At 42.1% G+C, this 57,671-nt stretch carries 51 protein-coding genes, 2 tRNA genes, 1 other RNA gene and 1 pseudogene (2 of these 55 cut by a window edge); 28 read left to right on the top strand and 27 right to left on the bottom strand.

The genetic code is table 11. The features are described 5' to 3' along the window. Together HUN01_RS04475 and HUN01_RS04470 are read left to right on the top strand one after the other, a co-directional pair. Positions 1-191 carry the 3' end of a response regulator transcription factor gene (locus HUN01_RS04475; RefSeq protein WP_181930263.1) on the top strand. Its footprint begins 544 nt before the window's first position, so the window shows 191 of its 735 coding nt (coding positions 545-735); its start codon lies beyond the left edge, outside the window; its stop codon occupies positions 189-191. A gap of 87 nt (positions 192-278) precedes the next feature. After that, on the top strand, positions 279-1,370 hold the full coding sequence (locus tag HUN01_RS04470) for a hybrid sensor histidine kinase/response regulator (RefSeq protein ID WP_181930262.1): 1,092 nt from the start codon (positions 279-281) through the stop codon (positions 1,368-1,370). Between the two features lie 134 nt (positions 1,371-1,504). Here the strand turns inward: HUN01_RS04470 and HUN01_RS04465 are convergent, their stop codons facing one another. The 5 genes from HUN01_RS04465 to HUN01_RS04445 form a co-directional block, all read right to left on the bottom strand. After that, positions 1,505-2,785, bottom strand: a complete 1,281-nt coding sequence (locus tag HUN01_RS04465; protein ID WP_181930261.1) for a dihydroorotase — start codon at positions 2,783-2,785, stop codon at positions 1,505-1,507. Between the two features lie 279 nt (positions 2,786-3,064). After that, positions 3,065-4,417, bottom strand: coding sequence for a histidine phosphatase family protein (locus HUN01_RS04460; protein ID WP_181930260.1), 1,353 nt, complete (start codon positions 4,415-4,417; stop codon positions 3,065-3,067). A gap of 364 nt (positions 4,418-4,781) precedes the next feature. Beyond that, entirely contained in the window at positions 4,782-5,135 is a 354-nt protein-coding gene (locus tag HUN01_RS04455) for a hypothetical protein (RefSeq protein ID WP_181930259.1), read from the bottom strand. 288 nt (positions 5,136-5,423) lie between these two features. Next, the gene (locus HUN01_RS04450) at positions 5,424-5,741 is read right to left on the bottom strand and encodes a type II toxin-antitoxin system RelE/ParE family toxin (protein WP_181930258.1); all 318 of its coding nucleotides are present in this window, start codon (positions 5,739-5,741) and stop codon (positions 5,424-5,426) included. Next, positions 5,741-5,995: a type II toxin-antitoxin system ParD family antitoxin gene (locus HUN01_RS04445; protein ID WP_181930257.1), complete on the bottom strand. Its 255-nt coding sequence runs from the start codon at positions 5,993-5,995 to the stop codon at positions 5,741-5,743. Before HUN01_RS04445 ends, HUN01_RS04450 begins: the two co-directional genes overlap by 1 nt. 44 nt (positions 5,996-6,039) lie before the next feature. On the opposite strand from HUN01_RS04445, the gene HUN01_RS35960 reads away from it, so the two are divergent. Beyond that, complete coding sequence (locus HUN01_RS35960) at positions 6,040-6,165, top strand: hypothetical protein (protein ID WP_257798105.1); 126 nt, start codon at positions 6,040-6,042, stop codon at positions 6,163-6,165. Between the two features lie 31 nt (positions 6,166-6,196). Here HUN01_RS35960 and HUN01_RS04440 read toward each other — a convergent pair whose 3' ends face one another. The 3 genes from HUN01_RS04440 to HUN01_RS36495 form a co-directional block, all read right to left on the bottom strand. Then, positions 6,197-9,121 carry a tetratricopeptide repeat protein gene (locus HUN01_RS04440; RefSeq protein ID WP_181930256.1) on the bottom strand — a complete coding sequence of 975 codons (2,925 nt, stop codon included), beginning with the start codon at positions 9,119-9,121 and terminating at the stop codon, positions 6,197-6,199. 459 nt (positions 9,122-9,580) lie between these two features. Beyond that, positions 9,581-9,772: a hypothetical protein gene (locus HUN01_RS36500; protein WP_420832771.1), complete on the bottom strand. Its 192-nt coding sequence runs from the start codon at positions 9,770-9,772 to the stop codon at positions 9,581-9,583. 2 nt (positions 9,773-9,774) lie between these two features. After that, positions 9,775-9,975 carry a hypothetical protein gene (locus HUN01_RS36495; protein WP_420832770.1) on the bottom strand — a complete coding sequence of 67 codons (201 nt, stop codon included), beginning with the start codon at positions 9,973-9,975 and terminating at the stop codon, positions 9,775-9,777. Between the two features lie 437 nt (positions 9,976-10,412). On the opposite strand from HUN01_RS36495, the gene HUN01_RS04430 reads away from it, so the two are divergent. Further along, on the top strand, positions 10,413-10,784 hold the full coding sequence (locus HUN01_RS04430; RefSeq protein WP_181930255.1) for a hypothetical protein: 372 nt from the start codon (positions 10,413-10,415) through the stop codon (positions 10,782-10,784). 13 nt (positions 10,785-10,797) lie between these two features. Next, complete coding sequence (locus HUN01_RS04425; protein ID WP_420832806.1) at positions 10,798-11,295, top strand: cobalamin biosynthesis protein; 498 nt, start codon at positions 10,798-10,800, stop codon at positions 11,293-11,295. Positions 11,296-11,299: 4 nt separating this feature from the next. Here HUN01_RS04425 and HUN01_RS04420 read toward each other — a convergent pair whose 3' ends face one another. From HUN01_RS04420 to HUN01_RS04385, 8 genes are all read right to left on the bottom strand, one after another. Further along, positions 11,300-11,653 carry a phage holin family protein gene (locus HUN01_RS04420; RefSeq protein ID WP_181930254.1) on the bottom strand — a complete coding sequence of 118 codons (354 nt, stop codon included), beginning with the start codon at positions 11,651-11,653 and terminating at the stop codon, positions 11,300-11,302. Between the two features lie 619 nt (positions 11,654-12,272). Next, positions 12,273-13,322 carry a peptidoglycan-binding domain-containing protein gene (locus HUN01_RS04415; protein WP_181930253.1) on the bottom strand — a complete coding sequence of 350 codons (1,050 nt, stop codon included), beginning with the start codon at positions 13,320-13,322 and terminating at the stop codon, positions 12,273-12,275. A gap of 153 nt (positions 13,323-13,475) precedes the next feature. Next, positions 13,476-14,750 (bottom strand): M16 family metallopeptidase, encoded by a 1,275-nt coding sequence (locus tag HUN01_RS04410; RefSeq protein ID WP_181930252.1) that lies wholly within the window; start codon positions 14,748-14,750, stop codon positions 13,476-13,478. A 129-nt stretch (positions 14,751-14,879) separates the two neighbouring features. Next, positions 14,880-16,145, bottom strand: coding sequence for a M16 family metallopeptidase (locus HUN01_RS04405; protein WP_181930251.1), 1,266 nt, complete (start codon positions 16,143-16,145; stop codon positions 14,880-14,882). A gap of 165 nt (positions 16,146-16,310) precedes the next feature. Next, positions 16,311-21,779, bottom strand: coding sequence for a trifunctional serine/threonine-protein kinase/ATP-binding protein/sensor histidine kinase (locus HUN01_RS04400; protein WP_181930250.1), 5,469 nt, complete (start codon positions 21,777-21,779; stop codon positions 16,311-16,313). Between the two features lie 372 nt (positions 21,780-22,151). Next, positions 22,152-22,335: non-coding RNA, 6S RNA (ssrS, locus tag HUN01_RS04395), on the bottom strand. Between the two features lie 60 nt (positions 22,336-22,395). After that, positions 22,396-23,562, bottom strand: a complete 1,167-nt coding sequence (locus HUN01_RS04390) for a 5-(carboxyamino)imidazole ribonucleotide synthase (protein WP_181932554.1) — start codon at positions 23,560-23,562, stop codon at positions 22,396-22,398. Then, complete coding sequence (locus HUN01_RS04385; RefSeq protein ID WP_181930249.1) at positions 23,559-24,083, bottom strand: pentapeptide repeat-containing protein; 525 nt, start codon at positions 24,081-24,083, stop codon at positions 23,559-23,561. The genes HUN01_RS04390 and HUN01_RS04385 overlap by 4 nt, the downstream gene beginning before the upstream one ends. A 719-nt stretch (positions 24,084-24,802) precedes the next feature. Between HUN01_RS04385 and HUN01_RS04380 the strand changes: the two genes are divergently transcribed. Further along, complete coding sequence (locus HUN01_RS04380) at positions 24,803-25,126, top strand: slr1957 family protein (RefSeq protein WP_181930248.1); 324 nt, start codon at positions 24,803-24,805, stop codon at positions 25,124-25,126. A gap of 134 nt (positions 25,127-25,260) precedes the next feature. On the opposite strand, the gene HUN01_RS04375 is transcribed toward HUN01_RS04380, so the two are convergent. Then, positions 25,261-25,740 carry a protein tyrosine phosphatase family protein gene (locus HUN01_RS04375; RefSeq protein WP_181930247.1) on the bottom strand — a complete coding sequence of 160 codons (480 nt, stop codon included), beginning with the start codon at positions 25,738-25,740 and terminating at the stop codon, positions 25,261-25,263. Between the two features lie 630 nt (positions 25,741-26,370). On the opposite strand from HUN01_RS04375, the gene HUN01_RS04370 reads away from it, so the two are divergent. Next, complete coding sequence (locus HUN01_RS04370; RefSeq protein ID WP_181930246.1) at positions 26,371-27,927, top strand: serine/threonine-protein kinase; 1,557 nt, start codon at positions 26,371-26,373, stop codon at positions 27,925-27,927. Between the two features lie 322 nt (positions 27,928-28,249). Here the strand turns inward: HUN01_RS04370 and HUN01_RS04365 are convergent, their stop codons facing one another. The 4 genes from HUN01_RS04365 to HUN01_RS04355 form a co-directional block, all read right to left on the bottom strand. Then, complete coding sequence (locus tag HUN01_RS04365; protein WP_181930245.1) at positions 28,250-29,431, bottom strand: CapA family protein; 1,182 nt, start codon at positions 29,429-29,431, stop codon at positions 28,250-28,252. 433 nt (positions 29,432-29,864) lie between these two features. Next, a tRNA-Ser gene (locus tag HUN01_RS04360) sits at positions 29,865-29,949 on the bottom strand. Between the two features lie 83 nt (positions 29,950-30,032). Continuing rightward, positions 30,033-30,158 (bottom strand): hypothetical protein, encoded by a 126-nt coding sequence (locus HUN01_RS35955; protein ID WP_257798104.1) that lies wholly within the window; start codon positions 30,156-30,158, stop codon positions 30,033-30,035. 346 nt (positions 30,159-30,504) lie between these two features. Next, complete coding sequence (locus HUN01_RS04355) at positions 30,505-31,437, bottom strand: serine hydrolase (protein WP_181930244.1); 933 nt, start codon at positions 31,435-31,437, stop codon at positions 30,505-30,507. A gap of 9 nt (positions 31,438-31,446) precedes the next feature. On the opposite strand from HUN01_RS04355, the gene HUN01_RS04350 reads away from it, so the two are divergent. The 3 genes from HUN01_RS04350 to HUN01_RS04340 all read left to right on the top strand — a co-directional run bounded on the left by HUN01_RS04350 (position 31,447) and on the right by HUN01_RS04340 (position 34,811). Then, positions 31,447-32,175 carry a C40 family peptidase gene (locus HUN01_RS04350; RefSeq protein ID WP_181930243.1) on the top strand — a complete coding sequence of 243 codons (729 nt, stop codon included), beginning with the start codon at positions 31,447-31,449 and terminating at the stop codon, positions 32,173-32,175. A 14-nt stretch (positions 32,176-32,189) separates the two neighbouring features. Next, positions 32,190-33,203 carry a glycosyltransferase family 2 protein gene (locus tag HUN01_RS04345; RefSeq protein ID WP_181930242.1) on the top strand — a complete coding sequence of 338 codons (1,014 nt, stop codon included), beginning with the start codon at positions 32,190-32,192 and terminating at the stop codon, positions 33,201-33,203. Positions 33,204-33,557: 354 nt separating this feature from the next. After that, positions 33,558-34,811 carry an MFS transporter gene (locus HUN01_RS04340; protein ID WP_181930241.1) on the top strand — a complete coding sequence of 418 codons (1,254 nt, stop codon included), beginning with the start codon at positions 33,558-33,560 and terminating at the stop codon, positions 34,809-34,811. 38 nt (positions 34,812-34,849) lie between these two features. Here HUN01_RS04340 and HUN01_RS04335 read toward each other — a convergent pair. Beyond that, positions 34,850-34,923: transfer RNA gene (locus HUN01_RS04335), tRNA-Arg, on the bottom strand. Between the two features lie 34 nt (positions 34,924-34,957). Between HUN01_RS04335 and moaC the strand changes: the two genes are divergently transcribed. After that, positions 34,958-35,488 carry a cyclic pyranopterin monophosphate synthase MoaC gene (gene moaC / locus HUN01_RS04330; protein WP_181930240.1) on the top strand — a complete coding sequence of 177 codons (531 nt, stop codon included), beginning with the start codon at positions 34,958-34,960 and terminating at the stop codon, positions 35,486-35,488. On the opposite strand, the gene HUN01_RS04325 is transcribed toward moaC, so the two are convergent. Further along, positions 35,469-35,666: a DUF2795 domain-containing protein gene (locus HUN01_RS04325; RefSeq protein ID WP_181930239.1), complete on the bottom strand. Its 198-nt coding sequence runs from the start codon at positions 35,664-35,666 to the stop codon at positions 35,469-35,471. The genes moaC and HUN01_RS04325 overlap by 20 nt on opposite strands. Before the next feature lie 323 nt (positions 35,667-35,989). Here HUN01_RS04325 and HUN01_RS04320 point away from each other — a divergent pair, with 323 nt between their 5' ends. Continuing rightward, positions 35,990-36,391: a nuclease A inhibitor family protein gene (locus tag HUN01_RS04320; protein ID WP_181930238.1), complete on the top strand. Its 402-nt coding sequence runs from the start codon at positions 35,990-35,992 to the stop codon at positions 36,389-36,391. 178 nt (positions 36,392-36,569) lie between these two features. Here the strand turns inward: HUN01_RS04320 and HUN01_RS04315 are convergent, their stop codons facing one another. The 4 genes from HUN01_RS04315 to HUN01_RS04300 all read right to left on the bottom strand — a co-directional run bounded on the left by HUN01_RS04315 (position 36,570) and on the right by HUN01_RS04300 (position 39,326). Further along, positions 36,570-37,415 (bottom strand): DNA/RNA non-specific endonuclease, encoded by an 846-nt coding sequence (locus HUN01_RS04315; RefSeq protein ID WP_181930237.1) that lies wholly within the window; start codon positions 37,413-37,415, stop codon positions 36,570-36,572. Positions 37,416-37,879: 464 nt separating this feature from the next. Then, positions 37,880-38,062: a hypothetical protein gene (locus HUN01_RS04310; RefSeq protein WP_181930236.1), complete on the bottom strand. Its 183-nt coding sequence runs from the start codon at positions 38,060-38,062 to the stop codon at positions 37,880-37,882. 182 nt (positions 38,063-38,244) lie between these two features. Next, the gene (locus HUN01_RS04305; RefSeq protein ID WP_181930235.1) at positions 38,245-39,078 is read right to left on the bottom strand and encodes a hypothetical protein; all 834 of its coding nucleotides are present in this window, start codon (positions 39,076-39,078) and stop codon (positions 38,245-38,247) included. After that, positions 39,075-39,326: a hypothetical protein gene (locus HUN01_RS04300; RefSeq protein WP_181930234.1), complete on the bottom strand. Its 252-nt coding sequence runs from the start codon at positions 39,324-39,326 to the stop codon at positions 39,075-39,077. The genes HUN01_RS04305 and HUN01_RS04300 overlap by 4 nt, the downstream gene beginning before the upstream one ends. 376 nt (positions 39,327-39,702) lie before the next feature. Between HUN01_RS04300 and HUN01_RS04295 the strand changes: the two are divergent. The 16 genes and pseudogenes from HUN01_RS04295 to hemL form a co-directional block, all read left to right on the top strand. Next, positions 39,703-40,195, top strand: a pseudogene (locus HUN01_RS04295) (ISAzo13-like element transposase-related protein); the annotation flags it as partial. Positions 40,196-41,039: 844 nt separating this feature from the next. Beyond that, a complete protein-coding gene (gene hemF / locus HUN01_RS04290; protein WP_181930233.1) occupies positions 41,040-42,044 on the top strand; it encodes an oxygen-dependent coproporphyrinogen oxidase in 1,005 nt (334 codons plus the stop codon). 918 nt (positions 42,045-42,962) lie between these two features. Further along, on the top strand, positions 42,963-43,616 hold the full coding sequence (locus tag HUN01_RS04285) for an L-2-amino-thiazoline-4-carboxylic acid hydrolase (RefSeq protein ID WP_238845964.1): 654 nt from the start codon (positions 42,963-42,965) through the stop codon (positions 43,614-43,616). A 5-nt stretch (positions 43,617-43,621) separates the two neighbouring features. After that, a complete protein-coding gene (locus tag HUN01_RS04280; RefSeq protein ID WP_181930232.1) occupies positions 43,622-45,073 on the top strand; it encodes an FAD-binding protein in 1,452 nt (483 codons plus the stop codon). Positions 45,074-45,227: 154 nt separating this feature from the next. Then, positions 45,228-46,682 carry a glutamyl-tRNA reductase gene (locus tag HUN01_RS04275; protein WP_181930231.1) on the top strand — a complete coding sequence of 485 codons (1,455 nt, stop codon included), beginning with the start codon at positions 45,228-45,230 and terminating at the stop codon, positions 46,680-46,682. 40 nt (positions 46,683-46,722) lie between these two features. Next, complete coding sequence (locus HUN01_RS04270; protein ID WP_181930230.1) at positions 46,723-47,817, top strand: aromatic ring-hydroxylating dioxygenase subunit alpha; 1,095 nt, start codon at positions 46,723-46,725, stop codon at positions 47,815-47,817. 377 nt (positions 47,818-48,194) lie between these two features. Further along, a complete protein-coding gene (hemE, locus tag HUN01_RS04265; RefSeq protein ID WP_181930229.1) occupies positions 48,195-49,247 on the top strand; it encodes a uroporphyrinogen decarboxylase in 1,053 nt (350 codons plus the stop codon). A 5-nt stretch (positions 49,248-49,252) separates the two neighbouring features. Further along, the gene (hemC, locus tag HUN01_RS04260; protein ID WP_181930228.1) at positions 49,253-50,239 is read left to right on the top strand and encodes a hydroxymethylbilane synthase; all 987 of its coding nucleotides are present in this window, start codon (positions 49,253-49,255) and stop codon (positions 50,237-50,239) included. Positions 50,240-50,417: 178 nt separating this feature from the next. Further along, positions 50,418-51,410 carry a porphobilinogen synthase gene (hemB, locus tag HUN01_RS04255; RefSeq protein WP_181930227.1) on the top strand — a complete coding sequence of 331 codons (993 nt, stop codon included), beginning with the start codon at positions 50,418-50,420 and terminating at the stop codon, positions 51,408-51,410. A 69-nt stretch (positions 51,411-51,479) separates the two neighbouring features. Further along, on the top strand, positions 51,480-51,656 hold the full coding sequence (locus HUN01_RS04250; protein ID WP_181930226.1) for a hypothetical protein: 177 nt from the start codon (positions 51,480-51,482) through the stop codon (positions 51,654-51,656). Between the two features lie 203 nt (positions 51,657-51,859). Continuing rightward, positions 51,860-52,897 (top strand): oxygen-dependent coproporphyrinogen oxidase, encoded by a 1,038-nt coding sequence (gene hemF / locus HUN01_RS04245; RefSeq protein WP_181930225.1) that lies wholly within the window; start codon positions 51,860-51,862, stop codon positions 52,895-52,897. Between the two features lie 128 nt (positions 52,898-53,025). After that, positions 53,026-54,222: an ABC exporter membrane fusion protein gene (locus HUN01_RS04240; RefSeq protein WP_181930224.1), complete on the top strand. Its 1,197-nt coding sequence runs from the start codon at positions 53,026-53,028 to the stop codon at positions 54,220-54,222. 145 nt (positions 54,223-54,367) lie between these two features. Then, the gene (devC, locus tag HUN01_RS04235) at positions 54,368-55,555 is read left to right on the top strand and encodes an ABC transporter permease DevC (RefSeq protein WP_338044523.1); all 1,188 of its coding nucleotides are present in this window, start codon (positions 54,368-54,370) and stop codon (positions 55,553-55,555) included. 486 nt (positions 55,556-56,041) lie between these two features. Then, positions 56,042-56,797: a DevA family ABC transporter ATP-binding protein gene (locus HUN01_RS04230; protein ID WP_181930223.1), complete on the top strand. Its 756-nt coding sequence runs from the start codon at positions 56,042-56,044 to the stop codon at positions 56,795-56,797. A 60-nt stretch (positions 56,798-56,857) separates the two neighbouring features. Continuing rightward, a complete protein-coding gene (locus HUN01_RS04225; protein ID WP_181930222.1) occupies positions 56,858-57,430 on the top strand; it encodes an SOUL family heme-binding protein in 573 nt (190 codons plus the stop codon). Between the two features lie 207 nt (positions 57,431-57,637). Continuing rightward, positions 57,638-57,671: the beginning of a glutamate-1-semialdehyde 2,1-aminomutase gene (gene hemL, locus HUN01_RS04220; protein ID WP_420832768.1), read on the top strand. It continues 1,265 nt past the right edge of the window; 34 of the gene's 1,299 nt are visible here — the first part of the coding sequence; it begins with the start codon at positions 57,638-57,640; the stop codon falls past the right edge of the window.

Below are 57,671 nucleotides of genomic sequence, written 5' to 3'. Positions count from 1 at the left end.
TTAATATAGCGATCTATATGCTGAAAAAAGCTCAATCAGATGTTGAGCGCGATCGCTACTTGAGTATCTTACAACAAGAGTATGCTAGAGAAATGATGTTTTTGAATGAAATGAAGAATTTACAAACATTACTAACTCCAGAAAATGCCAAAATTTTGCAAAGCTTCAATGTGTTTAACAATAACAAATAATATAGTTTAGCAAAATCGAAAATTGCTCTACTATTTCATGCTATACCAATAGCATAAAATTGATATTTTTATCTTTAATAATCATAGATGAACACAATTTTAATTATAGAAGACGAACCCCAAGTCAGGGGAAATATTCAGGAGATTCTACAACTTTCTGATTTTGAAACTTTGATAGCTGCAAACGGTAAGATTGGATTAGAAATTGCTCAATCAAAATTACCAGATTTAATTATCTGTGACATTATGATGCCTGAATTAGACGGCTATAGCGTGCTGTCTGCTTTACGTAAAAATGAAGCAACTATCAATATTCCTTTAATATTTGTTACTGCTAAAGCAGAGCGTTCAGATTTTCGTCAGGGAATGGATTTTGGGGCTGATGATTATTTGACTAAACCGTTTACTCCTGAAGAACTACTCAATGCGATCGCTTCTCGTCTTGATAAACACGCTTCAGTTGAGCGCCAAACTCAAGCCAAACTAGACGAACTCAGAATGAATATTGCTCACTCATTACCTCACGAATTGAATACGCCTTTAAATGGCATTCTCGGTATGTCACAGTTGTTAATCGAAAGTTGTAGTGTCATGCCTGACTCTGAAGAAGTCGAAATTGCAGAATTAATTTACAGATCTGCCAATCGATTGAATGCATTAGTTCAAAGATTTTTGTTATATAGTGACCTGGAATTAATATCTAAAAATCCCGAAAAAGTCCGTCAAATCCAAGATAAAAAAGATAAATGTCTTGCTGAGAAAATTATTAGTGAAATCGCTCTCAAAAAAGCTATAGAAAACTGTAGACAAAAAGATTTAAAGCTGGATATCCAAGAATCTACCGTACAATTACCACAAGAAAATTTTAGTATTCTGATTGAAGAATTACTGGAGAATTCTTTTAAATTCTCTTTGCCAAGCAGCGAAATTAAAGTTCTTAGTAAGATAGAAGGTAATAAATTTAATTTGTCTGTAATTGATAATGGCAAAGGTATGGCAATTGAAGAGATTAATAAAATTGGAGCTTTCGTACAATTTAATCGAAAGTTATGGGAACAACAAGGTTCTGGCTTAGGGTTGGCTATTGTTCAGCATATAGTTAAATTATATGGTGGTGAATTTACAATTGCTAGCATTCCTGAAAAAGGAACTATTGTAAGTGTTAGTTTGCCTTGCTAGGAGATGCTTATAAATATAACTACAGCAAAATATAAGTTTACAAAATATTATAAAATAGCAATTCAGGGAGTAAAGGAAATCTATCTTAATCTTTTAGGGGATTAGTTATATTCCATAGTTTTAAGTGCGCTTTTTTAACACCAGGTTTGCACAACATGACCCTTCAACTGTTGTCCTAACCAAGGTGTATTTTGTGAAAGTGTATAAAGACTTTTCCGTTCGACTTTCCAGGTTTGCTGGGGATCAAATAAAGTAAGTTCCGCTGGTTGATGAGGTAGAATTGCACTTACTTTTTGCCCTAAACACTCTGCGGATCTAGTACTCAATGCCCGCCACAATTCTAAAGCTGTAAATTCTTCAGTTTCAACGAGATATTGCCACAGCAGAGGTAATGCTAACTCTAAACCAATTGCCCCGGCTGGTGCTTCGGCGAAAGCTTGGACTTTTTCTTCATAGCTATAGGGTGTGTGATCAATAGCGATCGCATCTATCACACCCGCACGCACCCCTGCACGCAACGCCGCGACATCACTGGGATTACCTAAAGGCGGGTCTAAATGCAAGCTGGTGTGATAACTCTTAATTGCTTTGGTATCAAGTAAAAGGTGCATCCAGGTGGTGCTGGCGGTGATGGGTAAACCAGCAGCCTTTGCTGAAGCGATTAATTCCACACTGCGAGCTGTAGAGACACGCATGATATGGACTGGTGTGCCTATAGTTGCAACCAATTCAAGCATAGCTGCGATCGCAGTAGTTTCAGCACTGGCAGGAATTGGGGGTAAACCAAAACGGAGAGCATTCGCCCCTTCTCTCATTACACCATTTGCTGCTAACTGGCGATCGCTAGGCCAAAATGCTACTGGTTTACCCAACGGCTGAAGATACTCCAATACTCGCCGCACCAGCGCCAAATTTTCTAACGGCTTACCATCGGTAAAACCAACAACTCCAGCCACCGCTAAATCTGCCAACTCCGTCAATTGCTTCCCAGCAACATCTAGGGTGATAGCACCCCAAATATGGAGCAGAGGGAGAGGGAGAGACAAGGGAGAAAAATTGCTCCTTTTTCCTTCTCTCTTTTGCTGCAACTGTGCCACAAGAGCAGGGTTATCAATAACTGGGGATGTATCGGGTAAAATGCTAACTCTGGTAAAGCCGCCAGCAGCAGCAGATTGTAAGAAAGACAAGAGGGTTTCTCGTTCTTCAAAGCCAGGTTCACCAGAGTGGCTGTACAAATCCACTAACCCAGGGCCGAGAACTAATCCCTGACAATCTCTAATTTGAGTATCAGAAGTGATGTCAGAAATGTGTGAAGCCACTTCTTGGATATAACCATCAGCAATCAGCACATCAAAGAGTTCATCGATTTTAGAAACTGGGTCAATCACCCGTACTTTTTGCAGCAGTTCAGTCATAAAAGTTTTTAGTTATGAGTTATGAGTTATGAGTTAGGAGTTAAGTAGGTAGGCATAATTCAACATAAAGTAAAATCCTAGTTCGTAATGAGCAATTCATTGAGCGAAGCAAGGATTATTAGGACTAAAGTCCTTACTACAAACTTTAATTTATTTACGTCTAGCTACTTATGAGTTATTTTTTCTTCAGTCATTGCTTCTAACTTTATTCCTTACTCTTCACTCCTAACTCCTTACTTCTCATTCCTAACTCAGCACTCAGCACTCAGCACTCAGTACTCACAAAGCCCCCGTTGCTGTTTTATCTAGTACGCCTCCACCGAAGTGAGTGGTGATGTTCATTGCTTGCAATACTGGTAAACCATCGATTCCAGACGGGTAGTCGATAACGCTAACTGCGCCATTACCCTGACGGAAATTCCAGAAATTTTCTAGCGATAAACCTAGAACATGACAAAGTAAGGTTTTATTAGTAGCGTCATGAGCTACTACTAATACAGTTTTGAATTGATTAGTTGATGCAGCTTGCACAATAGATTGCCAAGCTGCGACGCTGCGTTCCCACACTTCTTGCAAATTTTCCCCTTCAGGCATTTGCACTTGGGCTGGTACTAGCCGCCAGCGCTGCAACTCTCCTGGAAACTCTTGCTCTATCTCTGTTTCTAATTTTCCTTCCCAGAGTCCGTGACTGATTTCTCTTAAACCATCTTGCAAGTCTAACTTTACATTCGGATGTTGTTTTAAAATAATTTCTGCTGTTTCTTTAGGGCGCAGCATTGTGCTACTGACAGCAAAATCAATCGCTACCTCTTGGAGAAATTCGCCTGCTTTTTGCGACTGTTGTCTACCGTTGTCGTTAAGGGGGACATCAATTTGTCCTTGAAACCTGGTTTGGCGATTCCATTCGGTTTCACCGTGACGCACCAATAACAATCGTATTCCTTTATGATCCGGTCGCAATGAGGGTAAAGTCTCTCCCGTGTGTTGCGTCTGATTTAAAGATTCTAGCTGGACTGGTTCGCCCAATCCACCGGCAAAATTTAGTACGGTGATGCCACAGTTAGATTGTTGTATTGAATGGTAGCGACTTGGGGAAATTCCCAAGGCTGTGCTAATGAGGGCGCGATTAATACCGTTATGCCCCACTATAAGAATAGTTTCGCCTTGATGCTGGGACAAAGTTTCTTGCCAAAATTGCCGCGCTTGTTCATATATGGCAAGAACAGGAAAATGTTCTCTTGTCCCTTGTACATCATTTATCAGCATCCGCAGTTCGTCGGGGCGCTGATGCCAAGTGCGGTAGTCTTCGGCAAACTTCTGCTTGACTTCGGCAGTTATCAGCCCTGCCCATACGGGGAGGTCGATTTCTAGCAGTAAATCAGAAACTTGAATTACAGCAGATTGTTCAGGATGAGCAGCTAACTCACTATGAATAATATCTGCTGTGTGTTTCGCTCGTTGCAGGGGACTGCTATAAATAGCATTAAATAAAATATTGCTGAGGGCTTTGCCAACTTTACTGGCATCGTTACGACCTTTTTCGGTTAATGTTGACGCATCAGTGCGTCCCTGAATACGCCGTTCGGTGTTATAACCACTTTGACCGTGGCGCACAATGATGACACGAGTCATCTCAAAGCCCTCCTGTATCTAGACGATTAATTTTACTGCAAAATGATTGCAGAATTACCGACTCAGGAAGGCGGATTTAGTCAAGTGGGCAATTTTACTCTTGTAGGGGACGTAGAATAAGCAGCAAAAATAGCTGTAGGGTTTGCTCCCCGCAAGCCTATCGTGTACACACAAGTCTAATTACCCCCCTTAATCCTCCCGATGCATTGGGGAGGGTTAGGGTGGGGTAAAATGCCTGTGGAATTAGCGTTTGAGCTTAAGTTGACACCAATGTTATGTCGTAGGCTGACGCACCTTCGATTGTTGACGGTGCGGCGCTTGGCGATAATACACTCTATATTAGAGCGTCAACTTTTATATTTGGTTATTCTCTCCCCAGATCCAACTGTACTTGCAATCCATCATTGTCACTTTCAGACTGAGCGGGTGTTAAGAAAATAGAAGTGTCTGGCTGTGATAATGATTCGTTAAAGCGGATTTTGACTGGAGCTTTATTGCCTCTTCTATTATTGTTAGAGATGCTTGCTGGATTAGTTTGCTCAAAAAATCTTCCAAAGTCATCTTGGGCTGTTCTTTGATCAATTCCAACTAGAGAATCACCAGTTAGTCTGTATTCTCCTGGATTTGAATTTGATGCTGGTGACTGTGCGTATACTGGGCTGCCTAAGTTTGCAAAGGCTGCCGTAATCCCCAAGAAAGCAATAATTTTGGCGTTCATTAGTTTTGTCCAAATTATCTTTAATATTGCTTGTCTATTATTCTCTGGGAAAAATATTTTGATTAACTCTATCGTGAGGTTCTACTACAATAATTGTATTGTGTATATACTTGACTCGTCAATAATTCTCGTTGTTTCAGACTTTGCCAAGCTATAACTTTTGTATCTCTTTTGAGTGTACGGTTACCTGGTTTAGTTTCTCAGCGATCGCAGTTAAGTTAGTTGAGATATGCCAGCCTTAAATCATCGCTCCACCAAAATAATCATACAAGCGATCGCTAATCAATATCATTCCTGTTCTAAAATCCTTTCTATATCTTGCCCTGCATAGAGAATCCGCACAACTTCAATGCTTTCATGTTGCTCAAAGTAAAAAATTAGATACTTTTTAAATCCCTTAACAGCCCATTTACGTAAACCTTGTAAACGAAGATTATCCACGGGATAACGGCTACCCATTCCAGGCATTCTTCCTAACTGTGCAAAAGTTTCTCTTACAGAGTCAAAAAATAAAAGAGCCGTGTCGGGGTTTTCTTGGGCAATGTAAGCAAAATAATCATCAATATCTAAACTGGCTTTGGGTGTAATGATTATCCGCTTTGTCATTATTTCTCTTGATGCAGGTGGTTTATCAAGTTTGTGCGTTTTTGCTGCCACCATTCATCATTAACTTCTATTGCTTCTCCACTTTCAAGTCCTGCAATTAAAAGTTCTTCTATATGTTCTTGCATCTTGCGTTTTTGGTCTTGGGTGATTAACTCTTGTAGATATTCGCTAACTGAACCGTAGCCACCTTGAGCCACTTGTTCTTCAATAAAGGCTTTCATCGACTCAGGCAAGGAAATATTAATATTACTCATAACCTTGGTAGTTAGGTTAAACTATTTTTTCCATCTTATCAAGGTTGTTAGGCGTTGTCTTTGAGGAAACGTTTAGCAATCGCACCTTGGTTGATGAGAAAATAGCGATGCCTTCTCTTCGAGAGACTTCGCCAACGGCAACATCTTCGACGATCGCTCAAAACTACTAGATTGCAAACTCTATCGCCTGGACTCGCTCTTTTAATTACGAATTATTTTTTTAGCCAATCGCCACAGCAGAGAAAACGGGAAAATTAATATCGCCTTTAACGTTTGCACAAACTGACCTAACCGACGTTTCCAGATAGCACGGGGAGTAGACTGGCGTTGTAGGATTGCTAGATTTTCTCGAATTGTCGCTGTAGTGGGATGATTAACGCCTAACACCCGTTGGCACATTGCCAAAGCATCAATGTAAAGAGGTTCGGCATCGCTGTACCGCCCTTGGCTATCGTAGAGTACTGCTAAATTGTTCAAGCTAGTAGCGACATTGGGATGGTCGCCAGCAAACAGGCGCTTTGTCATTGCCAAAGCATCAATCAAGAGAGGTTCGGCATCGTTGTACCGCCCTTGGCTTTTGTAGAGTGCTGCTAAATTGTTCAAGCTAGTAGCGACATTGGGATGGTCGCCAGCAAACAGGCGCTTTGTCATTGCCAAAGCATCAATCAAGAGAGGTTCGGCATCGTTGTACCGCCCTTGGCTTTTGTAGAGTGCTGCTAAATTGTTCAAGCTAGTAGCGACATTGGGATGGTCGCCAGCAAACAGGCGCTTTGTCATTGCCAAAGCATCAATCAAGAGAGGTTCGGCTTCGTTGTACCGCCCTTGGCTTTTGTAGAGTACTGCTAAATTGTTCAAACTAAAAGCGACATAGGGATGGTCGCCAGCAAACAGGCGCTTTGTCATTGCCAAAGCATCAATGTAAAGAGGTTCGGCTTCGCTGTACCGCCCTTGGCTTTTGTAGAGTGCTGCTAAATTGTACAAGCTAGTAGCGACATTGGGATGGTCGCTAGCAAACAGGCGCTTTGTCATTGCCAAAGCATCAATGTAAAGAGGTTCGGCTTCGCTGTACCGCCCTTGGCTATTGTAGAGGAAAGCTAAATTGTTCAAGCTAGAAGCGACATCCGGATGGTCGCCAGCAAACAGGCGCTTTATCATTGCCAAAGCATCAATCAAGAAAGGTTCGGCTTCGCTGTACCGCCCTTGGCTATAGTAGAGTGCTGCTAAATTGTTCAAGCTAGAAGCGACATCCGGATGGTCGCCAGCAAACAGGCGCTGTCTCATTGCCAAAGCATCAATGTAGAGAGGTTCGGCTTTGCTGTACTGCCCTTGGCTATTGTAGAGTGCTGCTAAATTGTTCAAGCTAGAAGCGACATCAGGATGGTCGCCAGCAAACAGGCGCTTTGTCATTGCCAAAGCATCAATGTAGAGAGGTTCGCCTTCGCTGTACCGCCCTTGGCTATCGTAGAGTACTGCTAAATTGTTCAAGCTAGTAGCGACATTGGAATGGTCGCCAGCAAACAGGCGCTTTGTCATTGCCAAAGCATCAATGTAGAGAGGTTCGGCATCGCTGTACTTACCTTGGCTATTGTAGAGTGCTGCTAAATTGTTCAAGCTAGTAGCGACATCCGGATGGTCGCCAGCAAACAAAGATTGGCAAACATTTACGCAATCCTCATAACAAAGTTCTACTAATTGATATAATCCTTGTCCTTCGTAAAATCTTCCTACCTTTACAAATACCCAAATTACTTCATCGCTGGGGACTGATGCTAAAGAAATTATCTGTGTCTCTTTTGCTTCTTTTATCTCTGCAATTATGCGTTTACCCAGGTCTTCGAGATGGGGAACGATATCTCTGATGCTTTCAATTTGCTCAGAAGTAGGTGAACCAGGAAGGATTTGGGCAACGGTTATCATGGCGGTGGCGAAGGTTGTTTCCAAAACTGATTTCATCTCGCCGGCATCGGCTAACTCCTCTTGCAAAAACCACCGCACTAAGGCATGAATTTTATAACATCTTTCTCTCTCTTCTACCAGTTGTAGCAAGTTGCGCCCGTAGAGTTGCTTTTTAGCTGCGTTTAATTCATCTTTTGACCAAGTTAGCTGTCTTTCTTCCTGATTTTTTGCTTCCTTTCCACCTGTCGCTACCCAAATAACCAATTCCCAAAGAATCAGTGCAGGAGAAAATAAACTCAAAAATTTTCCTAGTTGTTGCGCCAGTGGGTCGAGTTCTTCCCAAGTTAAAGCAAAGGCGGCTTTGACCCCCAATTGAGTTGAGTTGAGAGTTTCCCGGTCTTGTAAAGCTGCTTCTGCTAATTTACGTTCTTGCAATCGCCCAAACATGATATCTAAAGATATGTCCGGGTCGCGTACTAAATAACCTCCCACTAACTCTATCCCCAAGGGCAAATATTCCAGACATTCACATATTGCTGTTGCAGCTTGTGGTTGGTTTTCGACTCGCTTATCTTTTTCGCCCAACAGTCGTTTTAACAGTTCTAAGGCTTTACCTGGTTCTTTTTGGGGCGAGAGAACATCTAAGGGAATCTCTTGAATAAAATTCGGGTCTAAATGCCGCAGTCGAGTAGTAATTAAGACTCGGAAGCAATTATTGTTGGGAACGACTTGGCGGAGGTTGTCTAAATCAGTTACATCATCAAAGATGATTAAAATCGGCAAGGGAGAGTCGGGATATTTAGACCAACACCAGGCGACTTGTTCTTTAAGGCTTAAAAGTCTTCCTCCTAATTCTTGGGGAATCTCCAAACCAAACTGCAACTGAAAAAACTCTAAAACTTCGGCGGCGAGATTGGTTTCTCTGTCGTTAAACCAGGTAATCCCGCCATAATCTTGTTGATATCGTCTAGCGTATTGGGTGGCTAATTCAGTTTTGCCCACGCCACCCATTCCCGCTATTGCTACATAATTTCCGCGCTGCAAGTCTTCATGTACCGTTGTCAGTTCCGTTTCTCGGCCGACGAAATGGACGGAACCGCGATAAGGAATAGATTTTGTGGGAGTTAACTGTTTTTGCCCCTCAATAATTTGAGTGCCAATGGAAGCTTGACCACCAGGAGCGACGTAAACACCAATTTTTTCGGCAAACTTCCCAGAGTCTTCAGCCATACATAGTTAAATCTTGCTGTTCACAAAAACTGAAAGACCTCTCTCCGAAATTGCTATGCGTATACACTAGTCCTTTTGACCCCCTCTAACTCCCCCTTGGCAAGGGGGAGAACAGGATATTTCCCCCCTTTGCAAGCTACGGTGTACACACAAGTTATCGAATCACTACCAGTCCTCGAATTACCCCACCCTAACCCTCCCCGATGCATTGGGGAGGGGAACTAGATTTTCTATTTCCCCCCTTGGCAAGGGGGGATTAAGGGGGGTAATTAGACTTGTGTATACACCGTAGCCTTTGCAAGGGGGGATTAAGGGGGGTAAATCTAGGATTTAGGCTTCATTACCAAGATGTGTGTACACCGTAGCCGAAAGGTCGAGAGGCTTTGAATCTTACTCCCCTTCCCTTGTAGGGAAGGGGTTGGGGGTTAGGTCACACGATAACTAATAACTGCTGATAATTTAAAAGGACATATTTTCAATATTTCCTGTTCCACCTGGCATAACAACCTGACCAATTTTGTCTGCCAATTTCTCTAGGTTAGGCATAGCCAGAATTTCTGCAAGTTTAGGATTTGGTTCTGCTTTTGCTGCTTCTGCCAATTCTTTGACTACTTGAGCCACTTCAGGATTAGCTTTAGCCGCAGATTCCACTTCTAGTAAAGCTTTCCATAGTCAAGTGGTTGCTCTGGCGCTTTCTCAATCGCAACTACAGTCTGGGGAGACTGTTTTTTGAGGGTGACGAGAAACTTACCAGTCTTATCCCATAAAACTTCACCTACTTTTTCGCCCGTTTTTTCTAAGGCTTTGGTGGCTATTATAGTGCCAACAGCGATCGCCGCAGTTTCAAGTATCATATCCTGCCTTGACTATGTGTATCTTATTTATTTATTACCACACCGCTTTTGTTATAAATTTCGCAATTTAAGTTAAAAAAACCTAGATTATCACCACTAACATTGCACTTTAAGTTACTAAAATAATGAGTTTAGTTACCACCGCTACGATTTTTGTTATAAACATCATTATTTTTGTTACATTGTTACGAGTTTGTTACTAAAGTAACGAGTTTAGTTACCACCACTACGATTTTTGTTACAAACATCATTATTTTTGTTACATTGTTACGAGTTTAGTTACCAGCACTACAATTTTCATTACAAACATCATAATTTTCGTTGATATTGCTGAGTCTATAGTTACATTAGATACTAATATTTGTGGATTTTACCCAACCAAAATTAGGCTTTAGTAGGGCAAGCTAGCTCTAGAACACCATAAAAAGAAGATAATTATGCCTCGGCAAAAGCGTACATATCGCGTTCTAGAGAAAGCTGAATTGAGAATCGCCGGACTCAAAGCAATTGATCCCAGCATGGATTTTGGGGATGCTCGAAACTTGCAAAATCTTACACAAATAATTCAGCAGTACCGTAGCAAAATAGATGCTTATAATACTACTCTGGCTGTGATTGACTCTTACACAAATGAGATGAAAGAGTTGGAAACAACTTTGAGCGACTTGACTGGAAAAATGCTCCTTGGAGTTGCCTTTAAGTACGGCAAGGATAGCCGTGAATATGAAATGGCGGGTGGTGTTCGCAAAAGCGATCGCATTCGCAAAAGCACAGCAACACGCTTAAGGGCAACTCCAGTGGTATCATAATGTTTCTTAGAGGATACACGAACTGAATAAGGAAATAAACCAAGTAGAACAGGTTTTATGGGTAGGAATTGGCTGTAAACGGGGAACTTCATGGCAGTTGATTGATTGGGCGGTTGAGGAAATCTTTCGAGAAAATCAACTTTTTCCAAGTGCGATCGCAGGGATTGCTACCATTGACAATAAAGCCTCGGAAGTTGGCTTAGTAGAATTTTGCCATCTACGCAATTTGCCCCTAAAAACCTTTTCTGCGGAAATCCTTGGCTCTGTCTGTGTCCCCAACCCTGCCACAATTACCAACCTCAAAGTAGGTACACCTAGCGTAGCAGAGGCAGCTGCTATTCTTGCAGCCGCTCAACTCACATCGTTGACTGTTTTTCCCTTCACAAGTATGGAGCAATTACCCGTAAGGTTTTTAGTTCCTAAACAAATTTTTCAGCTACAAGGGCAAGCAGGAGCAGTAACATTAGCTGTTGCCCAAGCTTCAAATATTAGTATTACAGAATCTCACTAATTTTCTAGGTAGCAACTCTCAACAAATAGTTAATTATGCTAGAAACAATTGCTAGCACAATTGAACCTAACAAAGCAGGTAAAAAGCCCTGAATTTCAAAACCAGTACCAGGAGTTAGGGCACTTGCCAGCCAAAGAGTTAAGGCGTTGATCACTAATGTAAATAAACCAAAAGTGAGTAAGGTAATCGGAAACGTCAAAATCCGCAAAATTGGTCTAATAAATGCATTAACCAGACCAATAACAAGGGCAGCGACCAAGGCAGTCACAAAATTCTTGATCAGGAATCCCGGAACGATATTAGCAGTAAGAAATAACGCCACCGCAGTACCGAGCCAAGTTAATAAAAAGTGTTGCATAAGTCTTTTTAGAGGAATTAGCAGTAAGTTTAATTAATTTCACTATTGCCAGTTGTGATCCATAACACTATCAGGTGTCGCTGTACTTGACTCCTAAAGTTGCCATCATCTTTTGTCAGCCTAAAAGCAATGTAATTTTTCAGTGTTGGCAAGAGAGATACTTCTAATCAGTGTATCTTTATCGTATTGCAGGATGTACCGCAGTGAATTCATAAAAAATGGTGTGAATCGCAAAACCCCTACAGAGGTTTCTCGGTTTAGAGAAACCTCTGTAATTAGGGATTTCCAAAAAATAAATTATCCAGTTTTGTCCGATGGGCATATTGCCCGTATCTTTAGTTACTGATGACTCAATACTGCTCGGTTAAGGATTTTTAACTCGGAATTGGGTTTGGGGAAAAGGTTAAAGGGTAAAGGTTAAAGGTTTTTTCTTTCCCCTTTCCCCCGCCCCTTATCCCCAGAGGGGGTCCCACCTTCCCCTTTTCCCCAAAACCCGACAAGTATTGACTGATGACTAAGATGCCAATACGGTTCGGTTAAGGCTTTTTGATGAAAATTTTAGATCACAAAGACGCGATTTATCGCGTCTTTTGCCTTAACTTGAAGAGTAAGGATACGGTTAACGCCGCAAAAGAACCTCCCAGGTAGAGCCACCAACTACGCCGTCAGCTTCTAAGCCATAGCGCTTTTGTGCAGCTTTTACAGCAGTTTCCGTTGTCACGCCAAAGTCTCCATCGGCATCGCCTTTCAAGAAACCAAGCTTTTTCAGTTGTTGTTGCAACTTTACAACTTCAGAACCACGTAATCCTATACGCAAAATAGGTAATCCTTCTGAGGTGTATTGAATACCAGGGGTTCGCTTGGTAGTTGTGTTTGACTGAGTTCGAGTAGTTGATGTAGTACGATTTGGCGTTTTCTGTGTGCTTGAAGTTGTAGCTTTTCTTGGGGTGGCAGGTCTTGGTTCAGGGCTAGTCGCAACTGGTCTTACAGCTTGTCTTGGAGTCGCAGGTTTTGGTTCAGGGCTAGTTGCAACTGGTCTTACAGCTTGTCTTGGAGTTGCAGGTCTTGGTTCAGGGCTAGTCGGAACTTGCGTTACAGCTTGCCTGGGGGGGTTGGGGTTAGGATTTGCAACATTAGTGAGGTTGCTAGCTTGGGTTGGGACAGGAAAATTTGTAGCTGAGTTAAATCTTGGCTGGGATGAAGGGACTGTTGATGCTGCTACTGGTTCTCTAGGAAAAAGTCGTTGCCAAGTGCTGGCATCAACAATGCCATCTGGATTCAAGCCAGCGGCTTGTTTAAATCGGGAAACAGCGCTGGCTGTATTCTCACTATATGTACCATCTACAGCACCAGAGTAAAAACCCAAAAGTTTTAGAGCTGCTTGAAGTTCAGCCACACGTTCGCCTTGGCTACCAACTTTAAGGATAGGGCGGTTGATGCTATTTCCAGGGTTTACTTGGGCAATTTTTTGCGGTGCTGCTATCGATACTACAGCCGTTGAGGCAATGAGCAGAGGCGTAGTGGAGAACAAGAGTATTTCAATGGCTGATAAAGATTTAGACCTCTTTGGCCACCAACCCTTTTGCCGTTTTTCCATTCTACAGCGGTTTACAGTTGGGTCTAGTAATTTTAAGTAACTCAAAATACTTGCTGTCAAGCTGCTTTGCATGGAATTTACTCCCAGAATATTCTCATGCTAATGGTACAGCCGCTTGGTCTAAAAAACAGCTGCTTCATTTTACGATGTCTTTGCTGGGCTACGCGCATAATCCCATAGGCTTGCTCTCTAACCCTTCTCAAAAAGTAGGGTTAGAGAGCAAGCCTATGATGCGATCGCACGATTAATTGCTTCTTCTTGCCCAACTAAAGACAAGTAAGGTTCTTTTAAATACTTACAAGCTGCGGCGATCGCATCCTGGGCACTCACAGCCGCAATCAATTCTTGAAATCTGGTGTCAAAATCAATTCCTAATCCCAAAATTTCATACCAGCCGTATATCTGAGCAATTTGCCCATTCGTTTGTTTACCCAAAGCATATTGCCCCAAAATTTTATTTTTCGCAGCCTGGAGTGCGCTTTCGGATACTTCGGTCGTTGAGAGTAAATCTACTTCTGTACGCAGCCCTTCTAGGGCAATGCTGGTATTCTCCGGTGCCGTACCGATATAAACCACAAAGGAGGCTGGAAATAGCCTTGTGGAGTAAAAAGCGGATACTTCATAAGCTAAACCTCGTTTTTCCCGCAATTCCACAAACAAGCGACTAGAAAGCCCATTTCCCAAGTAGGTACACAGCAACTTCAGTGGGGCATAGTCAATAGAACTCACCGATGTTCCCAAATAACCGAGCATCACAATTGATTGTTGTGTCTGTACTGGCTTTACTCTTACCTGCGGTTCTACCTTAATCTCAGGTAAATTCAGTATTGGCAGTGCTTGGGTTGTAGGTTGCCAATCACCAAAAACTTCTTCCACCAATGCCACGGCATCTGTAGGTGTAACCCTACCAGCAATACTAATTACTACATTGTCTGGACGGAAATAAGTTTGGTGATACTCTACTAAATCCTCACGAGTTAAGCGACTCATGGTGGTTTCATCTCCCAGCACTGACATAGAGTATGGGTGATTTTGGTACATGACCTGCCGCATTTGTTCAAAGGCGACGGTGAACGGTTGCTCTTTTTGCGAACGAATATCTTGGAGTGCTAGACGCCGTTCTAATTCCACTTGAGTTTCGGGAAAAGTAGGCGATCGCAAAATCCGCCCTGCCAATGTTAAAATTTCCCCAAAATCGGATGTTACCGTTTTGAAAGATAGCAAAAAATAATCAGTGCCAGCATCCGCACTTAAACTCGCCCCTACAGACTCGACGATTTCTGCAATTTCCAAGCTAGAAAGTCCATCGCATCCCTTTGTCATCACTGCCGATAACAAATGTGCCAACCCTGCTAGCTCCCGGTTTTCGTTACAACTACCGGCACGCACAAAAATTCGCGCTGCAATAATGTCCGCAGCCGGATTTTCTGCCACCAGCACGACAATGCCATTGTTCAAGACGGTGCGATGCATAGGCGATTTTTGCAGCAAGGTTGTCATTTATCATTTGTCCTTTGTCATTTGTCATTTGTCCTTTGTCATTCGTCATTTGTCATTCGTCATTTGTCATTTGTCAAAAACTAATACCCCATGCCCAATGCCCCATGCCCAATGCCCAATACCCAATACTTAACACGGTTTAAGTACAGTAACCGCGTAATTCTCCGGCGAGAGATACTGTTTAGCTAATTTTTGCAGTTCTTTGGCATCAAAAGACTGAATCTGTTGGGGATATGTCACAGCTAATTCAGCTTGGGCGATGGTATTGTAATATCCATAAAGCCCTGTAAGTTGATTTGGCGTTTCGGTAGAAAATGCATACTCATTACATAGCAGCCTGCGTGTACGGGCAAGTTCCTGTTCACTAATTCCTCTAGTCTGCAAATCATCCAAATGAGCGCAAATCAAGGACTCTACTTCCTCCAGATTTTCTGGTTCCAACCAGGCAGTAATTGTAAATAAACTTGATTCTCGTTGTAGAGAAAAACTACTGTAAATTCCCTGTACCAATTGCAAATCTTCTCGCAAATCGCGCACTAAACGCGAAGTCCGCCCTTCTGCCAATAACACTGACAACAAATCTAAACCGTAGCCAGTGCGAATTTCTTCTACTCCTGGTACAAGCCACGCCATCAACAATCGCGCTTGCTCTATGCGTGGTAAACACAGTTCTTGGCGGTGAATTCCTGTTATTACTGGCTTTGCCACTTTCTCAAACTGCGGACAATTCGAGCGTTCGGCAAAATCAGCAAAGGAATGATTTACCATTTCCAAAGCTGGTTTCTGGCCTATACCTCCGGCAATTACCACCGTCATGTTTTCCGGCTGATAGTGAGTGCGGTGAAAACAGCGCATTGCTTCTGGCGATTGCTGCATTAGTTCTTGCTCAGTACCCAATACCGAACGTCCGTAAGGGTGATGCGGATAGATGCTTTGAATCAGCGCTTGAAATCCTATCCAGTCGGAATCGTCCTGACAAGAGCGAATTTCTTCTAGTACCACATCTCGTTCGCGGCTAAATTCATCTTCTGGAATTGCCGCATTCAGCAAGAGTTCTCCCAAGTAGGGCAGAGTATCTTTTAAATAAGGGGCAGCTGTGGTGAGTGAATAATGAGCATAGTCATAGCTTGTCGCCGCATTACTGACGCCACCCCGGTTTTCAACTTTGGAATCGAACATCCCAGGGGGTAGCATTGCCGTACCTTTAAAAATCATGTGTTCTAAAAAGTGCGCCATACCGAACCACGGTTTTGGCTCTAGGCTGGCTCCAGCACGCACCCAAACATCCGCCACAACTACAGGAGTGGTGGGAATTTCTTGATGAATAAAAGTTAAACCACTCTCTAGTCGGAAGACTGAGGCTGGAAATACGGTATTAGTTAGTTGTTTTAACAATTTTTGTAGCTTTAACCACAATTTGACGCAATTGTGTCATCTTAACTCTGAACGATACCTAATTTAGAATCAAGTTATACAGATTTGTAGAATTATGCTATTGCTGTTCTCCGCACTACCAAAAAGTTAGGAGTGTTATGCATTGAGAGAAAAATCGCGAATTAGTTAAAACACTGGAATCTCAATGACAAATTCTGTTCCTTCGCCAAGCACAGAATTGCAACTCAACCGTCCATTATGGGTTTCTTCGACAATTTGACGAGCGATCGCGAGTCCTAATCCTGTTCCCTTCCCAACTTCTTTTGTTGTAAACAGGTGATCAAATATCCGCGATCTAATCTCCTCTGGCATCCCTTGACCGTTATCTTTGATGCGAATTACCACCATGTTTTGCTCACTGGATACTTCGCTGTGAATCAGTATTTGGTGATGATTGGCTTGCGCTTGGGCAAAAGAAAGCCCCTCGCAAGAAGTATCTAAGGCATCAATGGCGTTAGCGAGGATGTTCATAAATACTTGATTTAGCTGTCCTAAAAAGCACTTAACTGGTGGTAATTTTCCATATTCAGTGATGACTTCAATTGCTGGACGTTTTTCGTTAGCTTTGAGGCGATACTTCAAAATCAACAGGGTACTCTCAATCCCTTCATGGAGGTTACAAGCAACTTTTTCGGTTGTATCGGCTCTGGAGAAGGTGCGGAGGCTGATGCTAATATCTTTGATCCTTTCTGAAGCCACCTTCATTGAGCCTACTAGCTTTGGTAAGTCTTCAGTCAAGAATTCTAGGTCAATTTCTTCGCCATGCTCAATGACTGCGATCGCCGGATTGGGATGATGTTGTTGATAGCATTGGATATGGGCGAATAAGTCTTGAATATACTCTTCGGCATTGTTAAGGCTGCCTTTCAAAAATCCAATGGGATTATTAATTTCATGTGCCACCCCAGCAACTAAATTGCCCAAGGTTGCCATTTTTTCGTTTTGCACCATTTGTAATTGGGTATGCTCAAGTTCTTGTAGCGATCGCTCTAACTGTTGGGCATAATTTTGAGATTCTTGATAAAGACGGGCATTTTCTAGAGAAATGGCAGCTTGAGCGCATAGCAGTTGGATAACTTCTAGGCGATCGCTTGTAAATGCACCAATTGTCAACTTATTTTCCAGATATAGTAACCCGATTAATTGGCCATGACGCAAAATCGACGTACACAACACACTTTTGGGTTGTTCCTGCATGAAATATTGGTCAGTAATAAAATCGTTTTTTGCTGTTGCATCATCCAGCACCACAGTTTTTAAGCTGTGTTTGACATAGTTTACCAATGCGATCGGAATGTTTTGGCTGCTTGACAATGGTACAGATACTATAGTAACTCCTTCATTGATGGTAGCTACAGCTTTAACCACTAAGTTGCCCTGTTCGAGTACAAGTAGGGCAGCTTTTTTCGCTCCAGCATTTTCCATCACCACTTGCAAGAGGGTAGTGAGCAATTGCTCTAATTGAATTTCACTGGAGAGAGCTTGTGAGACTTTAAAAATGGTGGCAAAATCGAGGGCTTCCGAAATACTGCTGCTAGAAAGGTTTGTGTGGATGGTTTGATGTGGGAATGATGATCCATCGACGGTTGAACTCAGTTGAAAGTGATTAAATTGCGCTTGTAAGATGAGAGCAAGAAGTTGAGGATAGCGTTTTTCTAAGTCTTCAGTTTTGGCTTTAGCGCCCCAACGAGCATAGCAGTAATAAGCTTCTTGCATATAAACTTGGGCGATTTTTTCTTTGCCCCAGTCGAGGTAGAACTTGGCAGCTAACTCATTGCTCAAGGCTTCTTCTTGGATATATTGGTTTTCTTTCGCTAGAGTTATGGCGCGATCGTATAATTCTATTGCTGCTATTTTTTCACCTAAAACCCGATGCCGTTCGGCTTCCACCAAATCATATTTGTGTTGGAAATTCATCGGTGCAAATTTGGCTCGAAACTGCAATTTTTCCTGGTTTTCGCCAACCTTTAAGAGTAATTGTTCTTGTTGAGATGGTTCAGCCGTTGGATAGACAGCCAGCCGAGACAGAGAATCGTAATAGTAGAAAACAGGCACAGATAGCATTCCTGCGCCACCATCGAGGTATTGCTCTCCCTGATTTCCATTTTCAACTGCTGCCGGAAAATTCTCAAACAAATAACTAAGTGTTAACTTACTTAAGAAAAATATATGTAGTGTTAATTCGTCCTTTTCTTGGAGGAGCGCAGATAAGAGTTCTTCTTCTTGACAATCTTCACCAATCAGGGAGTCTGGATAGTCGCTATACTCGGTGAGATTTTTAATGGTTTGAGAGACGATATTAGACCAATTTAATAAGCGTTGATTTTTGGCATAATTAGACTCGTAGGCTTTGATATCTGCTAAGATAATTTCCAAAACTTCTGTGCCACTTAAATAGACATAGAATAACTTAAAAATCATCGATGCCAGCACGTGAAAAAAATCGCCTGTTTCTAATCCAAGACTATGGGATTCCTGTAATAAACTAATTGAGGTGCGAATATGTTGTTTATTAAATTGATTCAATGCACCCACCTTAAATAGAGTCATGCTTTGAACAGATTTTGCTTGAAGTCTATCCACAAGCATTAAACCTAGCTGGCCAAATTCGTAGCCTGACTCAAGTTGGTTACAAATATTAAGTACAATTCCAAAATCTGCATATCCTGGTGCAGAAAGTGGTGCATTGCCGTATTTAAGAGATAAATTCACCTCTTCGCAGGCAATAATTGGGAACAGATAAGGGGCAGTTTGGTGGATGGCGGGAGCAATGCTAGCCATAATCCGCAAAGCAACCAAAGCTTTGATATCATCCATCAATGGCAAATCAACTAAGCCCTCAATACTTCTGCCAGCCAAGGTGGAGAGCGTGTTGACTACATATTGCTGAATGTCTGGAGGTGTTACTGATTCAGGTAATGTTACCCCAAGTTGAGCCAGCAGTTCACGCCCAGTTGCGATCGCTTTGAATGATTGATTCCGCACCTGATAAGCTTGGAGTTGCACTTCATAAACTTTTACTCTATCCAGTAAGGTGGTTGTTTTTTCGATGACAACCTGGATTAGAGATTCCATTTGCTCAAATTCATTGTTGAGAAAGGCTGCTTCGGCAGCTTCTTCGTATAAACTTAGAGTCAATTCGTAGGCGATTTCCCAACTATTAATCGGTAGCAGTTGAATTCCAGAATAGAAGTAATGAATTGCTGCACTATAAGCGGTAGATTCTTTCGCTTTTCGACCAGCATTCAGATTTAACTGAGCTAATTGTTGACGTTCAGTCGGTTGGATAATTAGTAGTATTCCTCGATTTAACTGACTAACAATCTCGAAAATTCGCTCCTCTTGCTGTGATTCAGAGGTATTTTGTAAGAGTAATTGACCAATTTTAAGATGGGTAAATTGTTTCTCTTCATCTGGGATTAGAGAGTAAGCCGCTTGCTGCACCCGGTCATGTAAAAATTTGTAGATAGGGACTTGGAAATTAGAATTTAAGGGGTTTGAGTCAGAATTATGTTCATTATCTTGAAAAAATTTATAAACTTCACTAGTAGGTAAAACTAACCCTTCTTGCAAAGCTTTCCATAAAGATGCTGCTGTTTCGGTTTCCGATTGTTCAGAAACAATTGCTAAGGTTAGCAAATCAAACTGGTTGCCAATACATGCAGCTAATTTCAACACATTTTGCGTTGCATCTGGCAACTTTTGCAACTGTAGCGCTACGAATTCTACGACATCATCGGTAAGGGCAAGTGCTTTCACAGCAACAAGATCGCATTGCCAGTACCCTAGCTCGGAATTAAAAGTAATCAGCCCATCTTCATATAATACTTTGAGAAAGTGGGTTGCAAAAAATGGATTTCCTTGAGTTTTTTGATAGACGAGTTGCGTTAGGGGTTGAGCAGTTTTACTCGAACAACTCAAGGTATCAACCACTAATTGATTTAAACTAGCATTACTTAACGGAGCTAAAGTAATGCTGTTAATTGTCGCATTGGCTTTACGAATCTCCGCTAAAGTCAACATCAACTGATGCGCGGTAGATACTTCATTGTCTCGATAAGCCCCAATTAAAAGTAAAGAGCCACTTCCTGACTCGCTCATCAACAACTGTATAAATTTGAGTGATGCAGAATCAGCCCACTGCAAATCATCGAGGAAAATTACTAATGGATGTTCTTTTGTGGTGAATATCTGAATGAACTTTTGAAAGAGTAAATTGAAGCGATTCTGGGCTGCACTCTGTGAAAGTTCCGTTGCAGGTGGTTGTTGACCAATAATTTGTTCTAGTTCAGGAATTACCTCAAGAATGACTTGCCCCTCATCCCCCAGCACTTGTAAAATTTTATTTTTCCAAGTTGACAATTGGACATCACTTTCACTTAGTAATTGTCCCATTAAGTCTCGAAAAGCCTGCACAAAAGCAGAGAAGGGAATATTCCGATTAAATTGGTCAAATTTGCCTTTAATGAAGTAGCCCCGCTGTCGGACAATCGGTTTGTGAACCTCGTTAACAATTGCTGTTTTACCGATACCAGAAAAACCAGCTACCAACATTAATTCTACCCCCCTTAGTCCCCCCTTGGTAAGGGATTCAGGGGGGTTGGTAACGCGTTCAAATGCTTTGAGCAGAGTTTCAACTTCATGCTCGCGACCATAGAGTTTTTCTGGGATAATAAAGCGATCGCACACATCCCGTTGAGCAATTGGGAAACTTACAATTTTCCCCGTCTCCTTGAGTTGAGCTAAACAATTTTCTAAATCATATTTCAGTCCTAATGCGCTCTGATAGCGGTCTTCAGCATTTTTCGCCATCAATTTCATCACAATGTCACAGAGAACTTGAGGAATCTCTTGCCTATTCCCTGTCCCCTGTCCCCTCTCCCCTAAAAGTGGTGGAAGTTTGGCAATATGACAATGTACCAATTCCATTGGTTCGTGTGATTGAAATGGTAATTGCCCTGTTAGTAATTCGTAAAAAGTTACACCCAGAGAATAAAAATCAGTCCGGTAATCAATCCCCCGATTCATTCTTCCAGTTTGCTCTGGAGACAAATAGCCAAGTGTCCCTTCTAATACATTAGGACTCATGAGGCTTTGAGTTTCTCGTGGCAATAAAGATGCAATACTAAAGTCAATTAACTTAACTTCTTTAGTTTCTGGATGAATTAAAATATTGGCAGGTTTAATATCTTTGTGAACGATCCGAGAACGAATTAGAATATCTAATGTATTGCACAGTGCGATCGCTATTTGTAAAAACTCAATGAGAGCTTGTGGTGTTTCCCCTATTCTTCTATTCTCTTTTCTATCTTGCCACTGCTTTAGAGAAATTCCCCCAAAGTCTTCCATCACTAACACATAGCCATTCTGATAGGGTTCCAGACTATAGGTTTGGATGATTCCAGGTAGATTCAAATTTTTGGCGATGGTGAACTGGTTGCGAAACTGGATCAATTCGCTGAAACTGGGATAAGCGGTTTTCATCAGCTTAATCACCACAGACTTTTGATCAGTTTCTCGATTAGCGCGATAAACCAAGGTTCGAGAACCGTTGTAGAGTTCTTTGCTAACGTGATATCCGGGAATGCTGACCATAGGGCTTAATTCTTGAAACCTCAGTATCTAGGTTTCCCAAAAACATGGCAATCTTTACTGTCAAGTTTGCTTATTTTAAACTGATTTAATTGAAGAAGAATACAGAATTCAGAATTCAGAATAAATCAGTGGGGGATTCAGATCCGCCATAGAATTGTTGCACACCAAATTTTCAATTTGGTGGGGTCTTAAACCCAGTTATTCAGACACGACTCGAAAATACTCGCTAAACCTTAGCTATCCACTTTTTCGTACAGAATTCATTCTGTTAGCGGATAGCTAAGGTTTAGCCCATTCTGACTCTTGACTCCTGAATTCTGTTAGATAATTAAAGCTCCCAAATTCTAACTGACTTTGGGAGCTAATAATTTTAAGTTCACCGCGACGCCGTTTTACCTAAGTTTATGACCTGGGTTTATCCAGGTGGGAACCTAAATTCCTCGTTTAAAGTTTCCGGGTACATGCCCGGTATACTGCCACGAGAACAGTTGACTCCCTTGTCATTAAAGGCATAGATCAAAAAACTTGATGGCAGTCACCAACGTCGTAGTGCAACTCACTCATTATAGCTTTTCAAAAGATGTTGTGTGTTCAATATCAAAAGTTTCTGCTCAATTTACCTGGGATACCAGATAGATTCTATGGTGTGGGCGATGTCGTTGGCGTATGCAGTCGCCGATTCTTGATTTTGATTATCCAGCAAAACAGTGACATGTCCCAACTTTCGCCCAGGTCGTGATTCTGTCTTCCCATACCAGTGAACATGCGCTTGGGGAATCTCCGCTATTTGTTGACGCTGGCTTTGGTAGTCGCTGTGAGAATTTTCATACCCCAGCAGGTTGACCATCACAGCACCAGTACACTGCAAAGCTGGATTTCCTAAAGGTAAACCACAAACGGCTCTGAGGTGTTGCTCAAACTGAGAAGTTTCGCAAGCGTCAAGAGAAAAATGCCCAGAATTGTGGGTACGGGGCGCAATTTCATTTACCAGGATTTTGCCATCAGCCCTGAGAAATAGCTCAATTCCAAAAATTCCCACTACTTCTAGGCTATTTAATAGAGTATGTGCGATCGCTTGGATTTCTGCTACTTGATTGGGCGTAATCTCGGCTGGTGCAATCACCCGCCGACACACTTGTTGTTCTTGTTGGGTTTCCACTACTGGGTAAGTGACAATTTCTCCCTCCACAGAACGAGCTGCAATTATTGCTAGTTCTCTTTCAAAAGGGACAAATTCTTCTAACAAGAATAGTGATTGATTTAAAGTCTTTGTTGTGCTTTCATCACTTAACTTTTGTTCTAAAATAGCAAAATCCTGAATTATGAAAGTACCTTGACCATCATAACCATGACGGCGAGATTTCAAAACTACTGGAAAACCTAGATATTCTATTTTTGATTTGATATTTTCCACCTCGTCAAGGGCGAAAAATTGAGGAACTGGTAAGTCCAAGTCGCGTAAATAGCAACGCTGATGATATTTATCTAAAAGAGGAGCTAAAGCTTCTAATTTTGGACGGAAACAAACGCCTTGCTGTGCTAAACCAGATAAAGCTTGCAGGTTAACAAATTCGTTTTCAAAGGTGATGACATCGCATTTTTTAGCTAATATTTCTGTAGCACTTGCATCATCAACTGGCGCGAAAACAGTTTCCTGAGCGATTGACACGGCCGGGTCGTGAACGCTTGGAGTTTGTACTATTAATTCTACTCCTAGCTTCTGTGCTGCATCCGCCATCATCCAGGCAAGTTGTCCACCACCAATTACACCAACACGTTTCATTGACATCCTAAAGAATCACGAGTTTGCACGCCTGTTTTGGAATTCACACCACTGGCTTTCGCGCACAGTTCTTTGATTTGCGCCCTATCCAAAATTGCATCTGTAAAATCTGCACCGTCTATATTCACATCATTAAAGATGGCGCGGAGCAAAAGAGCTTCTTTGAAAACTGCATCGCTCAAGTCTGCCTTAGTCAAGTTTACCTGATCAACCATTGCATTCGTTAAATCCGCTCCGTGGAGATTTGCTTTTGTCATCACCGAAGCGCTCATGACTGCTCCCCGTAAGTCAGCGTTTGAAAAGTTAGCCAGTTCCATATTGGCGTTAGAAAACTCCGCTGCTTGCAAGCTTTCACCAGAAAAATCGCGTCTTGACAACTCTGCATTGCTAAATGAAAGGGGATGAGTCCAGTCTACTGCCAATGCGGGATCAGCCACGCACCAGATAATAATTCCGAGAAGGAACGCCAACCCTTGGTGCCAAAATTTATCGAGAGCTAATTTGGTGTCTAATCGCTGCATTTTATTACCGCATTTGAATATTAGTAAGACTGGATCATCCTAATTGAGACTCGCAGCCTGACTACTGGACTTGGAGAACGTGTATTTCCGTTGCTTAATATTTTGTAACGCAAAAAGAGCATCAGCTTCTCACCTTGAGCAAAATTATCCGTGCTACTTGAGGTAGAGAGCAGCAATTTGCGATCGCACTAAAATTAAATATCGCGACAATAGATCACAATGACTAAGTATAAATTACCTGTCACAGCAAGCAAGCTTTAGCAAAACATAGATGGGGAGCATAACCTATCGCTTTTGATGCAGGTAAAACTTAAGATTTCTAACTCTAAAGGAATAGTTTAGCTGGATAAAGCAATCCATATAACGAACTCTGTCTACGCTTATTGATTTGTTCACAATTCTTTATTCTTAGATTTAAATTTCAGGATATAAAGAGTTTTATTGAGCAGTAATACTCACCAACTTATTTACGTTTCTTGACTTTCAATTTCTCAAGTAAAGTTTATTGTCTTTTAAATTCAACAGCCCCGATCAACTGTTAGTCTTTTAATTAATGAAAGCAAGGTTTGAGCGTAATTATATGCGTCTCAATTGCTTAACAAAGCTTAAAAGTTGGATAATTAGCGTTAATTTTATAGCGATTAGTTAGTTCTTCAGAAATCTCCAAGAGTTTACATTCACCAAGTACACAACTTTCACAAACCAAACTCCGAAACCCGATGATGAATCATTACTCACTTCAATGGATTGAGGCATGGTGCCAAGAAAATGGCTGGACAGATTTATTTGTCGAACGACGTAACAACTTCTGGGCTTTCCCTCCGGGTGGGGTAATGCCAGAACCAATCCCAGTTCATGTTCTTAGATTGATTAAAGCCGAAAAAGGACTGACTATTGAAGAACGACTGTGGTCGATGTCAGCAGTAATTGGCACAATCCTAGCTATTCTTTTTACCTTTTGGTTTCACTCGCCGATGCCATTAGTTTTAGCTTTTGCTTTGAACGCCGTTACGGTAGCTCAATTTGAACTTGAAGATGCCTAAATTCTTATTTTGGGCTTTGCGATTAAAAACTGCTCTTGTCTACTTTCGGCAAGAGCAGTTTTTAATTTAATGATTTGTATAGCAGCCGTCTAGTCTATTCGGACATAACAATTAGAAATCACTAACACTTAAGATCAGCTAGCAGGTACAGCTATTTTACTGTGTTTATTAACGTAGTCCACAAATAATTCCTTCAATCGGGGACTAACGCCAGCGTGTTCAAAGAATCCAAAGCCCAGATTCCTCGCTTTTGCTAAGGTTTCCTCTGGTGTTAATCCTTCCTGGATAGCGATACTCAATAGCGCAATTCCAGTTGATCGCATCCCGGCGGCACAATGCACAACCGCTGGTTTCGGGATTTGTTCGAGTGTTGTGAGGATTTTGGTAATCACTTCTTCATTCAAATTTTTCAGATCCACCTTGAGTGGAACATTTTGATAATACAGCCCCAATGCTTCCGCGACTTTTTGCTCATCCTTAGAAAATCCTAGTTCATCAGGCGATCGCAAATTTAAAACGGATTTAAAACCTTCTTGGATAGCTTGCTCAAGCTGTTTTGGTATGACTTGTCCTGTAGTTGTCAAGTTTTCGTTAATCTGTATGGCGTTGATCACATTCACTCCTTTTGACTTTCTAATGTCTTCCAGCTTGGTAAATACTCTAATGAAGCAAGCTTTAAGAAGAAGATATTCAAATAAAAACGGCAAAATTAGCCAAATATCAAAAGATATTGCCTGATTACTTCAAAATCTGTCTTTTGAAGTAGGTTATTTTATTGCTTTATCCATAATATACGGTTTGTCGATAGAATTAGTGATGATTAGAGCTTATTATACTTTTTGCCGATAAAATTACCGTAGGTTATATTTCAGGAGTTATACAATTAGGCAAGTTGGGGGAGCAATTGAATCAGAATTTTCATGAATCAGGTATAAATTCATGACTGTTATAGAAGAAATTTCTTCTATATCCATTGGTAATGCCAAGATGAAAGTTCATACAAAATTGGTATTAGCTCGTCTTCCGCTTTAGGCTTGCCGCATTCCCGCGCTATCATCTGAGAAAGATAAAACTGTTGTGATCATGGGGAGGTCTTTCTCACTTCAGGAATTCCAACAACGAAATCATCCCGTAGGATAGACAGGCAAGAACCCTGCTTGATAAAAATATGGGAAAATTTTTGGGAAATCCCTCAAGACTCAGGACTCGCTACTTATCTGCTCACTCAGGACTCAGGACTCTTTATGTTAGCAGGCACAATTTTGCAGGATGGAAAATATACCCTAATTCAAGAAATAGGGCGGGGTGGCTTTGGCATTACCTTTAAAGCTACGCATCACTACTTGGGTCAGGAGGTGGTGATGAAAACCATCAATGAAAGGCTGCGACAACATCCTGATTTTGCTAAATTCGAGCGCCAATTCCAAGATGAAGCTAGACGATTAGCTACGTGTATTCACCCAAATATAGTCAGAGTTAGTGACTTTTTTGTGGAAGCTGGACTGCCTTATATGGTGATGGAATACATTCCTGGCGAAACCTTGGGAGACGCATTTGTATTACCAGGAATACCTTTGCCAGAAGCCACAGCAATTCATTACATCCGGCAAATTGGGGCAGCGTTGCAGGTAGTACACAACAATGGTTTGTTACATCGCGATGTCAAACCAGATAATATTATCCTTCGCTTTGGAACGCAGGAAGTAGTATTAATTGATTTTGGCATTGCCAGGGAATTTAATGGGGGTGTGAGGCAAACTCACACAGGTCTGGTTTCTGAAGGGTATTCTCCCATTGAGCAGTATTTGACGCAAGCGCCACGTACACCCGCCACAGATGTTTATGGTTTAGCAGCAACCTTGTATGCACTATTAACAGCCCAAGTTCCCATACCAGCATTATTGCGCGATCGCGAACAAATGCCTTCCCCCCGTGAACTGCAACCACATTTGAGCGCTGCTGTCAACCAGGCGGTAATGCGCGGTATGGCGGTAGAGTCTCGTTTTCGGCCAGCGACAGTTGCAGAGTGGCTGCAATTGCTACCTGGAAATGGGGTGAATGGAACACCGCAAGTTTTACCCACTTACGCAGTGCCAACTGTTAATTTATCTGCCCAGCAGGCAGCAACTCTAATTGGGAAAACTGGCCAAAATCGTAATCATAGACCATCTGCGTTGGCGCAGCCTAACCCAGGCATCGCTAAGGAACCTGTACTGGCTAAAAAGCTGGGGTCATCTCAGGTATTTATTGGTATAGGTGTAGCCCTAGTTGCTGCTACAGCAGGTTTTGGAATCACGAGCATATTACCCAAATCTCAGCAGCAGCCAACTGCAAAGCCGCTTTTTGAACAACCCACTCAACAACCAGACGCGAAAGTACCTGACTTCAATAGTACATCGTCATCTCCGGGTGAAAACACTAACACCACCTCAAAAACCGAATCAGCACCCGCCTCTAATTCCAAACAGCGTCGGCGTAATCGTCGTTCTTCCCAAGAAGAATCTCCCCGTAGCATCCCTACAGAAGAATCACAAAGCGGCAATTCTGAAGAATCTACACCTTCACCTAGTGTTTCACCCACACCCTCGCTAGTGGAGAAACTACGGGCAATCCGCTCATCTCGGAATGCTTCTCCCGCACCCTTGCCCCAAAATAACTTACCCGCTTCTAATCAAGATTCTGTATCTCCTCAACCCGTGAGTCCGTCAAACCCTGTGGTTATACCACCATTGCCACCAAAGGAATCCAGACAATCAGATCCTTCTGCTGTAGTAGTACCAACACTAGAAAAGCAAAATTAACCAACTAATATTCAACCCCAGAACGTTCAAAAGTTTGAGGAAAAGCTACAAAATCAATAACTAGTTAATTTTGGATTTTGGTGAAGCAGCGCGATGAATCCAGCATAGTACTGGCTCCTCTTAACGAAATACGAATTACGTTATAGCGATTACCAGTTAAGTGAGGTACAGATAATATTTTGAAACGCAAAGTAAAGCGCAGAGGTACGCAGAGATTTGTAACTCAGCAGACAAGGAAACGCTATAGCGCAGCGTTAGCGTTAGCGAGTCATCGAGCGTCCGCAGGAGCGTCATTACGAATTACGAATTCTTTTAAAGAGGGTTAGCGAGGAGCAAGCCTATTTTGTACAACAACTTCCCCTTTCTTATTAATCTTCACCGGATTCTTGGGAAAAGCTTGATTATTCAAATAACGCATAAGTTTAACAGTCCGAAAACTCTGATCAATCTGAGGGATTCCCTGTCTATCCATCCGAACAGGAATAATTTTACTTGATACCAAATCTCCTGCCGGGTTGAGTTTAACTTCTAAAATCATTGAGTCACCTGTTTGAGCATTTGTAGATAAAGTCCGATATCCTAAAAAGTTTCCTAAAGAATAGGCAATGATTTTTCCTTTATAAATTTCCATCGCTCTCGGAACGTGAGGCCCATGTCCTAGTACTAAGTCTGCTCCCGCATCAATCATGTTTCGAGCAAACTTGATCGAATTACCTCGGTTTTCTCCATAAAAAAACTCTGTCTGATTCTTAACGTGTAGCGCCCCCGTTCCTTCGGCTCCAGCGTGCATAGAGACTACTACAATATTGGCTTTATTTTTGGCTTCTGCTATGAGTGCTTGGGCTGCTCCTAAATTATGAATGGAATTATACATTTCATAAGGAGAAAACCCAACCATCGCTACGGGGATATTGTTAGCTTCCAAATAAAGAATTTGATTTTTATGACCTAATGTTGCAATGCCTACAGCCTCAAGATTTTTCTTTGTATCTTTGAATCCTACAGGGCCGAAGTCCATTGCATGGTTATTCGACATATTGAACACATTAAAACCAGCCTCAGCAAATAGCTTGGCGTATGCAGGTGGAGAGCGGAAGGCAAAAACTTGGCCTCGACTAATATCTTTGGCAGTATAGGGATGATTAGTTAGACTACTTTCAAAATTACCAAATAAAATATCAGATCCTTGCAAGTGAGTTCTCACTGATTTTGGTAATAATTTATCTCGAAAACGAGGTAATCTATGGTTGGGGAAATTAGTGCCGGGAATAATATCTCCAACGGCTTTGATGGTAATAGTATTTGGAAAGGTTTTTTGTTCTGTTGTTGATGGCGTAAGTTCAGGGATAGCTAATGGAAATTGCACCGGCTCAGTAGGTGTAGTAGCAGCGTTTAATCGCTGTGATTGTCCAAGCCGGATAATGACTCCTATACTAATACCCAGATATAAACAAATGCTGATAAAACTAAATGAGAGTACTCGCCCCAGACTGCGATCTACCATCGTTCACTCCTCACACGATGGCATTAGTTTATCCCAATTATCCCAAAAAACTGTGTTGGCTGTGTATATTTTAGTGTTTTTTGGGAAATACTTGACTAAGTAAGCACTGAAACATCATCTCATCTCAGTTGCAAATAATGAACCAGTACAGCACGGTTTGAATCCAGATACCGTCTCAATTAATTAGACAAGTCTGACTTTTTACGGTATCTGGAAAACCTCTCTCTAAATCTCTCTCCTAAAAGGAGAGAGACTTTGAATTTTCCCCCTTCCCGCATCGGGAAGGGGGTTAGGTTAATCCTTACCTTTTCCACATGCGCTGAAAAGTCAGAGACAAGTAGGGGCAATTCATGAATTGCCCCTACTTGAGCAACTCGTTAAAGATAAGCAAACTTCCACCACAGTGTACTAGTTTTTCAGTAATTTTTTAAAACGGAGAGGGGGGGATTCGAACCCCCGTTGGGTTTCCCCAAAACGCATTTCGAGTGCGTCACCATGAACCGCTCGGACACCTCTCCAGGTATTTATTCACACATTTGAGTGTCTACTTTATATTCAAATGTCATGAATTGAGAGAAATGTTAATGCATTCCCTATAATATCATAGCATTATCGCTTTTTTTGCGTAACGCAACGCTTCGGGAACAAAGCCTGATTGGGCAAGTAACATAGTTTCAGGATTAATGTCTGCGATCGCTTGTGCCATAATTTCCATTAGCGATCGCATCTGCCAATCGTTTCAACATTACTCCTGGCTGACACCGATAACCAGACTTTCGAGGAACTGCGATCGCAGTAGCACAACTACAGTTCTTATTAATACTTCTTTCATCCTGCCCCCTGCGTCTTGCCTCCTACCTTTTTTGTCAGTACTAGGTTTATAAGAAGAATTCTGAACTCAGGAGTCAGAATTCAGTATGGTTAAAAGCGAGTGTTTAGTGGGCGAAAAAAATTAAAATATTCTCGCCTTAAAACTCTATCCCTTTATGAGTAGAGTATTCTGAATTCTGAATTCTGTATTCTGTATTCTGACTCCTGTTTTATATTTTGACTGCTTACTGAACTGTATTGTGTCATAAACTAGCGATCGCTTCGGCAACTAGTTTAGAAACAAAGGGTAAAATATCCCGACTCTTAGCCTGCGCTTTCCCTTCAGTAAATACCACTAAGAGGTAAGGGCGCTGTTCTGGTAATTCAATATACGCGGCATCATGGTGAACTTGACTTGTCCAACCTGCCTTTGACCAAATTTGAGCATTTTTAGGGAGTCCACCGCCTAAAAAACCTGCTACCTGATCTTCCTCTCTGTCAGTGGGCAAATCGTTGAGAGGACGCTTCAGTAAAGCCATCATTGTTTGCGATCGCCCACTTGAAACCGCCACTCCACCTACAATACTATGCAGTAACCTTGCGATCGCATTTGTGGTCAACATATTGCGATTTTCTAGTAACTCCCCCACAAACGCCCGTTCCCGTCCATAAGGGCCATCACTCCAAGTTTTTTGACAGACGTTAATCGTCTCCAATTCTTCCCAACCCAAAGATTGGTAATAGCGGTTAACAATATTACGCTGATATTTCCAGGTTTCAAAGGGCCCGGTTGGTAATTCTGGCCCTGATGTAGTGCCACTCAAAATATCCACAACCAAGCTGGTAGCATCATTACTAGAATCAACAATCATATCCCGTAAGGCTCGCTCCAACTCCTTGGAGGTTTGACTCATGCCTTTTTCTAGCCATTCGTTTACCGCCACCAGGTAAAATAGCTTGACTACACTAGCGGGATAAATTCGTTCAACACCGCGATAAGTAAAACCACGAACTGGATGATCCCAAAAAGCATTGGGAGTCAGCGCTCCACCAGTATTTACTAGCACTGGGGGATCGTAAACAACCCAAGTCAGGGCAATTTGATTCCGGGCTAAGGTCGGAAATGCTGCCCAAGTTGCATCTAAAATGCCATTACCAATATTTTCGAGTTGTTCGTCTCTATTAAAAAAAATCATTCTCTAATAATGTCCTTTAATCTAAAATCCAAAATGGTTCGACTGAGCGAAGCCGAAGTCCAAAATCCAAAATCAGGGGAGTATCAGTGTTTAGCTGACCTGAATTTATATGATTCTCCTGAATGTACACGCTTGGCAACTCAAGCCGCATCTGGGCGACATTTATGGGTAACATCAAATCATCAAAATTCAGCGATTGAGGTGTGTTTGTGTGAAGATGACTATCCGGGATGGGTATCCTTTTCCGATTTGGATTCATTACAATCTGCTACTGTACCTTATCAGGCTGCAACATTTTCTGAAGCTGAAATTAAAAAACTCCTAGTAGAGGTCATCGCCTTTACCCAAAAAGCGATGCAACAATCAAATTATTATCTTTGGGGTGGTACGGTTGAGCCAAATTATGACTGTTCTGGGTTAATGCAGGCGGCGTTTGCTTCGGTGGGTATTTGGCTACCTAGAGATGCCTATCAACAGGAAGGATTCACGAAACCAATTACTGTTGCAGAATTAGCAGCCGGGGATCTAGTATTTTTTGGAACTAGCCAAAAAGCAACCCATGTCGGACTTTATTTGGCCGATAGTTATTACATCCATAGTTCTGGGAAAGATCAGGGACGGGATGGGATTGGGATTGATATTCTTTCGGAACAGGGAGATGCGGTTAGTCAGTCGTACTATCAGCAGCTGCGAGGTGCTGGTAGAGTTATCAAGAGTTACGAACCACAGAGACGCTGAGGGCGCACAGGTATATGAGGAGTGGGTTGGTTAATCAAGGGTTAAGTGAGGAAAATGGGGCTATTTCAGCAATTGTCCCAGATGTTTCAGTGGTGCTGCCGATACATGACGAGGTGGAAAGTTTGCCGCTTTTACTAGAAGCGATCGCATCTACTTTATCCTCTAGTCAGGTAAATTATGAAATTATTTGCGTGGATGATGGTTCTACAGATGGTTCTGGGGAATTTCTCAAGAAAGAGGCGCAAATTCGTACTAATTTAAAAGTGGTAATTTTGCGTCGCAACTACGGACAAACTGCGGCGATGGCTGCTGGGTTTTATTATGCAGTCGGTAAAGCGATCGTCACTTTAGATGCTGATCTCCAGAATGATCCGGCTGATATCCCCATGTTATTAGCAAAGCTAGATGAAGGTTACGATTTGGTCAGTGGTTGGCGGCAAAAACGCCAAGATGGTGCTGTAAATCGGTTACTTCCTTCCAAAATAGCCAATTGGCTAATTCGCCGCACCACTAGCGTGAATATTCATGATTATGGCTGTTCGCTGAAAGCCTATCGAGCCGAACTGTTGGCAGATATGAACCTTTACGGGGAACTACACCGATTTTTACCCGCTTTGGCGTACATCGAAGGAGCTAGAATTACTGAAGTACCTGTGCGCCATCACGCCCGCCGCTTTGGTCGCAGTAAATATGGAATTTGGCGGACATTCCGGGTATTGATGGATTTGTTAACCATTCTGTTTATGAAAAAATTCCTCACCCGCCCGATGCACGTTTTTGGACTGTTGGGCTTGATTTCAATGGTTTCGGGAACGGGGATCGGAATTTACTTGACTTTTGTCAAATTGGCTTTAGGTGAAATGATTGGCAATCGTCCTTTGCTAATTTTGGCAGTTCTCCTGCTAGTAACCGGAGTGCAGTTGTTTTGCTTCGGTCTTTTGGCAGAATTGCTCATGCGTACATACCATGAATCCCAAGGAAGGCCTATCTATCGCGTGCGAGAGGTGGTAGCAAAAAAGGTTAACTAAGGTAACAATGGTATTGATTTGTCATTGGTCATTGGTCATTGGTCATTGGTCATTGGTCATTAGTCATTGGTCATTAGTCATTAGTCATTAGTCATTGGTCATTAGTAAATAGTTAGAAGTAAATAACGCGATGTGCGACTTATTCTTGAAACCCCTCTCCAAACCTCTCCCCGAAACGGGGAGAGGCTTTGATTCTTGCTCCCCTTCCCTACAAGGGAAGGGGTTGGGGGTTAGGTCTGAGAGAAAGTCGCACACGGCGTTAAATAATATTTGGTTGACTCTAGACAAATAACAAATGACAAATGACAAATAACAAATGACAAATAACAAAAAACTCATTCAATTGCATCTACCTTGAAAGCATTTAATACCTTTGATGCCGAACTACGGAGCAACCTGCTGGTTTTATTTACAGCAGGTTTATTATTCTGGTCGAGCTTGTCTTCGCTCTTACCAACCCTACCGCTTTACATCGATCATGTGGGCGCAAACAATCAAGAAATTGGGATTGTGATGGGTAGTTTTGCTATTGGGTTATTGCTGTCTCGCCCGATGTTGGGACGATTAGCCGATGAACGTGGCCGAAAAATTGTCTTGTTGATTGGTACGATAGTAGCTGCGATCGCACCCTTTGGTTACTTGGCAACCCAATCACTTGGGTTACTGATTCTGGTGCGGATTTTTCACGGCATTAGCGTAGCTGCTTTTACCACTGGCTACAGTGCCTTAATCGCAGATTTAGCTCCGGCTGAAACTCGTGGTGAAATCATTGGTTACATGAGCCTCACAACTCCCCTTGGTTTAGCAATTGGCCCCGCCTTGGGAGGGTATTTAGAAGCTACAAGTGGTTACGGGATATTATTTCTGCTATCTGCTGAATTGGGTTTTTGCGCCCTCTTGGGGATTGTCCAAGTTAATAATCCACCAGTGCAGACACAGGAACAAACTCAGGGAGAAAATCACAATTTTTGGCAAACCTTGAGCAGTCCACAGGTGAGAGTTCCAACTATAGTTATGTTGCTAGTTGGTTTGTCCGTCGGTGCTGTACATACCTTTGTGTCGTTGTTCCTAAAATCCACTGAGGTGGACTTCAATGGTGGACTGTTTTTTACAGTTGCGGCAATTTCTAGTTTTAGTATCAGGGTGTTTGCTGGTAAGGCAAGCGATCGCTTAGGTCGTGGTTTGTTTATTACCTTTGGTATTTTTTGCTATGTTTTGGGGTTAATATTGCTGTGGCAAGCTCACAGTGCGATCGTTTTCTTACTGGCTGCGATCGTTGAAGGTGCTGGTGGTGGTACACTGATCTCGATGATGATCACCATGATGGCAGACCGCTCACTTCCGCAAGAACGGGGGAAAATTTTTGCTATATGCATAGCTGGACTTGACCTGGGAATTGCGATCGCTGCTCCTCTTCTGGGTACCATCGCAGAACTTGTAGGCTACCGCGATATGTTTGGCTATGGTGCTGTGATGACTTCTCTAGCCCTTGTCATCTTCCTCACCCAGTCGAGCAAAAACCTATCCAACTCCCTGCGCTTTGCACTAGGTCGCGCTCCAGATGCCTACTCATTGAATAACCTAAAAGTTAGGAGTGAAGAATTTTAACTCTTCACTCCTAACTTTTAACTCTTAGCCTTCAAAAACGGGCGAGGAGGGATTCGAACCCCCGACACCGTGGTCCGTAGCCACGTGCTCTAGTCCACTGAGCTACACGCCCTCACCGACAATCTATATTAACACGTTCTAACTAAATGACGCAAGATAATTTTCCATCTAATTTTGCCAGCTTAACCCATCTAGATCACCACGGACAGGCACAGATGGTAGATGTGTCTGATAAAGCACCTACGATTCGCCAAGCAGTAGCCGCTGCTAATGTGCGGATGCTGCCAGCCACCTTCGCTGCCATTCAAGCTGGAAATCTGCCAAAAGGTGATGTTTTGGCAACTGCAAGATTGGCTGGGATTATGGCAGCTAAACAAACAGCCACTTTAATTCCTCTGTGTCATCCCTTACCTTTGCAAAAAATCGCAGTCGAAATTATACCCGACCCGCAACTACCTGGTTATCAAATTCAAGCCACAGTCAAAACTAAAGCTGAAACTGGTGTAGAAATGGAAGCCTTAACCGCCGTTTCTGTCGCTGCCTTGACTTTATACGATATGGCAAAAGCTTTAGAAAAATCGATTCAAATTGAATCAATTCATTTAATCAGTAAGAGTGGCGGGAAATCAGGAGATTATTCCCCGCCAGAGCAAGAACCTAGATTATCTCACCTATAGCTTTATTGAGATCGGCTGGGCTATCAAATTCCTCATCATCTGGCAGTTTCTCTAACAGAGAGAGAATTTCTTTATCTGCTCCTTGCTTTTTAGCGTGCTTAGTCAATTCTTTCTTATTCGCGGGATAGTCAACACCTTTCAAGTGTTTTTGTATTTCAACTGGATTTGCCTTAGCCATTTTTATCCACCTCTAAAGGTTCTTTCCATGTTCACAAGTGGATATATTTGCTCCCTCTATCAAAAAGATGAATCATTTTTAACTGAGAAAGATTAAAAGCTCATCCACTAGGTTGATGAATCATGTATGGGGAATGGGGCATAGGGCATTGAAAAGAGGTAGGGAGCAGGGAGCAGAGGAGAAATAGGTAATTTTTTATTCAACGATTGAAAGACAGAGGATATAATTCTGGAAATCTTCCTCAAGGTTTGCCTACCCAAATTAATCTTAATTCTCTGATTGGCAAACTCAAAAATCAATGCTCATAACCATAAATAAATTTTATGACTAACGAGATTACGGAAAAACTTAAACAAGCCTCCGATGGTTTGTTAATGATAAGTGAATCAGAGTATCCTTTTGAAGCTTTTTTGTGGTCTAATCAAGCGCAAGAACCAATGACCGCTCAAAAACTTCTCCAGTTAACAGGACATCCTCAAGAAACATCAGTTGAAGAAGTAGAACTAGATTATTTTTTTCGGAACTGTGCCCAAGAAAAAGAATGGCACGATGAAATACAAAAACAAAATGTGCCAAAGTTTAAAACACTTGTCAAAACACTAAGAGATCACCTCACTAATCTCAAAGTTTATCGCATAGGTACGATAAGTATTGATATCTATATTGTTGGTAAAATTCCAGATAAAGATTTAGGCGGAATTTCGACAAAAGTTGTAGAAACCTAACTAATCAAACATCAGCCTGTCTATAATTTATAGACCAATACAGTTCAGATAATACCAAAATACTTGTAGAGACGGCGATTTATCGCGTCTCGAAAACCCACATTTTTGTACAATTAGCCCTTAACCGAAGCGTATTGAATTACAGACAGGTTTCAAGTTTTAAGTGAAGTAAGTATCCTTACAAATTGTCAACTCTAGACTCAATTACACTTTGAACAGACGAAGAAACATTAGAGAGCAAATTGTAACCAGTGTTTGTTTCAATGGAATCAACACTAACTCTGTAGTTTCTCCAGCTATTATTTCTAATTCCCTGCGAATTAGGCATATTCACTGCAATTACTCTTGTGTTAGTAGTGACGTTGCTAGCATTAGAATTTGATGAATTTAATACTACAATAACCTTCCATGTTCTGTTCGGAACTGTAACGTTACCATTAGCAATTGTGTTTCTTGTTCCATTCGACCCAGTTCCACCAGTGCCATAGGAACCCGAAATAATATAGAGTTCTTTCCCCTGGTTTACTAAGTCTCTAGAATAGTTTTCTAGTGCAGCCCAAGGCCCCTGATTATTATCAGGTGACTGAGGAATTATATTCGTCATTAAAAAAGTAGCAGAGTTATTGGTAACTGTATTTGTCCTATCTGCTGAAGCAGTCATGTGTCCCCTGTCAAAACCGCTACCAGTGTAATCGGAAGAAGTGACTCGGTAGCAGCTTGAAGGTAATGTAGTATCTGCACGAAAATCATCTTGGCGAGGTGCGCTTCCTAGCCATGATGTGTTTAGCTGCCAACTTACCCAATTTGGTGTCCCTCTATAGCAATTGTGAGAAACTGCATATTGAGATTTGCTCAACAAAAGATTACTGTAACTACTGCCAGCATTACTAGGATTGCCCATTCTTAGATGAACACTTGAGGTTTGGGCTGTTAGTGGCTTTTGTAGATAATTAATCAGAGTGAAAGATATTGCTGTTGGTACAGCAATAGTTAGAATAGCCCTGAGAAAATCAGACTTCTTCATTTGTTACTATTTATTTGTCTAAACAAACTACAATTGTTTCTGCTAAAGTTACAGAAATTCAGTAAAACTTACCAATCGCAATATAGCTATGGTTGTATAAAGAGAGGTTAAAAAGCTGTAAACATTGCGTTAACATCTAGTAATCATTTAGTTGATTATCTAATTTCAGATAATCAACTAAATAAGATGAAAAACTTATATAAGTAGGTAGACATAATTAAATATAAAATAAACTCCTAGTTTGTAGTGAGCGATTTATCGCTCAGAGCAAGGATTATCAGGACTAAAGTCCTTACTACAAACTTTAAATTTATTTATGCCTAGATACTTATTATTTGCTTTAATAATTGAGTGATGGCGCGGAGTGCCCGCGCCCAAGCGATCGCTATTTTCGCTCTACTGAGGCCTAGAGAGTATTTTGACTGATTGACAAAATACGCTTTATCTTAACCTCTCACGAGAGCTTAGAAAGAGGAAGGAATATTAAAAAATAGTCCTTGGTCGAATTGATCTTTCAAAAAGTCTTCCAGTTCAATTTCGTCGTCATTCGGAACTTGAAACCAAGTCTCGAAGTTGTGCTTCAAGAAGTAACCGAAAGATTTCCAGCCGAAAAGTTGCTGTCCAATGCTTGTAATTGCGACGTTCATTGTATTTTCCTCAGGTTGTTTCAAGTATGTGATTAAGAATTGGTTAAACAAATTGGCGTTCCACAACAAGTGGATGAAAGTTCTTGTACAGGGTAAGCAGACGGAGAGATTTTACAATTTGCTAAATCATTCCGCTTTCTCTGCAACGCCAACAAATTAATCATTGTTCAGCGCTCTCTGCACTAGGAAATATATTGAGGAATAGAATTATTCTGACTACAAGGATCTAACCTCAACTGATTCAATAGCTGCTGTAATTCCACTTCTGATATATACTTCTCCTTAAGCGAGTTGAAGTACAACAGTGCAGTTTCATAGCAGGCGACAGTTATGTTAGTGCGCTCCTCTGAAGTTAGTGCTGCCACTATTTGAACTGTCTCATCCACGTGCTTTACGTCACTACCTAAACTACTGTGCATTCGCAGGCAGCGAGTAGCATAAGTATTAGGTGGTAGTATCGCTTCTACCTGTTGGATATGCTCTGCTTTGATATTCATTGCTAGACGTTCCATTGTATAGCAATACCCAACGCAACCAATTGGATCTGCTGCTTGTACGCTCTGAGTGAAGAAACTCAGCAAAGCCATAGCAGTCGGAGGGAGGAGTGCTTTGACTACAGCTTCGGCATCATATCCCATCGATTGAATATCAAGCAAGGCGAGGCGATCGTGACCTTGTTCTTCACGAGCTTTCTGTGCTGCCCACTGTGCTAAACTCCAGCGTCCCAATACAGCAAAGCGCCCAGCGGCTTGTTCCATTAATAGCGCAGTATAGTGAGTTAAATGGTAGGAAGCGGCAAGTTGCCAGATCCAATGGGAGGGAGTTAAGGCAGGTGGCTTGCAGTTGGGTAATGTATCTTTGGCAGCAGATACTATAGCTCTATCTAGAAGCTTGCGAGTCTCAGATATAGTGTCCCTGTTAAATATCAGTTGGATAAAGGGATTACTACTCTTTAGACTTAATTGGCTACTTTTGTTGGGTTTGTCGATGTTAGTTGAACGAAATAATAGATTCATGGCAAGTTTCTTTCATTTTCATGGGTTGTTTCTACCCATTCACGAATAAGGTTGTGGAGGATAAAGCGTTGCATAACCTCTCTTTGAGCACAAAGAACTTTAAATTGTATCTTCAGGGAGGAGGGAATGTATGCCTTGATATGAGTGATACTGTCTCGGTCTTCATCTAAGGTGTTAGTCATGAAAGAAGAAGTTGGGCCATCAGCCTTTACCCATTCGCTGATTAATACTTCCAAGACTTCACTCATCTTTAATCCATATTGTGCACAGAGCGCTTTAAACCGAAACTTAAGCGCTTTCGGCATACTACCTTTAATCACCGTATATGACTCTTGCTCCTCCTTATACATCCAGGTTAAAAAAAACGAAAGTTCAAAAGTCCTTTGTGATCTAGGGTAAGTTTTCTAAAAAATTTCACCAGTAAAGACTAGTGAAGTTAAGAAAAAAGTTATTTAGTAGTGACAACACTACATGTATTTTAGAGAGACGCCAGAAAATAAAATATACAATTATAACAATGATAATCATTATGTAAGGACGAGAGAGATTGCCGTTCTTAGCCTCTCCCTCCCCTTTTTGTAGTAAATTAATGATGATTTAATTTTTGGGTAGATAGAGGTGTCAATACAATTAACGGATTCACTGAAAAAGTTGTTGAAGGAAACCGCACAGCAATTAAAAGGTGCGGACAAACGTAAATTTATAGCACAAACAGTTGTGGCATTAGGACACGGGGGACAGTCTCTAGCGGAGCGAGAGTTAGGATGGAATCGTGTAACTATTAGTAAAGGAATTAAAGAATTAACCACTAATATCACTTGTGTAGATAATTATCGGAGTAGAGGGCGTTGTAAAGCAGAAGCAAAACTGCCAAATCTTTTAGAAGATATCAAAAAAATTGTCGATTTACAAAGCCAAATAGACCCAAGTTGTAAAAGCCAAAGACTGTATACACCTCTTTCTGCTAATGAAGTGAGACAGCAATTAATTGATAAGTTTGGTTATAATGATGAAGAATTACCAACTTCGGAAACAATTCGTGTAAAGTTAAATAATTTAGGGTATTGCCTCAAACCGATTGCCAAAATTAAACCTCAAAAAAATACCCGAAACTGAATTTTAGAGAATCATTAGAATAAAAATATTTTTGATGGGGTTTCAACAGCATTATATTTTGCTAAAACTATGACTGGGTATGATAAGTATCCAGTTGTCAAGTTAGTCAGTCAAACTTCCTTTATGGATGCATTTAACTAAAAAAGCCATGTCCTACTGCACTTTCAATAAATATGGAGAGTAGGGAAAGGAAGTGTTTATTTCATTCGTAGTAGGTGGTGCGTCGCTTGTGCGGTTGCTCCTAAGTTGCTCTTGAGTGCAGATATTTATCTTGCATATTTTTCGTTTACAAAAATGATTATCATTTCAGTAAACGTATATTTTATTTTCTGGAAGCATCGAATATTGAAAAAGCTAAAAAAATAGTACAAACACCAAAAATTTACAATAATAGTCTGTCTTCTATCTAAAGACTGAGATATTGATTATGTTTAAGTTAAATATTAGCTAAAAATAACTTATTTTTTAGTTAAGTCAAAATAATGTAAAACACTGATTTGAAGTGTGACTGGTTATAGCTATTGAAGTTATCCTATTTTTCTTCTCCAAACTAGGTAGTTGCGTTTTTAATATTTTCTTTATAATTTTCCTAAAATTCTATATCTTCACTAGTAAAAACCTGACTAAAGTAAAAAGATAGATAGCGAAAGGACTTAGGTAACGCGAAAACCAAAAGTAATTAACGCGAAATTCTAGCTCTTTCCTTCCCAGACTTTTGCTACAAAGCAAACATACTTAATCAATGAAACCTCAAGATGAAAGGTTGAGAAGCAACTTCCAATTTTTCTAGATTCCAAAATTCCTTTTTTGCAAATAACTATTTAGTCACTACGAGGTCAGTTGTCATGGTTCAAATTCTTGAAAATCCAGCAGTCAAGCAACCACCAATTAGTAATAGAGTTGAAAGTTTTTTGCTAGATATGTTCGATAATGTTTGCCAATCTATTGAGGAAATAGATGGAAGTAAACTTGACGAACAACGCTGGACAAGAGATGAAAGAGGCCAATGGGTACAAGGTGAAAACAGTAATGGTGCTATATATATCGACAAGTCGCTGCGGAACGGGAATGTATTTGAAAAAGTAGGTATCAACTACGTATCGATGCAGGGTGAGTTACCTCCTGGTGTGACTTTCCGAGGATCGGATGTTGTGATGGCAGACCCAACAACTATAACGCCAGATCAAAAAGGTACTTCTTTCTTCGCTACGAGTACCAGTGTTGTCATTAATGGATCTAATCCAATGATACCGACAGCACACGTTAACTATCGCTACTTTCAATTGGGTGATGGCACTGAACCTGGTTCTTGGTGGTTTGGCGGTGGAGGTGATTTAACACCAATTTACTTATTTGAAGAAGATGCAGTTCATTTTCATCAAGTACATAAAGCAGCTTGCGATCAGCACGATCCAGAACTCTATCCACGCTTGAAAAAGTGGTGTGATGAATACTTTTATCTTCCTCATCGCAGTGAGTGTAGAGGTGTAGGTGGAATTTTCTTTGACAATTTACAACATTCCGATGTCGAAACTTTACTTTCCTTCGTAAAAACTTGTTCTGAAGCTTTCATCCCTGCTTATTTTCCGATTGTCAAACAACGTAAGGATATGGAGTTTACGGAACAGGAGAAATATTGGCAGCGGATCAGACGCGGACGTTATGCCGAATTTATTCTACTGCATGATAGAGGTGTTCGATTCGGATTGGAAAGCGGCATTGTGAGTACACAAAGTGTTCTTAATTGTATGCCTGGAGAAGCTTTTTGGAACTATAATGACCAACCCACGGCTGATAGTCAAGAAGCAAAGCTTCTAGAGGTACTGAGAAATCCCCAGGAATGGGTGTAAAGACGGTCAAGAGCAGATTTGAAAACAGCAGCTGATCAAAAATGTTGGCTACCCAAATCCTAACCCTGTTTTGTTACTCTCGGAAAACAATAATCGAAGCAAGATTCCGAAACTTTGATCGAGTCAAGCTTTGAGTGTTTATTTTCTAACAGGAACTAAAATTTGTAACCAAAACCTGGAGATTAAAGCTCTGAAAAAATTTCATTGATTTAGTTCTCCCAAAGTGATAAAAAGAGGGCTAATACCGTTTCACCTAAAGATTGATACAGATGGCAGCCTGTTCTTGAGTAGGGCAGGCTCTTGAGCCAGGGAAAGTAAGAAAAGTAATTTGTATCAAGAATTGAGTTAAATGGTATTATAAGCGCCTACTTTTTACTCTTTATATTTCTTTAGAGATAGCCTCTAAATCGGAAGTAACAAGGTGTTTATGGAAAAATTGCCGACAAGTATTTTGCTAAAAATTAACAAATTATTTCGCTGGTATAACTCAACTGAATTCGCCAATTTCAAAACTGAAATTAGCAAGTTTTTCCAGGTTCAATGGTTGAGTCATCTCTCCATCAAGCAACTGCAAGAAGTTGACATTGTATTCCTGTGTATGTTTGTTAGCAGATACCTAACGTTGACGATAATTTTACTATACTTATGGAGTTCAATTCATACTAGTCCTGAATCACCAAGGACATGCTAGCCCTGAATTAGTCAGGAGACAAATTGCTGTTTAAGCTAATCGGCATTTAAGTTGCATAAAAGCAGGGATGAAGCCCTTACTACAAGCGAATCATTCTGGAAAAATGAATGACGATTAGCTTATGTTGTCAATCGTAGGATTATAGGAGCAAAAAAGTTTCTGGCGATCGCTGTCTGAAATTTAGCAGTAATCAGCCATTGATTAGCTCGCTTTTCTAAGTCATTCAAATGAATAAAAAACACGGAGAACTGGCAATGGATAACGTTACAGGTATTGGCGACATTACCATGAACGATGTGATGCAAATGGATTCCTCCAAAGCAGTGAGTATGTTTAGGAATCGATTTGCAGCCTACAAAAAGCTGGCAGATGAAATTGGAGAACATGCAGCTTTTGAACAAATGATGTTAGCCTACCCTGCTCATCAAAAAGCGTTCATGGGTGCTTTCATTGACAATACCACCATAGCCAAAGGCTTTACCGATGCAATTCCGATCTTTCGGATCATGGGCTTCAAAATGCAAGTCGTAGATATTTCCCAAGAAGGAAAAGATGCTGCACTAGAAATTCAACGAGTTTGCCCAGTTCTTTCAATTGCCAAAGAATATGGACTTGAAAGCCCTTGCCGAGTTATTTGCGAGATGGAACAAGAAGCAACCAGGAGAGCATTTCCTGGGATGAAAGCCGCAATTATTAGCAAGCAGGCAGATGGTGATTGCGTTTGTATGTTCAAGTATGAAAGACCTGCCAAAGGGGTAGAAGTAAAGCCACAAAAAACACCGAGCTTGTTCTCTCATATTCTCGATTTGATTCGCTTGACTCCTAAAATCTTGCAGATTGGGATGAATCTTTTAAAAACGTCTCTTTCTAAAGGATCGTAACTTTTATGAATGGTATTGTTCAAGACCTCAAGCATTTGATTGCAGGTGAAGTCAGCAACGCTTCAGAAATTTTGACAGAAGTTTCCGAAGATTTTGGTGGTATATTTCAAAAGTCTCCCCAAGTTGTTGTCACTCCTCAAAACGCTAACGATATTGCCCAAACTGTTAAATATGCCGCTCAAAAAGGATTAGTAGTTTCTTCACGCGCTGCGGGACATTCGTTAGGCGGTCAGTCTTTAAACGAAGATGGAATCGTTTTAAATATGAGGAATCTCGATAAAATTCGAGAGATCCAAAAAGACCAACTCTGGTTTAAAGCTGATGCGGGGACTTCTTGGAATCAAGTAATCGATGCTTGTATTCCTGATGGTTTAGTTCCTCCCGTATTAACCAATTATTTTGGTGTTTCTGTCGGAGGAACTCATTCTGCGGGTGGTATAGGTGCAGCCTCTTTTCGCTACGGAAATCAAGCTGATAATTGTCTTGGTGTAGAAGTCGTAACCGCAGAAGGTGATATTCTCTGGTGTTCGCCTGAAGAAAACAGCGAACTTTTTAATCACGTACTTTGCGGTTACGGTCAGTTTGGAATTATTACCCAAGTTCAGCACAAACTCAAAGTTTACCCTTCCCAAACTCGCACATATTTGTTGTTCTATGACAACCTAGATGCTCTTTTAGATGACAAACGGGTTTTAGTAACCGAACAAAGGGTCGATCATCTCGTATCTTTCCCAGTTCCCTGTTTGCAAGGAGTATCCAGAGCAACAGGAATAATGCAACCTTTGATTCAATGGTTTTACACGTTGCGGATTACTGTTGAAGCAAATTCTATTGAAGCTATTGATGACAAAGAAATCCTTGCTGGCTTAAATTTTTACCGTCATATCCATACTGAAGACCTGGGATTTGCACAATTCATCGAACCGATGATTCAAGTAGATAGCAAGGATATCGCTCACCCTTGGATGGATGTTTTTCTTCCCGCATCATCGGCTAAAAATTACATCGAAACGGCTCTCAAACAGTTGCCTTCTTTTCTTGATATTAGTAAAGCGCAAATGGGCTGCTTTTGCTTGGTAAATCGCAATAACAAGATGCCGATGTTTCGTTTACCGCAAGAGGAAGAACTGATTATTGGTTTTGGAATTTATCCCAGCATTCCGAAATCGCAAGTTCAACCCATCTTAGCTGAATTGAAAAAGCTTAGTAACCTAAGTTTAGAGATGGGCGGAAAAAGATATCTAACTTGCTGGATAGATTTTACTATTCAACAGTGGCAAAGCCAATTTGGCGATTACTGGCCAAAAGTTAATCAAATCAAAAGTAAGTACGATCCCAAAGGAATATTTAACTCTGGCTTTTTTGAGTACGAACAGATTGCCCATCCGGCGATTGCACCACAGGAAAACGTGCGATTCGTTGAGAATGTTGCTACTAAGTCTGCGATCGCAGTATAAGTCACTTCTCAATCATCTTGAAAACAGAATGGTTTCTTTCATCCATAGTGGGCGATCGCTCATGAACAGCTTCTGTCACTCTGGGAAAAGAAAAATGTCAATCCATATTACTTGACCGAGGCTCTAGAAGAAGACAAACTTCAAAAGAGGAAACATGAATATCGCACTTGTAGGTCTTAGTCACAAAACAGCTCCGGTTGAAATTCGGGAAAAACTGAGTATTCCAGAAGAACGAATTGAAAACGCGATCGCCCAGCTGTGTAAATACTCTCACATTGAAGAAGCTGCCATTCTTAGCACTTGCAATCGTTTAGAAATTTACGTAATTGTAAACAAGATAGATCGGGCAGCTCAAGAGGTGACGGAGTTTCTTTGCGAGTACAGTAAACTGCCTTTTGCAGACTTGCATCAATACTTGTTTACTCTGCTACAGCAAGATGCTGTTAAGCATTTGATGCAAGTTGCTTCCGGTTTGGATAGCTTGGTGTTGGGAGAAGGACAAATTCTAGCTCAAGTCAAACACACCTTCCAACTGGTTCAGCAATACAATCAGGGCGAACGCATCCTCAATCAGTTGTTCAAGCAAGCCGTTACCACTGCAAAGCGGGTTAGAACCCAAACCTCAATCGGTACGGGTGCGGTTTCGGTTAGCTCTGCGGCAGTAGAATTAGCCCAAATCAAAGTAGAGAAGTTATCGGCTTGCCGAGTGACAATTGTCGGCGCTGGCAACATGGCTCGGCGACTGGTGCAACATCTAATCTCTAAAGGCGCAACCCAAATTTCAATTGTCAATCGTTCCATTGAACGAGCTGAGGAATTGGCGAATCAATTTAGTGATGCTGGAGTGCAATATTATCCCCTCGCTGAGTTGATGTCATTAGTGGCAGCTGCGGATTTGGTCTTTACCAGCACTGCTTCAGTTGAACCCTTACTCGATAAAGCCAAACTCAAAGCTGCATTGCAACCCGAACAGCCTTTGATGCTGTTTGATATTTCAGTGCCTCGTAACGTTGATGCGGACGTTAATGAGTTACCTCACGTGCAAGTGTTTAATGTTGATGATTTAAAAACCGTCGTTGCCCAGAATCAAGAAAGTCGTCGGCAAATGGCAATAGAGGCGCAAGTATTAATCCAAGAGGATTTAGAGGCATTTCAGACTTGGTTGCGATCGCGAGAAACCGTTTCCATTATTAGCTGTTTACGGGACAAACTCGAAAAAATTCGCGAACAAGAGTTAGAAAAAGCTTTGTCCCGTATGGGGTCTGATTTTGCTAAAAAACATCAAGAAGCCGTTGAAGCCTTAACTCAAAGGATTATCAACAAAATTCTCCACGAACCGATGGTGCAACTGCGGACGCAGCGAGATGTAGAAGCTCAACGCCTTGTCCTCCAAGTTCTGCAAGAGTTGTTTAATCTAGAGACAGGAGAGGTGCGATCTAATTTTGTTGCCGAAACATCCTCCTTATCAATAAGTACCGTAGAGATAGCAGCAAAAAACATCAATCTTGCTCAACTGAACCGGGAACATTTCCAAGTTGCTCAAATGAGACTTGAAAGTATTGAAGTCCATGCAAAAGTTGAAGAAGTTATTGCTCAAAGCGTAACTTAAGAAAATCCATGATTCTTAATAGCAATAACAGGAAGTAAGCATGTTAAAAAACTTCTGGTACGCTTGTGAGTTCAGCGCCGCAATTACTACAAATCCCAAGCAAGTGCGGATATTAAATCAGAAATTAGTCTTTTACCGTAACGCTAAAGGACAACTGATAGCTCTCCAAGATCGGTGTCCCCATCGTGGTGCTGCCTTATCTCTCGGTTGGGTAAAAGATGATTGTATCCATTGCCCCTATCATGCCTGGAAGTTTCAAGCAGATGGGAAATGTATTAATATTCCTGCTAATCAACCCGGAATTCCTATTCCCAAGAATGCTCGTGTAGATAGCTATCCAATACAGGAAAAATACGGTTTTATCTGGCTATTTTATGGAGACTTACCAGAAGAAGAACGTCCGCCAATCCCACCCTTGCCAGAATTTGAAGACCCAAGCCTACAGAAAATTTTCTTTGAATACGAACTGAATGCTCACTACACCCGCACGCTAGAGAATGATATGGATATGTCTCACGTATCTATTATTCATTCCAAGTCTTTCGGGAATGGGTTTGCATTAGAGCAAAAAATGGAAGATTACGAGCTGAATGTAGGGGAGTGGGAAGGTCACGCTAAAGTTAATGTCCGAGATTATACCAAAGCAAAAGACCTTTTCGCCTTTGTGTTTCGCCCATTGAAAGCCAATGTGAAGGTGACTCTAGGCTTTTATATGCCTAATATCACTCGGTTAGTGGTTGACTTCGGTCGTGGCAAGCTAGTTAATTTTACTGTCCACGTTCCTGTTGACGATCGCACCACTATTACCAAGCGAATTCAGTTTCGCAGTTTTCTAACTTTCCCTTGGGCCGATGGCATCTTTCAACGAGCAGCTTACAAAGTTGTAATGGAAGATAAGGGAGTGGTTGAGTCCGAATATCCGATGGCAGTCCCCGATAAGTTGTCAGACGAAGTTCACGTTCCTTGCGATAACTTATCTCTTGCTTATCGCAAACTTCGGCAAAAATGTTTGGCTATGGGATGGGGTATGAAACCTTATCAGAACCAAGTAGACGACTCGAACGGAAATTTAATGCCACCTTCTCCTGAGAAAACAGAATGGTTTGTTTCAGCCATAGTGGGCGATCGCTCATGAACAGCTTCTATCTTATTGAAGAACTAAATTTAGAGTTCGCATAACTAGGGCGGGCAAGATGCCACTGGTGTCAACTTAACGCGAAACCGCACGTCCGCAAGCACGTCCGCCAGCACGTCCGCCAGGGATTGTAAATCCCTGTCTCATAGCTAAAGTCCTCTGAAGAGGACTTCATAGCGCAAAAATTTTCAGTCTACTTCAGTAGACTTGAGCAATTAGTCAGGGATTTACAATCCCTGGCGGGTGAACAACACCCAATCAGTTCGCTATTTTTGGCTGAAGTTGATACCAGTGGCTTTTCGGCCCACTCCACAAGATTGGATTGTTGCAAATCCCAAATTCTTGAAATGACAATTATTAAATCCAGGGAGAAATATATGGGGAATTATACGTTACTGCAAGCGGCGCGAGGTGAGGTACTTGATCGCCCTCCGGTATGGGTGATGCGCCAAGCAGGTCGCTACATGAAAGTTTATCGAGACTTGCGTCAGAAGTATCCTTCGTTCCGCGATCGCTCCGAGAACCCCGATTTAGCCGTGGAAATCTCGCTGCAACCTTTCCGTGCATTCCAACCCGATGGGGTGATCATGTTCTCAGATATCCTCACGCCTTTACCTGGTATGGGTATCTCCTTTGACATTATCGAAAGTAAAGGGCCAATATTTGAGCAGCCAATCCGCACGCCAGCCCAAATTGAAGCGCTGACTGACCTCGATCCCGAAGCTTCTTTACCCTTCGTGCAGCAAATTCTGAAGACGCTACGCCAAGAAGTTAACGGTCAAGCTACCGTCTTGGGCTTTGTTGGCGCTCCTTGGACGCTAGCTGCCTATGCAATTGAAGGTAAAAGCTCGAAAGACTACGCCATTATCAAAAGGATGGCTTTCTGTCAACCGGCGATGCTACATCAACTTTTAGGGAAACTGGCAGATGCGATCGCAGTTTACGCCCGCTACCAAATTGATGCCGGTGCCCAAATCGTGCAACTGTTTGACTCTTGGGCAGGACAACTCAGCCCTGAAGATTTCCAAACGTTTTCTCTACCTTACCTGCAACGAGTCGTGCAACAGGTGAAAGCAACGCACCCGGACACGCCCCTGATTTTGTATATCAACAACAGTGCTGGAATCCTAGAGTTAATGGCGCAATCGGGTGTTGATATCATTAGCGTAGACTGGACTGTAGATATGGCAGTAGCGCGGCAGCGACTCGGCGCAAATATTGGAGTGCAAGGAAATATCGATCCCTGCGTGTTGTTCGGTACTAAAGAGCTAATCCGCGATCGCATTTTGGACACAATCCGCAAAGCGGGGAATCAAAAGCACATCCTCAATCTCGGTCACGGGATTTTACCGAACACTCCAGAAGAGAATGTTGCTTTCTTTTTCGAGACAGTCAAGCAGCTCAACTACGCGTCAAACAATCTCAACTAAAAGCTATGACTTCAGTGCAACCCGCTTCATCTAACATTTCCAGTCCCGTTCGCACCATCCGCATCGGTTCTCGTAAAAGCCAACTCGCACTCGTGCAAACTTACTGGGTTCGAGAACAACTCCAGCAACGCTTTCCCGATATTTCCTTTGAAGTCCACACCATGTCCACCCAAGGCGACAACATCTTGGATGTGGCCTTAGCCAAGATTGGCGATAAGGGATTATTTACCAAAGAACTTGAATTGGGAATGCTCAATCAGGAGATTGACTTTGCGGTTCACTCTCTCAAGGATCTGCCAACTTGCTTGCCAGAGGGGTTAGCGTTAGCAGCCGTAACAGAACGGGAAAACCCAGCAGATGCTTTAGTTGTGCATCAAAAGCACAAAGATAAGCAAATCGATACGCTGCCAGAAGGCACAGTTATCGGCACTTCTTCGCTGCGCCGCCTTGCCCAATTGCGTTATCACTTCCCCCATTTTACTTTTAAGGATGTGCGCGGCAACTTAAATACGCGCTTGGCAAAGTTGGATGATGGAGAGTACGATGTGCTGATTTTAGCAGCCGCAGGGTTGCAGCGATTGGGAATGAGCGATCGCATTCATCAAATTTTGCCCACCGAACTCTCTCTTTATGCTGTCGGACAGGGAGCGTTAGGGATTGAATGCCGCGCTGACGATTTGCAAGTGCTGTCATTACTCAAAGCAATCGAACACATCCCTACCCGCGATCGCGTTTTAGCCGAACGTGCTTTCTTGCGAGAACTAGAAGGTGGTTGCCAAGTACCAATCGGTGTTGATACGCAGCTAGACGAAAATACACTGACATTAACAGGGTTAGTCGCCAGCGTCGATGGCAAACGTCTAGTCAAAGATTCTGTTACGGGCACTGCTAGCGAGGCAGAAAATTTAGGTATTCAATTAGCTCATAAATTGCGGCAACAGGGAGCTACAGAGATTTTGGCTGAAATTTTCCAGATAGTCCAGCGTAGTTAGAGTTAGGGAGTTGCAACTAAGTAGGCAGGGGGGCAGGGAGCAGGGAGCAGGGGGAAAATACGATTAAAGAGAAAGGAAAGGATTTTTTCTGAGCCGCTTTCCCCTTTACCCCTTACCCTTTTCCCCACTTTTGCAAGAAGTCTATTGGCTAATTAAAGGCTTTCATCATTTTAATACTATGTTTCCAATTCATCGCCCGCGTCGGCTGAGAAGCCATCCCCAATTGCGGCGGATGGTGCGCGAAAACGTCCTGACAACTAGCGATTTAATCTACCCTCTTTTTGCCGTACCGGGTGAGGCGATCGCGAACGAAGTCAAATCCATGCCTGGAGTTTACCAGCTTTCTGTAGATAAAATCGTCGAAGAAGCAAAGGAAGTTTACGACCTCGGCATTCCAGCCATTATTTTATTTGGTATTCCTGAAGATAAGGATTCAGATGCAACGGGCGCTTGGCACGATTGCGGGATCGTTCAAAAAGCCACTACTGCCGTTAAAGAAGCCGTACCCGACTTAATTGTAATCGTCGATACTTGCTTGTGCGAATACACTAGTCACGGTCACTGCGGCTATTTAGAAGTAGGTGATTTAACCGGGCGCGTTCTCAACGACCCAACGCTGGAATTGCTGAAAAAAACGGCAGTTTCACAAGTCAAAGCTGGTGCAGATATCATCGCGCCATCTGGAATGATGGATGGTTTCGTCCAAGCCATTCGTTCGGGTTTAGATGAAGCAGGCTACCAAGATACGCCAATATTATCTTACGCCGCCAAGTATGCCTCGGCTTATTACGGGCCTTTCCGCGATGCCGCCGACTCAACACCGCAATTTGGCGATCGCAGAACCTACCAAATGGACTCCGGTAACAGTCGTGAAGCCTTAAGAGAAATCGAACTCGACATTACCGAAGGTGCAGATATGTTAATGGTCAAGCCAGCCTTGTCCTACATGGATATTATCTGGCGCGTTAAGGAAGCAAGCAACTTACCCGTTGCTGCTTACAACGTTTCTGGCGAATACTCGATGGTTAAAGCTGCTGCCCTCAACGGTTGGATTGACGAAGAACGGGTAGTAATGGAAACGTTGACTGGTTTTAAACGGGCTGGCGCTGACTTGATTTTGACTTATCACGCCAAAGATGCTGCTCGTTGGTTAGCGAAACTTGGTAATTAAACTTTAATGCATCGACTTGTACCTTTAATGCATTGACTTGTACCTTTAATGCATTGACTTGCACCTTTAATGCATCGACCTGCATCTTTAATGCATCGCCCTGCACCTTTGATGCATCGACCTGCACCTTTGATGCATCGCCCTGCACCTTTGATGCATCGCCCTGCACCTTTGATGCATCGCCCTGCACCTTTGATGCATCGCCCTGCAAAAATTAATCTTCCCTACGTTACGCAACAACTCTAAAAGACTTGTGTGTAGACGGTAGCCTTTTTAAGAAGGGCTAGGGCGTGTTTTCAAAGTCTTAGATCCCCCCAACCCCCCTTAAAAAGGGGGGCAAAGAGTCTCTTAAAGTCCCCCTTTTTAAGGGGGATTTAGGGGAATCTAAAAAGTTAGGAGGCTAAACAAAAATGTTCGTTATTAGGAAATAGGAAAAATAGGTTGATCTTATGAAAACTACTTTAACTCCTCAAGCAACTCTATCCAAATCTCTACCCCCAGTTGATGCCAAGACTAGAGTCAGTCAATTGATGCGACAGTTGCAAGACGAAATCTCTCAGGGTTTGCAACAGCTAGATGGCGGAGGCACGTTTCAGGAAGATGCATGGGAACGACCTGAAGGAGGTGGAGGGCGATCGCGCGTCATCCGCGACGGTGCAGTATTCGAGCAAGGTGGAGTTAACTTCTCTGAAGTCTGGGGTTCTCACCTACCGCCTTCAATCTTGGCACAACGTCCTGAAGCGGAGGGACATCAGTTTTATGCCACCGGAACTTCAATGGTATTGCATCCGCGCAATCCTTACGTGCCAACTGTTCATCTTAACTACCGCTACTTTGAAGCTGGCCCGGTTTGGTGGTTTGGCGGCGGCATCGATCTAACGCCTTACTATCCGTTTGCTGAAGATGCAGCCCATTTTCATTACACATTAAAGCAGGCTTGTGACGCGCACGATCCCGAATATTATTCAGTGTTTAAACCTTGGTGCGACGAGTATTTTTATCTCAAACATCGTCAAGAAATGCGGGGCATTGGCGGGATCTTTTTTGACTATCAAGACGGTCAAGGTCAGCTTTATCGAGGCCCCGATCCCAAAGGTGCAGCAGCAATTACCAGCGATCGCGTTGGCATACCAGCAACCCGCAATTGGGAAGAATTATTTGCATTCGTGCAGGATTGTGGTAAAGCTTTTTTACCTGCTTACACGCCAATTGTCAAGCGGCGGCAGTCAATGGAGTATGGCGATCGCGAACGTAATTTTCAATTATATCGGCGCGGACGATATGTTGAATTCAATTTAGTTTACGATCGCGGCACAATTTTCGGACTGCAAACTAACGGGCGCACGGAGTCAATTTTGATGTCTTTACCTCCATTAGTGCGTTGGGAGTACGGCTATCAACCCGAACCCAACACCCCAGAAGCCGAGTTATACCAAGTATTTTTAAAGCCTCAAGATTGGGCAAGCCTGACATCGCTTCTGGTTTAACTTTTGCCGTCAAAACATAAGACATGTCATTTGTCATTTGTCATTAGTCATTCGTATTTACAAAGGACAAATGACTAATGACCAAGGACAATTTTACTAAAGTCTTCACTGAAATTTGAAGGATTGACATGAATTTACAATTGCTCTCGAAACCTTCAAAGCAATGGACGCTGGCTGTAGTTGTCGGTGGTACTGCCCTTACAGGAATTATCGCTTTCTACGGTATTTCTCAATCAAATTCTCAATTAAAACCAACCAGCAAACCCGTTGAAGTTGTGCAAACCAGACCAAAGATTGAGGAAATTACCGCTTTAGGACGGATAGAACCAGCAACGGAAGTCATCAAAGTATCCGTACCTGCTACGTTAAGCAACGATCGCGTCGCCCAACTCCTCGTACAGCGTGGAAGTAGCGTTAAAGCAGGTCAAGCGATCGCCATTATGGATTCGCGCGATCGGCTGCAAAATGCTCTACTGGAAGCACAAGCACAAGTCAAAGTATCCCAGGCACAGTTAGCCAAGGTGCAAGCTGGCGCAAAATCTGGAGAGATTGCCGCCCAAAAAGCTGAAATCGCTCGCCTTGAACAAGAGTTAAAGGGCGAAATAGCTACTAGAGATGCCACTATCTCTCGCTGGCAAGCCGAAGTTAAAACTGCCAATAGTGAATACAATCGCTATTCCTCGCTTTACCAAAACGGAGCGATTTCTGCGGTGGAAGTAGATCGAAAACAACTTGCTCTGGAAACAACACAAGCACAGCTTACCGAAGCGAGAGCTAACCAAAATAAGAGTGTAGATACTCTACGGCAGCAGATCAAGCAAGCTAAGGCAACCTTAGATGAGATTGCTGAGGTACGTCCGGTAGACGTGCAAGCAGCTGATGCCGAGGTTAACAAAGCGATCGCCGCAGTCAAAAAGGCTGAAGCCGATCTCGCTGAAGTTTATATTCGCGCCCCCATAGCAGGACGCATTCTCGATATTAAGGCCAAACCCGGAGAAGTTGTTGGTGAGAAAGGCATTGCCGAACTCGGACAAACCAGCTCGATGCAAGCGATCGCAGAGATATATCAAACTGATATTAGCAAAGTTCGTGAAGGTCAACAGGTAACAATTTCTAGTGAGTCTTTTTCCCCAGAGTTGCGCGGAACCGTTCGGCTCATTGGACTACAGGTGATTCAACAAGAAGTAACTAGCGGCGAACCTGGAGAAAATCTCGATCGCAAAGTCATTGAAGTGAGAATTGCACTCGATCCCCAAGATAGCAAACGAGTTGCGAACTTAACTAACTTGCAAGTACAGGTTGCCATTCAGCCAAATAACAATTAAGAGGGGACTGGGAATAGGCAATAGGCAATAGGGAAAATTAAGATTTGTTTCTTGAATTTTGAATCGCGTGGCAGGTTCAAGCCCCCACTCTCTACTCTTTAATTTTGAATTTTGAATTTATAATTTTTAATTGGAGCGAAGCGACTTGACTATCAAAACATTTATATTCGGTAAATTATTCCGCAAAACCCCACTTGCTTGGCGGCAAATGAGCCGTCAAAAGACTCGTTTGTTAGTTGCTATAGCAGGAATTGCTTTTGCTGATTTTCTGATGTTTTTTCAACTGGGAGTTAGGGATGCACTCTTTGATTCGCAAGTTACCCCTTATACCACCCTTAAAGGAGATTTATTTTTAGTCAATAAACTGTCTGATAACTTGCAATCTATCAAAAGTTTTTCCAGAAATAAGCTCTATAAAATAGCAGGTGTTAACGGTGTAAAATCCCTGGCGACGCTATATGTGAGTCAAGCATCGTGGCGAAATCCTGAAAATCGAGCTAGCCGTCAAATTTTTGTCTACGGAATCGATCCGAATCAGCCAGCATTTGACTTACCAGAACTCGATGGACAATTGAATAAACTAAAGTTATTGAATCGAGCGTTGTTTGACAGAGCCGGATTGGTTCCTCAACTTGGGGACGTTCCTAGTTTGCTGAAAAAACAGAATCCGCTTTCTGTTCAAGCTAACGATTATAAAATTCAAATAGTTGGATTATTTAAGCTCGGTTCTTCTTTTTCTGCTGACGGCAATCTGATCGTCAGCGATTCTACCTTTTTACGGCTCTTTCCCCAACGCCGATCAAACGAAATCGATCTGGGTATTGTTGACGTAGAACCAAATGCTTCGATCGAGCAAATCCAGGCTGATTTACGAGCCAAGCTACCGGATGATTTATTAGTACTAAACCTCGCTGAATTCACTGCCCGTGAAAGTGCATATTGGTCTACAGGCTCCTCTATTGGCCCGACTTTTAACCTCGGTGTTGCAATTGGTTTTTTAGTCGGAGCAGTTATTGTTTATCAAATTCTCTATACTGATGTCTCCGATCATTTGCCAGAATATGCAACATTAAAAGCAATGGGTTACAGCGATAGATATCTGATTGGAGTTATCGCTCAAGAAGCTTTTACTTTAGCGCTTTTGGGCTTTCTTCCAGGTTTTTTGCTATCGAGTGGATTTTACATCTTTTTCCAGTCTGTGACGTTTTTACCGACTACGATGAAACTAGCTCGTGCGGTAACTGTGCTAGTTTTGACTTTCGTCATGTGTCTTGGAGCCGGAGCGATCGCTATGCAAAAGTTACGAGCAGCCGATCCGGCTGATATCTTCTAAGTTTTGAGCAATCGAGTGATGAATTTTGAGTTGAAGTGTAGAAAAATATCGCATTTTAAAACTCATAGTTTTCTAGCCCTACCAGTTTTCTAGAACCAAGCCCAAGGGAACTCCAAGAAATAAATTATCCAATATTGTGGGGTGGACATCTTGCCACTGGTGTCAACTTAACGCGAAATCGCACGTCCGCCAGTCCGCCAGGGATTGTAAATCCCTGTCTCATAGCTAAAGTCCTCTGAAGAGGACTAAAGAGCGCAAAAATTTTCAGTCTACTTCAGTAGACTTGAGCAATTAGTCAGGGATTTACAATCCCTGGCGGGTGAACTGGCGGGTGAACAACACCCAATCAGTACGCTATTTTTGGCTTAAGTTGACACCAGTGGCATCTTGCCCGCCCAATAAACAAAGGCGGGCGAGACGCCCACCCGACAATAAATAATTGAATATTTTTTATTTGGAAGTCCCCAAATTTACGGTTGAACTCTCATGTTGCAAAAAATTAGTCTCGATCAAAGTTCAAAACTCAAAGTTCAAAACACTTCCCAACAACCCGTTATTTCAGTTTGCCATCTCGATTACTACTTCGGTCGGGGAGAACTCTGCAAGCAAGTCTTGTTTGATATTAATCTCGACATTTATTCGGGAGAGATTGTGATTATGACTGGGCCATCCGGTTCTGGTAAAACCACTTTACTAACACTAATAGGTGGATTGAGATCCGCGCGGGAAGGCAACCTGAAAGTTTTGGGACAGGAAATATCTGGGGCTAGTAAGCGGCAACTGATGCAAGTGCGGCGGCAGATTGGTTATATTTTTCAAGCACACAATTTGTTAACCTTTTTAACAGCAAAGCAGAATGTCCGAATGTCTTTGGAATTACACGATGAGTACCTAAAGCAAGATATGGATCAGCTGGCAACGGATACTCTGAAAAGTGTTGGTTTAGGCGATCGCATCGATTATTATGCAGACAGTCTTTCTGGAGGGCAAAAGCAGCGAGTTGCGATCGCTCGTGCCCTAGTCAGTCGTCCTAAAATTGTTCTTGCCGACGAACCGACTGCTGCTCTCGATAAAAAGTCGGGTCGCGATGTTGTAGATATCATGCAGCGTCTAGCTAAAGAGCAGGGTTGTACCATTTTACTAGTCACCCACGATAATCGAATTCTCGATATTGCCGATCGCATCATCCACATGGAAGATGGACGCTTAGTACAAGAAGTGGGAAAACAAGGAAGTATCTAATTTAGCTAGTGAGAACGTGATTTTTTATTGGCATTAATTTTAGCTATTTGTGAAAGTCTTATGAGTCAAACCGAAGAACCAAAATATTCCGTATTGCAATCTTATGATGATATTGAAATCCGGCAATACGAGCCAAAAATTGTTGCTGAAACAGTCATTCAAACTGAAAGAGATCGAGCAAACAAGGCTGCATTTTCGATTCTTGCCGCTTACATATTTGGTGAAAACACGTCTGTAACCAAAATTGCCATGACTGCGCCTGTCACGCAATCCCAGCCAAGTGAAAAAATCGCCATGACTGCGCCCGTGATTCAACAAGAAGCGGCAGAAAATATCGCCACAAGCGCTTGGGCGGTACAGTTCGTGATGCCCTCAGAATATACGCTAGCAACGCTGCCAAAACCAAAAGACTCTCGCATTACTATCAAAGAAGTTCCCAGCAACAAAGTCGCGGCAATCCGTTTCTCCGGTCTAGCTGAGGATGAACAATTGCAAGAAAACGAAGCCAAATTATCTGCTTTTCTGGCTCGGCAAGGTATCGAGACAAAAGGTAAAGCGATTTATGCTTTTTATGACTCTCCATTCATCTTGCCCGCATTTAGACACAATGAAGTCATGCTCGAATTGAAATAATATCTGCACGTTTTGCTTGTCACTCTTAATAACTAGTAGTCTATGTCATTAGTTCTGAAGGGTTATAAAAGTTTGTAGTAAAGACTTTAGTCCTGGATTTTTAAGCACTTAAGTGCTTACAACAAACCTTGCAAAATTAATGGGACAGACTACTAGATTCTCACTCTTCGCGATCGCATCAAGTCAAATATCTCAGGAGAAAAAATCATGATTGCAACGACTCGCTTAAAAACCACCCAAT

The organism is Nostoc edaphicum CCNP1411, from assembly GCF_014023275.1.
Taxonomy (GTDB): Bacteria; Cyanobacteriota; Cyanobacteriia; order Cyanobacteriales; family Nostocaceae; genus Nostoc; species Nostoc edaphicum_A.
Note: the sequence above shows the minus strand (reverse complement) of the source record. Positions and strands in the feature narration are given on the sequence as shown.

What these genes read in the sequence shown, in the direction of transcription:
- HUN01_RS04470 (WP_181930262.1), top strand. Translation starts at nt 279, where the DNA reads ATGAACACAATTTTAATTATAGAAGACGAACCCCAAGTCAGGGGAAAT.
- HUN01_RS04465 (WP_181930261.1), bottom strand. Translation starts at nt 2,785, where the DNA reads ATGACTGAACTGCTGCAAAAAGTACGGGTGATTGACCCAGTTTCTAAA.
- HUN01_RS04460 (WP_181930260.1), bottom strand. Translation starts at nt 4,417, where the DNA reads ATGACTCGTGTCATCATTGTGCGCCACGGTCAAAGTGGTTATAACACC.
- HUN01_RS04455 (WP_181930259.1), bottom strand. Translation starts at nt 5,135, where the DNA reads ATGAACGCCAAAATTATTGCTTTCTTGGGGATTACGGCAGCCTTTGCA.
- HUN01_RS04450 (WP_181930258.1), bottom strand. Translation starts at nt 5,741, where the DNA reads ATGACAAAGCGGATAATCATTACACCCAAAGCCAGTTTAGATATTGAT.
- HUN01_RS04445 (WP_181930257.1), bottom strand. Translation starts at nt 5,995, where the DNA reads ATGAGTAATATTAATATTTCCTTGCCTGAGTCGATGAAAGCCTTTATT.
- HUN01_RS04440 (WP_181930256.1), bottom strand. Translation starts at nt 9,121, where the DNA reads ATGGCTGAAGACTCTGGGAAGTTTGCCGAAAAAATTGGTGTTTACGTC.
- HUN01_RS36495 (WP_420832770.1), bottom strand. Translation starts at nt 9,975, where the DNA reads ATGATACTTGAAACTGCGGCGATCGCTGTTGGCACTATAATAGCCACC.
- HUN01_RS04430 (WP_181930255.1), top strand. Translation starts at nt 10,413, where the DNA reads ATGCCTCGGCAAAAGCGTACATATCGCGTTCTAGAGAAAGCTGAATTG.
- HUN01_RS04420 (WP_181930254.1), bottom strand. Translation starts at nt 11,653, where the DNA reads ATGCAACACTTTTTATTAACTTGGCTCGGTACTGCGGTGGCGTTATTT.
- HUN01_RS04415 (WP_181930253.1), bottom strand. Translation starts at nt 13,322, where the DNA reads ATGCAAAGCAGCTTGACAGCAAGTATTTTGAGTTACTTAAAATTACTA.
- HUN01_RS04410 (WP_181930252.1), bottom strand. Translation starts at nt 14,750, where the DNA reads ATGACAACCTTGCTGCAAAAATCGCCTATGCATCGCACCGTCTTGAAC.
- HUN01_RS04400 (WP_181930250.1), bottom strand. Translation starts at nt 21,779, where the DNA reads ATGGTCAGCATTCCCGGATATCACGTTAGCAAAGAACTCTACAACGGT.
- HUN01_RS04390 (WP_181932554.1), bottom strand. Translation starts at nt 23,562, where the DNA reads ATGAAACGTGTTGGTGTAATTGGTGGTGGACAACTTGCCTGGATGATG.
- HUN01_RS04385 (WP_181930249.1), bottom strand. Translation starts at nt 24,083, where the DNA reads ATGCAGCGATTAGACACCAAATTAGCTCTCGATAAATTTTGGCACCAA.
- HUN01_RS04380 (WP_181930248.1), top strand. Translation starts at nt 24,803, where the DNA reads ATGATGAATCATTACTCACTTCAATGGATTGAGGCATGGTGCCAAGAA.
- HUN01_RS04370 (WP_181930246.1), top strand. Translation starts at nt 26,371, where the DNA reads ATGTTAGCAGGCACAATTTTGCAGGATGGAAAATATACCCTAATTCAA.
- HUN01_RS04365 (WP_181930245.1), bottom strand. Translation starts at nt 29,431, where the DNA reads ATGGTAGATCGCAGTCTGGGGCGAGTACTCTCATTTAGTTTTATCAGC.
- HUN01_RS35955 (WP_257798104.1), bottom strand. Translation starts at nt 30,158, where the DNA reads ATGCGATCGCTAATGGAAATTATGGCACAAGCGATCGCAGACATTAAT.
- HUN01_RS04355 (WP_181930244.1), bottom strand. Translation starts at nt 31,437, where the DNA reads ATGATTTTTTTTAATAGAGACGAACAACTCGAAAATATTGGTAATGGC.
- HUN01_RS04350 (WP_181930243.1), top strand. Translation starts at nt 31,447, where the DNA reads ATGTCCTTTAATCTAAAATCCAAAATGGTTCGACTGAGCGAAGCCGAA.
- HUN01_RS04345 (WP_181930242.1), top strand. Translation starts at nt 32,190, where the DNA reads ATGAGGAGTGGGTTGGTTAATCAAGGGTTAAGTGAGGAAAATGGGGCT.
- moaC (WP_181930240.1), top strand. Translation starts at nt 34,958, where the DNA reads ATGACGCAAGATAATTTTCCATCTAATTTTGCCAGCTTAACCCATCTA.
- HUN01_RS04325 (WP_181930239.1), bottom strand. Translation starts at nt 35,666, where the DNA reads ATGGCTAAGGCAAATCCAGTTGAAATACAAAAACACTTGAAAGGTGTT.
- HUN01_RS04320 (WP_181930238.1), top strand. Translation starts at nt 35,990, where the DNA reads ATGACTAACGAGATTACGGAAAAACTTAAACAAGCCTCCGATGGTTTG.
- HUN01_RS04315 (WP_181930237.1), bottom strand. Translation starts at nt 37,415, where the DNA reads ATGAAGAAGTCTGATTTTCTCAGGGCTATTCTAACTATTGCTGTACCA.
- HUN01_RS04310 (WP_181930236.1), bottom strand. Translation starts at nt 38,062, where the DNA reads ATGAACGTCGCAATTACAAGCATTGGACAGCAACTTTTCGGCTGGAAA.
- HUN01_RS04305 (WP_181930235.1), bottom strand. Translation starts at nt 39,078, where the DNA reads ATGAATCTATTATTTCGTTCAACTAACATCGACAAACCCAACAAAAGT.
- HUN01_RS04300 (WP_181930234.1), bottom strand. Translation starts at nt 39,326, where the DNA reads ATGAGTGAAGTCTTGGAAGTATTAATCAGCGAATGGGTAAAGGCTGAT.
- hemF (WP_181930233.1), top strand. Translation starts at nt 41,040, where the DNA reads ATGGTTCAAATTCTTGAAAATCCAGCAGTCAAGCAACCACCAATTAGT.
- HUN01_RS04285 (WP_238845964.1), top strand. Translation starts at nt 42,963, where the DNA reads ATGAATAAAAAACACGGAGAACTGGCAATGGATAACGTTACAGGTATT.
- HUN01_RS04280 (WP_181930232.1), top strand. Translation starts at nt 43,622, where the DNA reads ATGAATGGTATTGTTCAAGACCTCAAGCATTTGATTGCAGGTGAAGTC.
- HUN01_RS04275 (WP_181930231.1), top strand. Translation starts at nt 45,228, where the DNA reads ATGAATATCGCACTTGTAGGTCTTAGTCACAAAACAGCTCCGGTTGAA.
- HUN01_RS04270 (WP_181930230.1), top strand. Translation starts at nt 46,723, where the DNA reads ATGTTAAAAAACTTCTGGTACGCTTGTGAGTTCAGCGCCGCAATTACT.
- hemE (WP_181930229.1), top strand. Translation starts at nt 48,195, where the DNA reads ATGGGGAATTATACGTTACTGCAAGCGGCGCGAGGTGAGGTACTTGAT.
- hemC (WP_181930228.1), top strand. Translation starts at nt 49,253, where the DNA reads ATGACTTCAGTGCAACCCGCTTCATCTAACATTTCCAGTCCCGTTCGC.
- hemB (WP_181930227.1), top strand. Translation starts at nt 50,418, where the DNA reads ATGTTTCCAATTCATCGCCCGCGTCGGCTGAGAAGCCATCCCCAATTG.
- HUN01_RS04250 (WP_181930226.1), top strand. Translation starts at nt 51,480, where the DNA reads ATGCATCGACCTGCATCTTTAATGCATCGCCCTGCACCTTTGATGCAT.
- hemF (WP_181930225.1), top strand. Translation starts at nt 51,860, where the DNA reads ATGAAAACTACTTTAACTCCTCAAGCAACTCTATCCAAATCTCTACCC.
- HUN01_RS04240 (WP_181930224.1), top strand. Translation starts at nt 53,026, where the DNA reads ATGAATTTACAATTGCTCTCGAAACCTTCAAAGCAATGGACGCTGGCT.
- HUN01_RS04230 (WP_181930223.1), top strand. Translation starts at nt 56,042, where the DNA reads ATGTTGCAAAAAATTAGTCTCGATCAAAGTTCAAAACTCAAAGTTCAA.
- HUN01_RS04225 (WP_181930222.1), top strand. Translation starts at nt 56,858, where the DNA reads ATGAGTCAAACCGAAGAACCAAAATATTCCGTATTGCAATCTTATGAT.